This is a genomic window from Brachybacterium epidermidis, from assembly GCF_015209585.1.
Lineage (GTDB): Bacteria > Actinomycetota > Actinomycetes > Actinomycetales > Dermabacteraceae > Brachybacterium > Brachybacterium epidermidis.
The window spans coordinates 286,968-344,638 of the sequence record NZ_JADEYR010000001.1; the positions used below are offsets into that span (position 1 = coordinate 286,968).

Genomic DNA, 57,671 nt, shown 5'->3' on the forward strand with positions numbered 1-57,671 from the left:
CCACGCAGAACGCCCCTCACGGTCCGGCAGCGGACCATGAGGGGCGTTTCGCTCAGTGCTGGGAGTTCAGATGCGCCCGCGGATCACGGCCTGCTTGACCTCCGCGATGGCCTTGGTGACCTCGATGCCGCGCGGGCAGGCCTCCGAGCAGTTGAAGGTGGTGCGGCAGCGCCACACACCCTCGCGCGAGTTCAGGATCTCCAGCCGCTGCTCGCCGGCATCGTCACGCGAGTCGAAGATGAACCGGTGCGCGTTGACGATCGCGGCGGGGCCGAAGTACTGGCCGTCGGTCCAGAACACCGGGCACGAGGAGGTGCAGGCGGCACACAGGATGCACTTGGTGGTGTCGTCGAACCGCTCGCGCTGCTCAGCGGACTGCAGGCGCTCGCGACTGGGCTCCTGCCCCTTGGCGACCAGGAACGGCATCACCTCGCGGTAGGAGTCGAAGAACGGCTCCATGTCCACGATGAGGTCCTTCTCCACCGGCAGGCCCTTGATGGGCTCGATGGTGATGGGCTTGTCGATGTCCAGGTCCTTCAGCAGGGTCTTGCAGGCCAGGCGATTGCGGCCGTTGATCCGCATGGCGTCGGACCCGCAGATCCCGTGCGCGCAGGAGCGACGGAAGGACAGGGAGCCGTCCAGGTGCCACTTGATCTCGTGCAGGGCGTCCAGCACGCGATCGGTGCCGTGCATGGTGACGGTGAAGTCCTGCCAGTGAGTACCCTTCTCGCCCTCGGGATCGAAACGGGCGATCCGCAGGGTGACCTCGAAGGAAGGGATCTCGCTGGCGCTGGACTCGGGCGAGGTGGCCTGGGGCTTGTCGGCGACGACTGACATCAGAACGTGCGCTCCTTCGGCTCGTAGCGGGTGATCACGACGGGCTTGGTGCCCAGACGGATCTGGGTGCCCTCGGTGCCCTCCTCACCCTCCAGGGTGCGGTAGGCCATCGTGTGGTGCAGGAAGTTGACGTCGTCGCGCTTCTCGAAGTCCTCGCGGAAGTGACCGCCGCGGGACTCCCTGCGGTACAGGGCGCCGAGCGCGACGACCTCGGCGAGGTCCAGCAGGAAGCCGAGCTCGACGGCCTCCAGCAGGTCCAGGTTGTAGCGCTTGCCCTTGTCCTGCACGGCGACGGTCGCGTAACGCTCCTTCAGCACGGCGATGTCGGCCAGGGCCTTGCGGCAGGTCTCGTCGGTGCGGAACACCTGGACGTTGGCGTCCATGGTCTCCTGCAGGTCGCGGCGGATGTCGGCGATGCGATCCTCCGTGGCGGGTCGATCCCGCAGCCGCTCCAGCAGCTCCACCGTGGGGGCCTCCACGCCCTCGGCCAGCTCGGGCAGCTCCACCGTGGCGGCGTGCTCGGCGGCAGCGATGCCGGCGCGGCGGCCGAACACGTTGATGTCCAGCAGGGAGTTGGTGCCCAGGCGGTTGCCGCCGTGGACGGACACGCACGCCACCTCGCCGGCTGCGTACAGGCCGGGGATGGTGTCCACCTCGTTGCGCAGCACCTCGCCGCGGATGTTGGTGGGAATGCCGCCCATCGCGTAGTGCGCGGTGGGGTACACCGGGACGGGTTCGGTGTACGGCTCCACCCCCAGGTAGGTGCGGGCGAACTCGGTGATGTCCGGGAGCTTCGCGTCGATGTGCGCGGGCTCGAGGTGGGTCAGGTCCAGGTACACGTAGTCCTTGTTGGGGCCGGCACCGCGGCCCTCGCGCACCTCGTTGGCCATGGCACGGGCCACCACGTCGCGCGGGGCGAGATCCTTCAGGGTGGGAGCGTAGCGCTCCATGAAGCGCTCCATCTCGCTGTTGCGCAGGATGCCGCCCTCGCCGCGGGCCGCCTCCGAGAGCAGGATGCCCAGACCGGCCAGACCGGTGGGGTGGAACTGGAAGAACTCCATGTCCTCCAGGGGGATGCCCCGGCGCAGCGCCATGGCCGGGCCGTCACCGGTGAGGGTGTGGGCGTTGGAGGTGGTCTTGAAGATCTTGCCGAAGCCGCCGGAGGCGAACACCACGGACTTCGCGCGGAACACGTGGATCTCACCGGTGGCCAGTTCATAGGTGACCACGCCGGCGGCGCGCACGCCGTCGTCGGTGCGCGGGTCGCCGGTCATCAGGATGTCCAGCACGTAGTACTCGTTGAAGAACTCCACCTGCTGCTTGACGCAGTTCTGGTAGAGGGTCTGCAGGATCATGTGCCCGGTGCGGTCGGCCGCGTAGCAGGCGCGGCGCACAGGAGCCTCGCCGTGCTCACGCGTGTGACCGCCGAAGCGGCGCTGATCGATGCGGCCCTCGGGGGTGCGGTTGAACGGCAGCCCCATCTTCTCCAGGTCCAGCACCGCATCGATGGCCTCCTTGGCCATCACCTCGGCGGCGTCCTGGTCGACCAGGTAGTCGCCGCCCTTGACGGTGTCGTAGGTGTGCCACTCCCAGTTGTCCTCCTCGACGTTGGCGAGAGCGGCGCACATGCCGCCCTGGGCGGCGCCGGTGTGGGACCGGGTGGGGTACAGCTTGGTGACCACGGCGGTGCGGGCGCGCTTGGAGGACTCCAGGGCGGCGCGCATGCCAGCGCCGCCGGCGCCGACGATCACCACGTCGTAGCTATGGGTCTGCATGGGGGTCAGTGCTCCGTTTCGATCACGACAGGAGAAGGAGTGCAGGGGGTGGTGCGCCGGGCGGGCGCGCTCAGCCCTCGCAGATGGAGGGAAGCAGGGACGGATCGGCACCCACGGGGCACGGATCGAAGGTGAAGACCACCAGGGTTCCCAGCACGATGGTGAGCACCACCGCGAAGTACAGCAGGCCCTTGAGCACCAGGCGCATCGTGGAGCCGCGCGCGTAGTCGTTGATGATGGTGCGCACGCCGTTGCCGCCGTGGATGAGTCCCAGCCACAGCATCAGCAGGTCCCACACCTGCCAGAACGGGGAGGCCCACTTGCCGGCGACGAACGCGAAGTCGATGCCCTTGACGCCCTCGCCGAGCCAGAGGTTCACGAACAGGTGACCGAACACCAGGATGACCAGCAACACGCCGGAGACCCGCATGAACAGCCAGGACAGCATCTCCGTGTTGATCCCGCGCTGGCCGGTGCGGCGGTACCGGGTGGAGGGATCCGGGATCTGGGTGGTGGACTGTGCGGTCATCTCAGCCTCCGAACATGTGCATCAGGTGGCGGGGGACGAAGCCGATCATCAGCAGCGCCCACACCGCGACGACACCCCAGAACAGTGCGCGCTGGTGGCGGGTGCCCTGGGACCAGAAGTCCACCAGGATGATCCGCAGGCCGTTGAGCGCGTGGAAAAGCACAGCCGCGACCAGACCGATCTCGCCGAGGCCGAACACCACGGACTTGTAGTGGCCGATCACCTCGTTGTAGGCCTCGGGGGAGACGCGCACCAGTGCTGTGTCCAGGACGTGCACGAGCAGGAACAGGAAGATGAGCATTCCCGAGATGCGGTGCGCGACCCAGGACCACATGCCCTCGCGGCCGCGATAGAGCGTCCCGGACTGGGCTGATGCCACAAGGTCCTCCAGAAACGACGGGATGGGGCCGAGGGGAAGGATGCACTGCCGCGACGCGAGGCCTCGCGAGAACCGGGTGCCGGAGCGAGTCCGTGACCGGCCCGCGCTGACTGTGCGCGCCCGAGCGGACGAGCACGTCACGACACGGCGACATCATCATCGCCCCCGACAGGGGCCCGGCCAGCCTAGCACTTGGACGTGCAGGTCCGCGCGCACCTGCCGGGGTCTGAGAGGTCCGCCGGGGCCTGGGTACGCTGTCGCCATGTCCGATATGCCCTTCGTTCCCGTGATCCCCGCCGGTGGCGCCGGAACACGGCTGTGGCCGCTGTCGCGCAGCACGCATCCGAAGTTCCTGCTGGACCTCACCGGCAGCGGCTCCTCCCTGCTGCAGCAGACCCTCGCACGGCTGGCGCCCCTGGCGGACCGACCGCCCGTCATCGTGACCGGGAGTGGGCACGCGCACGCCGTCCAGCAGCAGGTCGCGGAGGCGGGGGCGACGGCCCGGGTGCTGACCGAGCCCACCCCGCGCAATTCGATGCCGGCGATAGCGCTGGCCGCAGCCGTGGTGGAGCGCGAGGAGCCGACGGCTGTGATCGGCTCCTTCGCCGCCGACCACCTGATCGCGGACACCCAGGGCTTCGCCGAGAGCGTCCGCGCCGCCCGACGAGCCGCTGAGCTGGGCCACCTGGTCACCCTCGGCATCCAGCCCACCCATCCCGCCACGGGGTTCGGCTACATCGAACAGGCCCCGGTATCGGATGGCCACGGGGCCGAGGGCGGCGGAGCCGGCGACCCCGCCCAGCGTCAGCTGCGTGCCGCGGGCGCCCGCCCGGTCGTCCGCTTCGTGGAGAAGCCTGACGCCGCGCTCGCCGAGGAGTTCCTGACCACCGGCAGGTTCCTGTGGAACGCAGGCATGTTCGTCGTCGGGGCGGGGGTGCTGCTCGATGCCCTGGCCGAACAGATCCCCCCTCTCGCCGCCGGAGTCCGCTCGATCGCCGCCGCCCGCGGCACCGCGCAGGAGCGGGAGGTGATGGAGCGCCTCTGGCCCACGCTCACCAGCATCGCCATCGACCACGCGCTGGCCGAGCCCCTCGCGGCGGCCGGCAGGGTCGCCGTCGTGCCTGCCTCCTTCGACTGGGACGACGTCGGCGACTTCGCCGCCCTCGCCCGTCAGCTGCGTGCCCGCGCGGGCACGAGGGAGGAAGTCGGCGTGCGCCGCGACGGGTCCGATGTCCAGGTGCTGGGCACCGCACGGGTCGATGCCGTCGACTCCCGGGCCACGGTGTACGGTGCCACCCATCGCCACGTCGCCCTGGTCGGGCTGGACGGGGTCAGCGTCGTCGACACCGAGGACGTGCTGCTCGTCCTCGCCGACGATCACGCCCAGAATCTGGGCACCCTGGTGGGCCGACTGCCCCAGGCAGGCCTGGACCATCTGCGCTGATCGCCGACGGCGACCCGCCCGGAGCAGCGACTGCATCCCCGATCCGGGACGACATGGCCGGGACATGACAGCAGCAACGGACGAAGGACAGCACAGGTGGATCAGCCGCTGGTGATCGCAGCCACCGGGACGACAGCATCGGTCGCCCCCGCGCAGGGACGCACGGGGGAGGGGCTGCTGGGTCCGGACGGCCTGCTCCACCGCACGATCGTCGAACGATCCCGGCAGCTGCGCGACATCCGACGCCATCTGCACCGTCACCCCGAGCTGTCCCATGAGGAGCACCGCACCACCGACTACGTGGTCCAGCAGCTGCAGGCCCTAGGGCTCGAGCCGAAGCGGATGCCCCGTACCGGTGCGGTGTGCGACATCCCGGGCTCCGATCCCGATCTGAAGCCCGTCGCGCTGCGAGCCGACATGGACGCCCTGGGGATCCCGGAGCTGTCCACCGTGTCCTACCGCTCCACGGTCGAGGGGGTCTCCCACGCCTGCGGCCATGACGTGCACATGAGCGCCGTGATCGGTGCCGCGCACGCACTGGTCCGGGTCGCCGACGAGGGCGCCCTGCGGCGCGGGGTGCGCCTGGTGTTCCAGCCGTCGGAGGAGAAGCACCCCTGCGGAGCGCTCGAGCTGATCGGCGAGGGCGTGGTCGATGACGTCGACTCGATCTTCGCCCTGCACTGCGACCCCGGGGTCGACGTGGGCCACGTCGGCCTGAAGTCGGGACCCATCACCTCCGCCACTGATCCCGTGCGGATCCAGGTGCGCGGAGCCGGCGGGCACACCTCCCGGCCTCACCTCACCCAGGACCTGGTCTACGCCCTGGGATCGATCGCGACCCAGCTGCCGGCGGCACTGAGCCGGCGCATGGACCCCCGTTCCGGGGTCAACCTCACCTGGGGAAGCATCCACGCCGGTTCGGCCTTCAACGCGATCCCGAGCTCGGGCACCCTGGAGGGGACGCTGCGCTGCCTGGACCACGACGCCTGGGACCGTGCCGAGGACCTGCTCGAGGAGGTCCTGGCCGCTCTGGTGCGTCCCTGGGGGGTCGAGGCCCGGGTGACCCATGATCGCGGGGTGCCCCCGGTGTCCAACTCCCCGCACAGCGTCGAGGTGCTCTCCGCCGCCGTGACCGACGTGCTGGGGAGGCAGAACCTCGACCCCACGGCGCAGTCGCTGGGCGGTGAGGACTTCGCCTGGTACCTGGAGAAGGTGCCCGGGGCCCTGGCACGCCTGGGCACGCGCACCCCCGGCGGCCGCACCTACGACCTCCACATGGGCGATCTGATGATCGACGAGCGGGCGATCGACATCGGCGCCGAGGTGCTCGCCGCCGCCTGCCTGCTGCGCGACGCCCACGCCGCCTGACCGCGGAGCGGAGCCCCCCGCACCCCGGCATTCCCGCAAGCCGGGCCCATCGTCCAGCGCACACTGCCGACCTCGCCTGTGATCTGCCTCTCGGCCGTCATCGGCGGCGGGCTGCGGATTCGAGTTCGCACGCAGTTAACGTGCCTGTCATGTGCGCGTCGATTTCATAACGGTTCATGTCGATGGGCCGTCGGTCCGTACACGGGACGCCGGTCCCGGATACCCTGCAGGGGACCGCTGACGCTCAGGCCGCCCACCATGCGGACCCGTCCGGTCCCTGTCCACATCCTCCTGCTCGTCACACCGGAGATCCTTCATGAAGAACCTCTCGCGCGCGCTCGCCCTCGGCGGCGCCGGAATCCTCACCCTTGCCGCGTGCGGCACCGCTCCCGAGGCCGGTGGCGGCAACGGCGATGGCGGCGGCAGCGACGCCGGCGGTGCCGGCAGCGAATACAAGGCCTGCATGGTCTCCGATTCCGGCGGCTGGGACGACAAGTCCTTCAACGAGTCCAGCTACAACGGTCTGATGGCCGCGGAGGAGGAGCTCGGGATCCAGACCCAGACCGCTGAGTCCACCGCCGTCTCCGAGTTCGAGCCCAACATCAACAACCTCGTCTCCTCGGACTGCAACCTGATCTTCACCGTGGGCTTCCTGCTGGCCCCGGCCACCGGCAACGCCGCCCAGGCCAACGAGGACATCGACTTCGCGATCGTGGACTCCACCGCACAGGACGCCGACGGCAACCCGATCGAGCTGGACAACGTCAAGCCCATCGAGTTCAACACCGCCGAGGCCGCGTTCCTGGCCGGCTATCTTGCCGCCGGCATGACCGAGACCGGCAAGGTCGCCACCTACGGCGGCATGGACATCCCCACCGTCACCATCTTCATGGACGGCTACGTGGACGGCGTGGCCCACTACAACGAGACCCACGGCACGAACGTCGAGGTGCTCGGCTGGAACAAGGACTCCCAGTCCGGCTCCATCATCGCCTCCTTCGAGGACCAGTCCAAGGGCAAGGCCGTCTCCGACGAGTTCTACAACGCCGGCGCGGACATCATCATGCCGGTGGCGGGCCCCGTGGGCGCCGGCACCCTGGCCTCCGCCAAGGAGGGCGAGGGCCGCATGGTGATCTGGGTCGACGCCGATGGCTACGAGACCAACTCCTCCGACGCCGAGGCACAGAGCGTGATCCTCACCTCCGTGATGAAGCTGATGGGCGAGGCGGTGCAGGCCGTAACCGCCGAGGGCTCCGAGGGCTCCTTCGACAACTCCCCGTACGTGGGCACCCTGGAGAACGGTGGTGTGGGCCTGGCCCCGTTCCACGACTTCGAGGACAAGGTCCCCGAGGAGCTGAAGGGTGAGCTGGACACCCTCACGCAGGAGATCATCGACGGCACCGTGACCGTCGAGTCCGAGGCTGCTCCCAAGGAGTCCTGACCCCTACCCGCGTGACGCGGCTCCGCCTCCGGGAGGAGCCGCGTCACCGCGCCGCCCCGGCACCGGGGTGGTCGCGACCACCCGCCCTCGCCCCTCGCCGGCGGGGCGGCGCTGACGGAAGCGAGTGCTGTGAAGCTCGAACTGCGTGAGATCACGAAGACCTTCGGGACCTTCGTGGCCAATGACGCCATCGACCTGGTGATCGAGCCCGGGGAGATCCACTCCCTGCTGGGCGAGAACGGGGCCGGCAAGTCCACCCTGATGAACGTGCTGTACGGCCTGTACCGGCCGGACGGCGGGCAGATCCTCATCGACGACCAGCCGGTGCGGTTCACCGGTCCCGGTGACGCCATGGCGGCGGGCATCGGCATGGTCCACCAGCACTTCATGTTGGTGCCCGTGTTCACGGTGGCCGAGAACGTGGTGCTGGGCCACGAGCCCACCAAGGGCGGGATGCTCGACATCGCCGCGGCCCGGGAGCTGGTGCGAGAGATCTCCGCGCGATTCGGGTTCGACCTGGACCCGGACGCCCTGGTCGAGGACCTCCCGGTGGGCGCACAGCAGCGCGTCGAGATCGTCAAGGCCCTCAGCCGGCACGCCGAGGTGCTGGTGCTGGACGAGCCCACCGCGGTGCTCACCCCCCACGAGACCGATGAGCTGATGAACATCATGCGCCAGCTGCGCAACGAGGGGACCTCGATCGTGTTCATCACCCACAAGCTGCGCGAGGTCAAGGCGGTCTCCGACCGCATCACCGTGATCCGCCGCGGCAAGGTGGTGGGCACCGCCGACCCCTCCGCCGACCAGGCCGACCTGGCCTCCCTGATGGTGGGCCGACAGGTGTCCCTGGCTCTGGACAAGGCCCCCGCCGCACCCGGTGAGGTGGCCCTCCAGGTCTCGGATCTGCGCGTCACCGATGACGCCGGAGTGCGCACCCTGGACGGCGTCAGCTTCGACGTGCACCGCGGCGAGGTGCTCGCCGTGGCGGGCGTGCAGGGCAACGGCCAGACCGAGCTCACCGAGGCGCTGCTGGGCCTGCAGGACAACGTCCAGGGCTCCGCGGTGCTCCACGGCGCCGAGCTGGTGGGCCGCTCCACCAAGCAGATCCTCGACGCGGGCATCGGCTTCGTCCCCGAGGACCGCACCCATGACGCCCTGGTGCCGGACTTCTCCGTGGCCGAGAACCTGGTGCTTGACCAGTTCAACCGCGCCCCGTACGGGTCCGCGCTGTCGATGAACCCCACCGCGGTGCGCACCAACGCGGACACCCTGGTCGGGGACTTCGACGTGCGCACGGACTCCCCGCAGAACGCCGTGTCCACCTTGTCCGGAGGCAACCAGCAGAAGGTGGTGATGGCCCGCGCTCTCAACCGTGAGCTGTCGCTGCTGATCGCCTCGCAGCCCACCCGCGGCGTGGACGTCGGCTCGATCGAGTTCCTGCACCGTCGGATCCTCGGCGAGCGCGACAAGGGAACGCCCGTGATCATCGTGTCCACCGAGCTGGACGAGGTCACGCAGCTGGCCGACCGCATCGCCGTGATGTACCGCGGCACCATCCTGGGCATCGTCCCCGGGGACACCGACCGTGACGTGCTGGGCCTGATGATGGCCGGCTACACCGCCGAGGCCGCGCGGGAGGCCGTCGCCTCCGGTGCCCGCACCACCGACTCCCAGCTCGCTGATGAAGGAGAGCTCGCATGAGCGCCGTGACCCCCTCCGCCGCGGAGCAGGGCAGCGCCCCGGGCGTCGGCTCCGGCGGCACCGGCTCCGAGGCCCCGCCGCCTGCGGACCCCTCGCAGGACCGCTGGGGCCGGTTGGTGCAGGACATCGCCCGAGGCAACCTGCTGGTGGTGGTCGCCAGCTTCGTGTTCGCCTTCATCATCGGTTCGATCCTGATCCTGATCGCCGACACCGAGGTGCGCGAGGCCCTCGGCTACTTCTTCGCGCGTCCGGGGGACACCTTCAGTGCCGCCTGGCAGTCGATCAGCCAGGCCTACGCGGCGATGTTCCGCGGAGCCGTGTTCGACTTCCCCGGCTTCACCCGCACCCTGGAGTCGCTGCGAGCCGACGGCGGCACGGGCACCTACGTGTGGGGTCCCGCGCTGATGCGCGGCCTGCGCCCCCTCACGGAGACCCTCACCATCGCCACCCCCCTGGTGATCGCGGCCTGCGGCATGGCGGTGGGCTTCCGCGCCGGCCTGTTCAACATCGGCGGCACCGGCCAGCTGATCGTCGGTGCCATGGTGGCCGGCTATGTGGGCTTCACCTTCCAGCTCCCGATCGTGATCCACCTGCTGGTGGCCCTGGTCGTGGGTGTCATCGCCGGTGCGTTCTGGGGCGGGATCGCAGGCTTCCTCAAGGCCCGCTTCGGCGCCAACGAGGTCATCAGCACCATCATGCTGAACTGGATCGCCACCTACCTGCTGTTCTTCGCCCTGAAGACCAGTGCGTTCACCGGCGCCAACCAGTCCCAGCCCACCTCGCCCTCCGTGAAGGACACCGCCTCCCTGCCGCTGCTGCTGGGCAGCCAGTTCCGCCTCCACGCCGGCATCCTGCTGGCCATCGCCGTGGTGGTGTTCCTGTGGTGGCTGATGAACCGCTCCACCCTCGGGTTCCAGTTCCGTGCCGTCGGCTCCAACCCGCGCGCCGCCCGCGTGGCCGGCATCTCCCCGGCCCGCGCCTCCTTCGCCGTGATGGCGGTGGCCGGCGCCCTGGTTGGCCTGGCCGGCGCCGTGCACATCCTGGGCACCGAGAAGCGCCTCACCGACGGCATCGCCGGCTCGCTCGGCTTCGATGCGATCACCGTCGCCCTGCTGGGCCGCTCCGGGCCGGTGGGCATCGTGCTGGCCGGCCTGCTGTTCGCGGGCCTGTCCACCGGCGGCCGCTACATGGAGACCCAGCAGGGCGTGCCCCTGGACCTGGTCTCCGTGATCCAGGCCCTGGTGGTGCTGTTCATCGCGGCGCCGCCGCTGGTGCGCACCCTGATCGGCCTGCGCCGCGTGGACAACCCCGGAGCGGGCGAGCGGCGCCGCCGTGCCCGTGCCACCTCCGGAGCAGGGGAGGACCGCACGGGGGCCACCCGGAACGGCGGTTCCTCCGTCGTGAGCACCAGCAGCGCTGCGACCAGCCAGGCACCCTCCTTCTCGGGCAGCAGTGCGGCGCCTGACCCCGCCGAACCACCGGGCAGTGCTGAGCGGTCCGGGGCCCGGACCGAGACGAAGGGAGAGGACCGATGAGCGCCACCACGCGCCTGGCCTCCGATGACGCCGTCGTCCAGAAGGCCGTCGTCGACGAGCGTCCCTCCACGTGGTGGCACCTGCCGCTGACCACCACCATCCTGGGCGTGCTGGGACTGATCTTCTTCGGGCTGCGCGGCATCCCCGGCGCCTCCAGCACCTACGGCATCGCCCGTGAGAAGGACCTGAACCCGCTGGGGATCCTTCCCGAGCAGGTGACCGTCCCGTCCATGGCCGCCTCCATCGTGCTCGCGGTGATCGCGCTGCTCGCCTCGGCAGCGCTGTGGGCACTCCAGTCCCGGCCCCACCGCCTGCGCCCTGCGATCCGCAACACCCTGGTGGGCATCTTCGCGGTGGCCTGGGTGCTGTCCTTCATGACCTGGGTGATCTCCGAGCGATCCCTCAGCGTCGGGACCCTGCTGCAGTCCACGGTCATCCTCGCCGTCCCCCTCGCCTTCGGTGCGCTGTCCGGTGTGCTGTCCGAGCGCGCCGGTGTCATCAACATCGCCATCGAGGGTCAGCTGCTGTTCGGTGCGTTCGGTGCCGCACTGGTGGGCTCCCTGCTCGGCAATGTGTGGGCCGGCCTGATCGCGGCCCCGCTGGTGGCGGTGCTGATGGGTGCCCTGCTGGCTCTGTTCGCCGTGGGGTACCAGGTACAGCAGATCATCGTCGGCGTGGTGCTGAACGTGTTCGCCGTGGGCATCACCTCGTTCTTCTTCGGCTCGGTGATGAGCGCGAACCCCGGGATGTTCAACTCCCCCATGCGACTGCCCACCCTGCGGATCCCCCTGCTGGCGGACATCCCGCTGATCGGCTCGGCCCTGTTCGAGCAGAACATCCTGGTGTACCTGATGTGGGTCATCGTGGTCGTGCTGACCATCGCCCTGTTCCGCACCCGCTGGGGACTGCGGGTCCGCGCGGTCGGCGAGCACCCGCGGGCCGCTGACACCGTCGGCATCAAGGTCAACCCCACCCGCTGGTCCAACGTGCTGCTGGGTTCGGCCGTGGCCGGCCTGGGAGGCGCGATGCTCACCATCGGCACCGGTGTGGCCTTCGGCGAGGACATGTCCGCCGGCAAGGGCTACATCGCCCTGGCCGCCATGATCCTGGGCCGCTACCACCCCGTCGGGGCGCTGCTGGCCGCGCTCACCTTCGCCTTCGCCGACTCGCTGCAGCTGCGCCTGGGCACCATGAGCGCCGCCGAGGGCGGTGTGAGCATCCCCGGTGACTTCCTGCTGATGCTGCCCTACGTGGTCGCACTGTTCGCGGTCGCCGGCGTGGTGGGCCGCGTGCGCGTTCCCGCCGCGGACGGCATCCCCTACGTCAAGCAGTGACCCAGGAGACCCCGTGACCACACCCTCCTCCGTCCCCGAGCACGCCCAGGGCGCCGCTGGCGCGCCGTTCGACGAGCTGCTCACCGCCGCCCGCGACGTGGTGCGTCGCGCCTACGCCCCGTACTCCGGGTACTCGGTGGGTGCCGCCGGTCGCGCGGACGACGGTCGCATCGTCACCGGCTGCAACGTGGAGAACGCCGGCTACGGCGTCACCCTGTGCGCCGAGTGCGGCATGGTCAGCGAGCTGATCGCCGGGGGCGGCGGAAAGCTCACCGCCTTCGTGTGCGTCAACGGCCAGGGAGATGTGATCATGCCCTGCGGCCGCTGCCGCCAGCTGCTGTCCGAGCACGCCGCGGACGACTTCGCCATCCTCACCCCGCAGGGGTGAGGGACCTCGAGGGATCCTGCCGCAGGCCTTCGGGCCGGCGGACATGGGGCTGGCCTGACCCCGAACGGACCCCGCCCGCCCCGATCGGCCGGTCGCCCCACAGCGCCGGCATCACCGATCTCCGCACCACCACCGATGGGACACCTGTGAACGAGAACCGCACTTCTGCCGTGGAGCCCTTCGACGCCGTCGAGGTGATCCGCACCAAGCGCGACGGGGACCGGCTCACGCCGGAGCAGATCGACTGGGTGATCGACGCCTACACCCGTGGCGTCGTGGCCGAGCAGCAGATGTCCGCCCTGGCGATGGCGATCTTCCTCAACGGCATGGATCGTGAGGAGATCTCCCGCTGGACCGCGGCGATGATCGCCAGCGGCGAGCGGATGGACTTCTCCTCCCTGTCCAAGCCCACCACCGACAAGCACTCCACCGGCGGGGTGGGGGACAAGATCACCCTTCCCCTGGCCCCCCTGGTGGCCTCCTACGGGGTGGCGGTGCCCCAGCTGTCCGGACGCGGGCTCGGCCACACCGGCGGCACCCTCGACAAGCTCGAGGCGATCCCCGGCTGGCGCGCCGACCTCAGCAACGAGGAGATGATGCGGCAGCTCGAGGAGGTGGGTGCGGTGATCTGCGCGGCCGGTTCCGGCCTGGCCCCCGCCGACAAGAAGCTGTACGCCCTGCGCGACGTCACCGCCACCGTCGAGGCGATCCCGCTGATCGCCAGCTCGATCATGTCCAAGAAGATCGCCGAGGGCACCGCCGCCCTCACCCTCGACGTCAAGACCGGTGCCGGCGCTTTCATGCGCGAGGAGTCCGATGCGCGCGAGCTGGCCCGCACCATGGTGGACCTCGGCTCCGATGCCGGAGTGCGCACCGTCGCCCTGCTCACCGACATGTCCGCACCGCTGGGCCGCACGGCCGGCAACGGGCTGGAGGTGCGCGAGTCCCTGGAGGTCCTCGCCGGCGGGGGCCCCGCCGACGTGGTGGAGCTGACCTGCGCACTGGCCCGCGAGATGCTCGAGGCCTCCGGAGTGAACGACGCCGATGTGGAGACCGCGCTCGCCGACGGCCGTGCGATGGACGCCTGGCGGGCCATGATCACCGCCCAGGGCGGCGATGTGGACGCACCGCTGCCCACCGCGAAGCACGTCGAGGAGCTTCGGGCCGATCACGACGGCGTGGTCGAGGGGCTGGACGCCATGGGTGTGGGCGTGGCCGCCTGGCGCCTGGGAGCCGGACGCTCGCGCCCCGGGGAGTCCGTGCAGGCCGCCGCCGGGGTCGAGATCGTGGCGCACGTGGGCGACCAGGTGCGCAGCGGCGACGTCATCGCTCGACTGCACACCGACACCCCGGAGCGGATCGCTCGTGCGACCGAAGCGATCCGGGGTTCGTGGTCCTACGCCTCCGCCGGCACCGAGCTGCCGCAGCGCCGCATCGTCATCGACCGCATCGCCTGACCCCAGCCGGCCCGCGCTGGGCCGCCCTGTCGCCACGGGGGAACGGCGCCCGGCGGTCGGAATGCCCCGCAACACGCGGCTGCGCGTGTCACCGCGCCCGCAGCGCCGGCAGGCTGCGGCGGACCATCAGCGGTGCCAGTCGTGCGCCGCCGGATGCTGCCTGCAGGCGGTGATGTTCCGATCGGCCTCGGCCACCCCCGTCAGTCGGCGCAGTCGGGCGATCCCGGCACGCAGCCCCACCGGACACATCCCGGCCCTCCGCCACCGGATCACGTCCGCTCGCTGCTCCCCGGCTAGTGCCCAGCCGCGACGCAGCAGGGTCAGGGGCGGCTTGCGGGCCTCGGACAGATCCCGCACCAGACGCAGCCCGAACACCACCGGCACGGGCCGGTCCAGCACCAGGGCGTCGGCCAGCAGACCGGCGGCTGCCAGGGGAGCGACCAGCTCGGCGGCGAAGATGCCCTCGGCGACGATCAGCGGTGCATCCCCGGCATCGAGGATGCGGCTGCCCTTGCGGCGGGACTCGGAGATCGAGTACACCGGCACCTCGGCGGCCCCGTCGTGGGCGAGCGCGGTGAGCGACTCCAGCGCGGCACCGGCGTTCCAGGAGACCGGGTCGTCCCAGTCCACGATCCCGAAGCGGTGGGGGAGACCCGGATCGTCCTGATCGCGGTAGAACTCGTCCAGCCCCACCGTGGGCAGGCCGCAGCGCCTGGACATCTCCCCCTTCCCGCTGCCCGAGGGACCGGCGACCAGCACGATGCGGCGCGGTGCACCGGGACGGGGGCGGGATGTGGTCACGGCCGTCCATTCTAGGCCAGCCCAGGCGCGTCCAGGTGCCCGCCCGATGAGACAGGAAGCCACCTGGTCTGGGAGGATCTGCCCATGAACTCCATCGCGAACAACGACCTCGCCGCCCTCATCGACCACACCCTGCTGAAGCCCGAGTCCACCCGGGCCGACGTGGAGTCCCTGCTGCGGGAGGCGGAGGAGCTGGGCACCTACTCGGTGTGCGTCTCACCGTCGATGCTGCCGGTGGACACCACGGTCAAGGTCGCCACCGTGTGCGGCTTCCCCTCCGGGCAGCACGCCCCCTCCGTGAAGGCCGCCGAGGCCGCCGACTCGGTCTCCAAGGGGGCCGACGAGGTGGACATGGTGATCAACGTGGGCCTGGCCCGCGCCGGTGAGTTCGACGCCGTGCGCGAGGAGATCGCGGAGGTGCGCGAGGCCGCGCCGAAGCCCACCGTGCTCAAGGTGATCATCGAGTCCGCCGCGCTGAGCGACGAGCAGATCGTCGCGGTGTGCGAGGCCGCGGAGCAGGCCGGTGCCGACTTCGTGAAGACCTCCACCGGCTTCCACCCCGCCGGGGGCGCGAGTGAGCACGCCGTGGCCCTGATGCGTCGCACCGTCGGCGACCGTCTCGGCGTCAAGGCCTCCGGCGGCATCCGTGACCGCGCGGCCGCCGAGGCGATGGTTGCCGCCGGTGCCAGCCGGCTGGGCCTGTCCTCCTCGCGGGCGGTGCTCGAGGGCGGTGCCGGCGGGTCCGGGTACTGAGCCCGGCTCAGGACTGCCCGAGCACCTGGCGCAGGTCCTCGGTGACGCGCGTGAGCCGCTCGGCCGCGCGACGGCGGGCCTGCCCCAGCGCCGCCTCGTCGGCCTCCGCAGCGACGGGCTCGACGACCTCCAGGTAGCACTTGAGCTTCGGCTCGGTGCCGGAGGGGCGCACCACCACCCGGGTGTCGTCCTCGCACAGCAGCAGGATCCCGTCGGTGGGTGGCAGGCCAGTGGTCCCCACCGAGCCCTGGGAGAGGTCCTGGTTCTCGACCACGGGCGAACCGGCCAGCTCACCGGGCGGTGAGGTGCGGATGGTGCGCATCATGGTGCCGATCAGGGCGAGGTCCTCGACCCGCACCGACAGCTGCGAGGTGGCGTACAGCCCGTCGCGGCGCGCCAGCGCATCGAGCCGGCCCACCAGTGTGGTGCCCTCGGCCTTCGCCTCCGCGGCCATCTCCGCGACCATGAGGGCGGCAGAGAGCCCGTCCTTGTCCCGCACCACGTCCGGCAGCACGCAGTAGCCGATGGCCTCCTCGTAGCCGAAGGCGATGCCCGGGGCACGGGAGATCCACTTGAAGCCGGTCAGGGTGGTGGCGGCCTCGGTACCAGCATCCTGCGCCACCCGGTCCAGCCAGCGACTGGAGACCAGGGAGCGGGCCAAGGTGCCCCGGTAGCCGTGGCGGCGCACCAGGTGCTCGCCCAGCAGCACGCCCAGCTCGTCGCCGGTGAGCATCCGCCAGCGGCCCAGGTGCGGGTCCAGAACGGCGGCCGCGCAGCGGTCCGCATCGGGATCGTTGGCGATCACCACGTCGGCCTCGACGGTGGCGGCCAGCTCGAGCGCCAGGTCGATCGCCCCGGGCTCCTCCGGGTTCGGGAAGGACACGGTGGGGAAGTCCGGGTCGGGGTCGGCCTGCTTGGCCACCGAGTGCACGTCGGTGAAGCCGGCGCGGTGCAGGGCCGCCAGGGCGATGCGGGTGCCCACGCCGTGCATGGCGGTGTGCACGATCCGCACCTCCCGCGGGGAGCCGGGATCCGGCAGCGCGCAGATGGCCTCCAGGTAGTGCTCCTCGACGCGGTCGCCCAGGATCTCCCAGCCGGACTCGGCCACCTCGATCCCCAGCACGGGCCCCACGGCCGCGATACGGGCCGCGATGTGCGCGTCCGACGGCGGGACGATCTGCACGCCGCGGCCCTCGGGAGCGGCTGCCCGCCCGCCCAGGTACCCCTGTTGGCCGTTGTCGGCAGGCGGGTTGTGGGAGGCGGTGACCACCACGCCCGCATCGGCCTCCAGGTGCCGCACGGCGAAGGCCGCCAGGGGGGTGGGCTGGTGGGTGTCGAACAGCTGCACCCGACAGCCCGCCGCGGTCATGATCGCGGCGGAGCGCTCGGCGAAGGCGCGGGAGTTGTGGCGGGCGTCGTGGCCGATCACCACCTGAGGCCGATCGAGGCCCAGGTCACCGGTGAGGTGATCGGCGAGGCCCCGGGCGGCACGGGAGACCACCGCGAGGTTCATCCGGTTCGGTCCCGGCCCCATCCGTCCCCGCAGTCCTGCGGTGCCGAACTGGAGGGTGCCGGTGAAGGCATCGGCGAGCTCCGCCTGCGCGGCCTCGTCCCCGGAGGCGGCCTGATCCACCAGGGAGGTCAGCGCCGCACGGGTCATGGGATCGGGGTCGTCCTCGCCCCAGGCCTTTGCGCGGGTCAGGAGGTCCTGGTCCGGGTTCATCGGGTGGGCTCCTCATCGGTGGTATCCGTGGTGCCGGTGGTGCCGGGGCCGGTGATCCGGCGCACCGTCTCGGCCAGCAGGCGGGAGATGCGCGGGCCCGCCTCCCGGCCGGCCTCGAGCACCTCCTCGTGGCTGAGGGCTTCGGCGCTGATACCGGCGGCCAGGTTGGTCACCAGGGAGATGCCCAGGACGTCCATCCCGGCCTCGCGTGCGGCGATCGCCTCCAGCGCCGTGGACATCCCCACCAGGGTGGCTCCCATGGTGCGGGCCATCCGCACCTCGGCCGGGGTCTCGTACGTCGGGCCGCGGAACTGCATGTACACGCCTTCCTCCAGCGAGGGATCGACCTCCCGCGCCACGTCGCGCAGCGCCGGGGTGTACACGTCGGTGAGGTCCACGAAGTTCGCACCGGCCAGCGGAGTGGTGCCGGTGAAGTTGATCTGGTCCGCGATCAGCACCGGGGTGCCGGGCGACCAGGACGGGTCGATCCCGCCGCAGCCGTTGGTCAGCACCATGGTGCGGCAGCCCGCGGCGGCCGCAGTGCGCACACCGTGCACCACGGGCCCCACACCGGCGCCCTCGTACAGGTGCGTGCGCGCCCCCAGCACCAGGGCATGCGCGCCGCTGCCCTCGATGCGGATGGAGCGCAGGGTGCCCACGTGGCCCGACACGGCGGGCGGCCTGAACCCGGGGATCGTGGTGGCGTCGGCCTGCCACACGGTCTCTCCCAGCAGGTCCGCGGCACCGGACCAACCTGAGCCGAGCACCAGTGCGAGGTCATGGGCCGCGATGCCGCTGCTGCGCGCGATCGCGGCGGCGGCCTCCTTCGCCAGCGAGTACGGATCCGGGGCAGTGGTGGTCTCGTCCATGGCACAGAACCTAGCGCAGACCCCTGGGCCGAGCGCAGTCGGCGTGACCGTGCACGGGCGAGTCACATTCTGAGACACAATGGGGGCGTGAGAGATCCCAGCACCGCGCTTCCCTCCGATCCCGATCGCGTCACCAAGGCCGGTGAGCACCCCCGGGTGGTGATCATCGGGGGCGGCCCGGGCGGCTAGGAGGCGGCCCTCCCCGCCGCGCGGCACGGGGTGGAGACCGTGCTCATCGAGGAGCGAGGCATCGGCGGCGCCGCCGTGCTCACCGACGTGGTCCCCTCCAAGACGCTGATCGCCACCGCCGATGTGCTGGACCTGGTGGCGGATTCGCAGGACCTGGGCATCCGGGACGCAGACTCCGCCGCGACCCCCACCTCGCGCACGCTGAGCGTGGACCTCGGGGCCGTCAACGAGCGCGTGCGCCGCCTGGCCGACAAGCAGTCCGCCGACATCCGGGAGAGCCTCGTGGAGGCAGGGGTGACGCTGATCGAGGGCCGTGGCCGCCTGGCAGGCCCGCACCGGGTGGAGGTGCTGGACGGCGAGGGCGAGGTGATCGACGAGGGCGAGGGGGACGTGCTGCTGGTGGCGGTCGGTGCCACGCCCCGTGAGCTCGCCGACTCCCCGGCCGATGGGCACCGGATCCTGAACTGGACCCAGCTGTACACCCTCACCGAGCTGCCCGAGCACCTGATCGTGGTGGGCTCCGGCGTCACCGGTGCCGAGTTCGCCAGCGCCTACCGGGCCCTCGGCAGCGAGGTCACCCTGGTCTCCTCCCGCGACCAGGTGCTGCCCGGCACCGATGCGGATGCCGCCGACGTGCTCGAGGCGGCTTTCGCCCGCCGCGGTGTCACCCTGCGCTCCCGCTCCCGAGCGGCTTCCGCCCGCGTCGTCGGCGAGGGGGCTGAGCAGCACGTGGTGGTGGAGCTGACCTCCGGAGAGGAGGTGCACGGCAGCCACGTGCTGATGGCGCTGGGAGGGATCCCCAACACCGCGGGCCTGGGCCTGGAGGAGGCCGGGGTGCGGATGCGCGACAGCGGCCATGTCGTCACCGACCGCGTCTCCCGCACCTCGGTGCGCGGCATCTACGCGGCCGGGGACTGCACCGGGGTGTACCCGTTGGCGTCGGTGGCGGCCATGCAGGGACGGATCGCCATGTACCACGCCCTGGGCGATGCGGTCTCCCCGCTGATCTCCGCGCATGTCTCCTCGGCGGTGTTCACCAGCCCGGAGATCGCCGTGGTCGGGGTGAGCGAGAAGGAGATCCTGGACGGGGAGATCAGCGGCGAGGTGCGGATGCTGCCCCTGGCCACGAACCCGAGGGCCAAGATGCAGGGCATCTCCGAGGGCTTCGTGAAGCTGATGGTGCGCCCCGGCTCCCACACCGTGATCGGGGCCGTGGTGGTGGCGCCGCGGGCCAGCGAACTGATCCTGCCCTACGCCATGGCGGTGACCCATCGGCTCACGGCCGAGCAGGTGGCCGACACCTTCACCGTGTACCCGTCACTGACAGGGTCGATGGCCGAGGCCGCCCGGCAGCTGCGCGGGGCCGACTGATCCGCTGAGCGGCGCGGGGAGATGCGCTGCGCAGCACCGATCGACCCGGCGTGCGCGATCGCGCAACGACTCAGCCCCCGGTCGCGCGGCGACTGCGCGCGACGGATGGGACGGGCCTGTCAGTCCTCGATCGTGCACAGAACGGCGCCGGCCGAGACGGTCGCGCCGATCTCCGCGGTCAGGCCCGTCACCACCCCGGAGCGGTGCGCGGTGATGGGCTGCTCCATCTTCATCGCCTCGAGCACCAGCAGCAGGTCGCCGTCGGCCACGCTGCGGCCCTCCTCGGCGACGATCTTCACGATGGTGCCCTGCATGGGAGCGGTGACCGTGCCGCCACCAGCCGCCGTAGCCCCGCCCACGCCGCGGTGGGCGCGCTTGCGGCGCTGGCGCACGGCCGCCTGCGGTGCACGCAGGGAGGCCGGCAGGCTGATCTCCACCCGGCGACCGTCGACCTCGACCACCACGGCCTCGCGGTCCTCCGGCTCCTCGGGCTGGGCCGGCAGCGGAGCCGGCGCGATCTCGCCGTCGAAGTCCGTCTCGATCCAGCGGGTGTGCACGCTGAAGGGCTCCGAGGGGTCCTGCGGCGCGAAGGCCGGGTGCTCGACCACCTGTCGGTGGAAGGGCAGCACGGTGGGCACGCCGTCGATGCGGAACTCCGCCAGGGCCCGCCGTGAGCGCTCGAGCGCCTCCGTGCGGGTGGCCCCGGTGACGATCAGCTTGGCCAGCATCGAGTCGAACGCCCCGGAGACCTCGTCCCCGGCGCGCACGCCGGTGTCGAGCCGCACCCCCGGGCCGGCCGGGGGATCGAAACGCTGGACCCGTCCCGGGGCCGGCATGAACCCGCGCCCGGCGTCCTCGCCGTTGATGCGGAACTCGAAGGAGTGGCCGCGCACCTCCGGATCGGTCTCGCTGACCTGCTCGCCCGCTGCGATCCGCAGCTGCTCGCGCACCAGGTCGATCCCGGTGACCTCCTCGGAGACCGGGTGCTCGACCTGAAGGCGGGTGTTGACCTCCAGGAAGGAGATGGTGCCGTCGACCCCCACCAGGAACTCGCAGGTGCCGGCACCCACGTACCCGGCCTCCCGGAGGATCGCCTTGGAGGCGCTCACCAGCTGTGCGTTCTGCTGGGCGGAGAGGAACGGTGCCGGGGCCTCCTCCACCAGCTTCTGGTGGCGGCGCTGCAGGGAGCAGTCACGGGTGGAGACCACCTGCACGTTGCCGTGCACGTCCGCCAGGCACTGGGTCTCCACGTGGCGGGGCGAGTCCAGGTAGCGCTCCACGAAGCACTCGCCGCGGCCGAACGCCGCGGTGGCCTCCCGCACTGCCGAGTCGAACAGCTCGCGCACCTCGGACTCCTCGCGGGCCACCTTCAGGCCGCGGCCGCCGCCGCCGAAGGCCGCCTTGATCGCGATCGGCAGGCCGTGCTCGCGGGCGAAGGCCACCACCTCGTCGCTCGAGCCGACGGGATCCTTGGTGCCGGCCACCAACGGCGCACCGGCCTTCTGGGCGATGTGTCGGGCCGAGACCTTGTCGCCCAGCTTCTCGATCGCCTCGGGCGGGGGACCGATCCAGGTCAGCCCCGCATCGATCACGGCCTGCGCGAAGTCCGCCCGCTCGGAGAGGAAGCCGTAGCCGGGGTGGACGGCATCGGCACCCGAGCGCCGCGCGATGTCCAGGATCTTGTCGATCACCAGGTAGGAGCTGGCGGCGGTGGTGCCGCCCAGGGCGTAGGCCTCGTCCGCGATCACGGTGTGCAGGGCATCGCGGTCAGGATCCGCGTACACGGCCACCGAGCGCAGACCCGCGTCACGGCAGGCCCGGGCCACGCGCACCGCGATCTCGCCGCGGTTGGCGATCAGCACGGTGGACAGCGGGCGGGTCTTGGAGTGGCGGGAGGCCATGGGCAGGGGTTTCCTTCCGAGGGCGGACAGGGGTCGAGTCTAGTACCGGGGCCGGTGGGCTCAGCGTTCGTCGGCCGCGCCCTGGGCGGAGAGATCCTCCCACAGCTCGTGGATCCCGATGCCGATCTCGCCGAGCATCTGGCGCAGCAGCGGCAGGGACAGGCCCACCACGGCGTGCGGATCCCCGTTCACACCGGTGATGAACGGTCCTCCCATGCCATCGATGGTGAAGCCGCCGGCCACGCCGAGGGGCTCCCCGGTGGCGACGTAGGCGTCGATCTCCTCGTCGGAGAGGTCGGCGAAGGTGACCTCGCAGCTGGCGGAGGCGCCGAAGGTGGCCCCGGTGCCGCCGTCCTCGGGATCGCGGTCGTCGATCAGCCAGTGCCCCGAGTGCAGCACGGCGGTGCGGCCGCGCTGCGTGCGCCAGCGCTCGCCGGCGACCTCGGCGGTGCGCGGCTTGCCGAGCACCGTGCCGTCCAGCTCGAGCATCGAGTCACCGCCCAGAACCACGTAGCCGCCGTCGCTGAGCTCGGTCGCTGCCTGCGCCTTCTCCCGCGCCAGCAGCAGCACCTCCTCGGCGGCTGCCAGGGGGGCGCCGGCCTCCTCGGCGGCCGTGCGTGCACGGTCCAGGATCGCGTCCTCGTCGAGATCCACCGGCAGTGTGTCGTGCTCGATGCGGGCAGCCGTCAGGGTGGCGCGCCTGCCCGCGGAGGCCGAGGCCAGCAGCAGCAGGGGACCGCCGCCGGTGTCCGGCAGCGGCTCCGTGGCCGGCTCGGTGATGTGCTGGGTGTGCTCGACGGCCGGTGTGCTGTCGCTCATGCCAGCGCTCCGTCCAGGACGGACAGCGGCACGCTGCCCAGTTCGAGGGCCCGGCGGTGGAAGTCGCGCAGCACCGCCGCGGCCTGCTCGGAACCAGGGCCCTCAGCCCCGGAGGCGACCTGGGCGGCGGGGGCCAGGGCGCGCTCGCGCAGGCGCTCCCATTCGCGCTGGCCCACCTTGTAGGAGGGAGCCTGACCGGGCCAGCCCAGGTAGCGGTGCAGCTCGAAGCGCTGCTCGGCCTCGGCCATGCCCCAGTGCTCGCTCATGAAGTCCCATGCCTTCTCATAGCTCCAGGCGCCCCCGGCCGAGCCCGCCAGGCCCTCCGGCATCGGCAGCTCGCAGTGCAGGCCGATGTCCAGCACCACGCGCCCGGCCCTCATCCTCTGCGCATCCAGCATCCCCAGGCGGTCGCCGTCGTCGGAGAGGTAGCCCAGCTGGTCCATCAGCCGCTCGGCGTACAGGGCCCAGCCCTCGCCGTGCCCGGAGACCCAGCACAGCAGGGCGCGCCAGCGGTTCAGGGACGCGGCCTGCATGGTCTGAGTGCCCACCTGCAGATGATGACCGGGAACCCCCTCGTGGTACACGGTGGTGGTCTCGGCCCAGGTGTGGAACTCGGTGGTACCGGCTGGGACGTCCCACCACATGCGGCCGGGACGGGTGAGGTCCTCACTGGGACCGGTGTAGTAGATGCCGCCGGAGCCGGTCTGCGCGATCCGGCACTCCAGGCGCCGCAGGGGAGCGGGCACGTCGAAGTGGGTGCCGGCGAGATCCTCGATCGCCCTGTCGCTGAGCTGCTGCATCCACGCCCGCAGGGCCTCGGTGCCGTGCAGGACGCGCTCGGGATCGTTGCGCAGGGCCTCCTTGGCCGCGCTGACCGAGCGGCCGCCGCCGGTTCCGTAGCGCTGGTTGATCCGCTCGGCCACCTGCTCCTGCTCGGCGACGATCGAGCGCAGCTCCTCGATGCCCCAGGCGTAGGTGTCGTCGATGTCGATCTCGGTGCCCAGGAAGGTGCGGGAATGCAGGGGGTAGGCCTCCCTGCCCACCGCGTCGCGGTCCGGGGCGGCCGACGCCAGTTCCTCCAGCACCTCCGCGATCTGCACGTATCCCTCAGCGGCGGTGCGGGCCGCCGCCGCGGCGCGCTCGCGCTGGGTCTCATCACCGACCGCCTGCTGGGCGAAGCGGGTGAAGAAGCCGTCCCGCGCCGCGTAGGAGCGGGCCTGCTCGGCGCCCAGCAGGAGTTGCCGGCGTGCCGAGACGGTGCCCGCCGAGGCGGCCTCGCGCAAGGACTGCGCCCAGGTGTGCAGCGAATGGGGCATCTGCTCCATCCGGGAGCTGAGCACCTCCCAGTCCTCTGCGGTCTCGGCGGGCATCAGGTCCAGCACGTCCCGCACCTGCAGCGTGGAGGCGAGGTTGTTGACCGCAGCGATGTCCAGGTGCTGCTCGGCCCGCTCGATCTGCAGGCCCAGTCGCTCGGTCATCGCGGCGCGGGTCACGGCATCGGTGGCGTCCGCATCGGCGACCTGTGCGATGCGCTCCAGCATGGTGCGGGCCGCGTCGGTGCGTGCGGCCTCGGCGGCGGGAGAGTAGTCGGTGACCTCGTGGTCGTGCCCGGGCACACCGATGCTGGTGGCGGTGAAGGGGTCGGCCTGCACCACCTGCTCGACGTAGTCATCGGCCAGGGCGTCCAGCGGGGACGGGGAACGGGTGGGGCGGGAGGGCGAGGGCTCCGATGCTGACAGGTGTTCGGCCATGGTCCGCAGTCTAGGCGGGGCAGGAGCGCGTCAGCGCCCGGCCGCGGCCTCCCACAGTTCCCAGAAATGCGAGATCGGCCCGTTCCCGGACCCCACCTGGAGGTGCTGACCGTCCTCGATCGCCCGCGCCAGCCACGGCTTGGCGGCGCTCAGAGCGGGCTCCCAGGCCCCGTGACGGACCCTCAGCGTCGCCATGGCGGCGGACAGCGAGCATCCGGTGCCGTGGGTGCTGGAGGTGCGGATGCGCGGTGAACTGACCACGTGCCGCACGCCGTCGGCATCGACCAGCGCATCGCGCACCTCGCGTTCGCTGAGATGGCCGCCCTTGGCGAGCACCAGCACGTCGGCGCTGGCGGCCAGGCGCTGGGCCTGGGAGACCAGGTGGTCCCAGGTGGCAGCCGGCTCGTCCATGAGCAGTACGGCGAGTTCATCCACGTTGGGGGTGACCAGATGCACCTGCGGGAGCAGGTCGCGCATGGCGCGTTCGGCGTCCTCCTCCAGCAGGCGGTCGCCGCTGGTGGCCACCATCACCGGGTCCATCACCACCACCGGCGGGCTGGTGCGCCGAAGCCAGTCCGCGACCACGCCGATGGTGTCGGCGTCGAAGAGCATCCCGGTCTTGACCGCATCGACGGTGACGTCGTCGCTGACGGCCTCAAGCTGTTCTTGCAGGAAGGCGGGCGGAGGGATATGCACATCGCGCACCCCCCGGGTGTTCTGCGCAACCAGGGCGGTGACCGCGGCCATCCCGTAACCGCCGCAGGCCGCGATTGCCTTCAGGTCGGCGTGGATGCCGGCGCCCCCGGTGGGGTCCGTGCCCGCGATGGACAGCACCCGGGGCGGGATGCCGCCTGCCGTGCCGGGACTGGCGCACCGCCCTTCGGGCATCGGCGTGTGCGGGTGGGAGGGGCCGGTGGGCTGGGTCGTGGTCATCGCTGCTGCTTCCAGGTGGGTGCCGCGTTCCAGGCGGCCGCGAGGCGTTCGGTTGCCGCCCCGGGGTCGGCCGAGGCGCAGATGTAGGAGACGACGGCGGCCCCGGCGAGCCCTCCCGACCGCAGGGCCGGCATGTCCGCCGGGGTGATGCCGCCGATGGCGACCGCGGGCAGGGTGCAGTCCCGGGCGCGTTCGATCACGGTGTCGATGCCGAGCCCGGCCGGTGCGTCCCGTTTGGTGCGGGTGCTGTGCAGTGGGCCGATGCCGACGTAGTCGATCCGGGCGGCGGAGGTGTGCGCGGCGCGCAGCTGCTGGGGGCTGGCGGCGCTCAGACCGATCACGGCCTCGTCCCCCAGCAGTGCGCGCACATCCCGGACGTCCAGGTCGGCCTGACCCACGTGGGCGCCAGCGCAGGCCAGCCCGCGTCTGCGCAGGGCCAGCACCACGTCGATGCGGTCGTTGATCAGGAGCGGAACGGAGGGCGGGAGAACTGCGCACACCTGCGCGGCCAGATCGGTGAACGGGCCGCCGGGAAGCTCCTTGGCCCGTATCTGGACCACCGTGGCGCCTGCCGCGACGGATCGGGCGACCACCTCGGGCAGATCCGCTCCGGCCTGCTGGCACACGGCATGATCGGCCACCAGGTACAGGGACAGATCCAGTGGTCGCCAGTCCGGGCTGCGACCCGGGCTCAGGTCCGGGCTCGAGTGATTGTTCGCGGGGGTCGTCATGAGATGTCCGCCCGGCTCATGATGTCGGCGGCCGAGAGGGACCGCAGTGCATCCAGCAGGTGCACGGCGAAGGTGCCGGGACCAGCCGCATCACCGGCGGCCTTCTCGCCCGCGATGGCGTACACCGCCGCGGCGGAGGCTGCACCGACCAGCGGCGACGGCGAGACGGCGACGAACGCGGCGGTGACCGCACCGAGGGCGCACCCGCCCCCGGTGATCTCGGTGAACATTGGGTCCCCGTTGGCGATGCGCACCGTCGATGAGGCATCGGCGATCAGGTCCACCGGCCCGGAGACGGCGACGGCCCCGTGCGTGCGGGCGGCCAGGTCGCGGGCCGCCGTGGCGGCCTCGTCGGTGCCGAGAGTCGAGTCGACGCCCCGGCCGCCCTGTCCGGAGCCGGCCAGGGCCACGATCTCGGAGGCGTTGCCCCGGATCACCGTGGGGGAGTGGGACAGCAGTTCCTGGGCCAGGGCGGTGCGCACCGGCAGACTGCCCACGGCCACCGGATCGAGCACCCACGGCGGCATGGTGTCCGCGCCGTAGTCGATCGCGCGGATGCCGTCGCACTGCGCGGGGTGGGGGGTGCCCAGGTTGACCAGTACGCCGTCGGCGGCCTCGCGGGCGAAGATCTCGGACTCGCCCGCGCTGTCGACCATGGCGGGGGCGGCCCCGACAGCCAGCAGCACATTGGCGACGAAACCGGTGGTGACGTGGTTGGTCAGGCACTGGATCAGCGGCTGCCGCTCGCGCACGGCCTCCATCTGCTCGATCACGGTGCGGGCGTCGAGGGATACGGGGGGCATGAGGCGTCCTTTCCCGGGTGCGGTGGGCTCAGGCGGCGTCGAGTGCCTGCTGCCAGAAATCTGCTTCGAGCCGGGACGCCGTACGGAAGATCCCGGTGAGGTCGGCGAAGCGCTGCGGGCTCGGAGGCTGCGGGCACAGCGCGTCCAGGTGGGCGGTGGCCTCGCGGGCGGCCCGCTGGAAGTCCTCGCCCGCGTATTCGGCTATCCAGTCGCGGTAGGGGTGCTCCGCGTCGGTGCGGAGGGCCGGGGCGAGCCCCGTGCCGATCTCCGCGTAGCCGATGGTGCACGGGGCCAGAGCCACCTGCAGGTCCAGCAGATCACCGGCCATTCCGCAGTCCAGCACGTACCGGGTGTAGGCCACCGTCGCCTGCTTCTCGGGCGCCGTGCTGAGGCGGTGAGTGTCGATCCCCCACTCGGAGGTGAGCCGACGGTGCAGGTGGGTCTCGTTCAGGATGGCCGACAGGCCCCGCGCGGCCTGCTCGATGTCGGCCAGGTTCCTGCTCTTGTAGGCCGCCAGCGCGTTGGCCCGGGCGAACTGCACCAGGAAGAGGTAGTCCTGGATCAGGTAGTCCTGGAACACCGCCAGCGGCAGGGTGCCCTCGCCCAGGCGCCGCACGAACTCGTGGTCCGTGTACGCCGTCCACTGGGGGCCGATGGCTGCTTTCAGGTCGTCGAACAGGGACATCAGCGCGCTCCGTCCACCGTCACCGGATGCTCGTAGGCGGCGTCGAAGAACGCCAGTTCGATGTCGACGGCCCGGCCGAAGAACTCCTCCACGAGGTCACGGTGGGCTGGGCCGACGCGATCCAGTTCCGCCCGCAGGAACGCCACGAACTGCGAGAACCCGGGGTAGTCGTGCAGGTCGATCCACTCGGCGTGCACGACGTTCTCGGGCCGCTTCGCGGGGGCGCGCGAGGCCCAGTCCTGGTACAGCCATTCGGTGACCACCAGCACCGCCAGCGCGGCGGCGTACTGGCGGGTCTGCGCGGCCTCCCGGAACAGACCGGTGAACTGCTCGGTGGCAGGGGTGTCCGGGATGGTCTCGCGCAGGTGGGCGCTCACTCCCAGGGCCTCGAAGGCCCGCAGGAAGTAGGTGTTCTCCTCGCCTGCCACCTCGCCGATGAAACGGGAGAGGCGCAGGCGGGCCTCGAGGGTGTCGGCCGTGGCCACGGCCGACCCGAGCAGGACCAGGAAACTGTCCAGGAACCGGTAGTCCTGCACCAGGTAGCCGGCCATCACGGCGTCGTCGATGCTGCCGTCGAACAGTTCATGGACGAAGCGGTGGGTGACGGCGCGGTCCCAGGTGGGCTGGTTCTGCTGTCTCAGTTCGTCGGTGAAGGCGGGGGACATCCGTGATCATCCTCGTTCCTGCGGGTGCGGGGGTCGTGGACTCCGGCGTGCGAGGCGGGGGCGAGGATCAGCGGGAAGGAGCAGCGGGCGCCGAGGGCCCGTCGGTCGCAGATCAGCGCGGCCCGGCCCGGTGTCCATGCGCACCGGTCGGGTGCGGGGGCCTCCCGGGTGGGGGCGTGATGCGATGGTGCTGCAGGCGCGCTTCGCCATGGCGACATCCCTTCGCGAGTCCTAACTCGTGCAGGTTCTCGGGTGTGATCTCAGCCCCCAGGGGGCACCCCGTGTCCACGCACGACGCTATCACGGAACCGGTGCGGCCCGGTCCGTGCGGGCTCAGCGGTGCGAGTACCGCCAGGCCGCCTCCGAGCAGTGGTTGCGGGCCTCGAAGGTGCGGGGGTGGCAGTGCACCGGGTCGTTCCACACCCCGGAGCCGGCCGAGTGGCTCTCCGCGAGAGTGCGCTCCTCGGCCTCCAGGCGGCTGGTCACGCTCATCGTTGAGACGACCACGGCGATCGCCGCCAGCTCCTCGGTCTCCAGGTGCCCGGTGACCACGCGCACCCCGGCCGCGGCGACCGCCTGCTCCGTGGAGCCGTGCTCGGTGCCGCCCTCGGATCCGGTGGTGGGATCGGTGAGGGCGGCGGAGGGATCCGCGCCGGGGACGGTCACAGCGGGATGTTCCCGTGCTTCTTGGTGGGCTGGGTCTCGCGCTTGGTGCGCAGTGCGCGCAGTGCCCGCGCGATCTGGGTGCGGGTCTGGGAGGGCTCGATCACGCCGTCGATCCAGCCGCGCTCAGCGGCGGTGTAGGGCGTGGCGAACAGGTTCTCGTACTCGGTCTCCAGCTTGCTGCGCTCCCCGGCGACGTCCCCGCCCTCCTCCTGGGTGCGGCGCAGGTGCTGGCGGTGCAGGATGTTCACCGCGCCCTGGGCGCCCATCACCGCGATCTGCGCGGTGGGCCAGGCCAGGTTGATGTCGGCCCCCAGCTCCTTGGGGCCCATCACGATGTAGGCACCGCCGTAGGCCTTGCGGGTGATCACGGTGATCAGGGGAACGGTCGCCTCGGCGTAGGCGTACAGCAGCTTGGCCCCGCGGCGGATGATGCCGCCGTACTCCTGGCCGGTGCCGGGCAGGAACCCGGGCACGTCCACGAAGGTGAGAACCGGGATGTTGTACGCGTCGCACAGCCGCACGAAGCGGGCGGCCTTCTCCGAGGCGTCGATGTCCAGGGTGCCGGCCAGATGCGAGGGCTGATTGGCGATGATGCCCACGCTGTGCCCCTCGACGCGGCCGAAGCCCACCAGGATGTTGGGAGCGAACAGCGGCTGCACCTCGAAGAACTCCTCGTCGTCCAGCACTGCGCGGAGCACCGTGGTCATGTCGTAGGGCTGGTTGGGGGAGTCCGGGATCAACGAGTCCAGGGCGGAGTCCGCGGCAGTGCGGGCCTCGTCGATGCGCACCGGGTACACCGGGGCAGGGCTCAGCGTGTTGGCCGGCAGGTAGCTCAGCAGGTCCTTGACGTACTCGATGGCCTCGCCCTCATCGGGCGCCATGTAGTGGGCGACGCCCGAGCGGGTGGAGTGGGTGCGGGCGCCGCCGAGCTCCTCGAAGCCGACGTCCTCACCGGTGACGGTGCGGATGACGTCGGGACCGGTGATGAACATGTGGGAGGTCTTCTCGACCATCACGATGAAGTCGGTCAGCGCCGGGGAGTACACGGCGCCCCCTGCGGCCGGGCCCATGATCAGCGAGATCTGCGGGATCACGCCGGAGGCGCGGGTGTTGCGGCGGAAGATCCCCGCGAACATCGCCAAGGAGGCCACGCCCTCCTGGATGCGGGCGCCACCGCCGTCCAGGATCCCGATGATCGGCACCCCGGTGCGCAGGGCGAGGTCCTGCACCTTCTGGATCTTGCGGCCGTGGGCCTCGCCCAGGGACCCGCCGAACACGGTGAAGTCCTGGGAGTACACGCACACCTGACGGCCGTCGATGGTGCCGTAGCCGGTGACGATGCCGTCGCCGTCCGGTCGCTTGGCCTCCAGTCCGAAGGAGTGCGCCTGGTGGCGCACGAACCGGTCGGTCTCCACGAAGGAGCCGTCGTCCAGCAGGTCCGTGATGCGCTCACGGGCCGTCTTCTTGCCGCGCGCGTGCTGCTTCTGGACCGCGATCTCATCGGCGGTGGAGACGGCGCGGGCCTCGCGCTCGCGCAGGTCGTCGATGCGCTGGCGGGTGCTCTGCGGCCTGGCGGCGTCGGTCACATGGCCTCCTGGTGCGGCAGGGAACGGGCCGCGGTGGGCCGGGCTGGGAACATCTGGATACTACGCTACCTGCGCATGCCGGGGCCGGGAGCAGGATGCTCACGACGAGGCGGGAACAGCAGACAGGAGAGCCCGATGCACGATCCGGAGGACCCGCGTTCGTCGTACCCGGGCGCTCGGTCCACGGGCGCGCCGGACGGCCTGCTGCGAGCGCCGGGCAGCGGCGGGCACGCCGCGCACAGGACCGCGACGGTCCACGGGATCGCGGTGCACTGCCCGGACGTCGTCACCTCCACGCAGGACCATGCCGCCGATCTCTGGCGGGCGGGGGAGCCGGCGCCGTTCGCCGTGCTGGCCCGCGAGCAGGTGGCGGGGCGCGGACGCCTGGGACGGTCCTTCGTGACTCCGCCCGGCGGGGGCCTGGCGATCACCGTCGCGATCCGCACGGACCTTCCCGTCGCCGCGCGCAGCTGGTTCCCGCTCGCCGCGGGTCTTGCGGTGATCGACGCGCTCTGCGGGCCATCGCTGGATCTGGCCCCGGCCCGGCGCGGGCCCGGGGACGGTGGGGGAGGTGGGCCTGAAATGGCCCAACGACATCCACACCTCCGACGGGCGCAAGCTCGGTGGGATCCTGGTCGAGGGGCACGGGGCCGACGGTGTGCTGGTGGGCATCGGGCTGAACCTGCGGGGCCCGGTGAGGGACGCCGGCGGCGCCGAGGTGCCCGGCGCGGCCTGGCTGCTCGGGCCCGGTTCGCTGACCGGCCGCGTCGACACGCCGGCGGCGGTCGAGCAGCTGCGCCGGGCACTGGCCGGGCAGCTCCTCGCCGGCGTGCTGAGAGAGGTGCGCATACTGGGATCCACGGGCGGCGACGCCCGGGAGTCCGGCACCCTCGACCGATACACTGTTACCTGCCTCACATTGGGGCGTAGGGTTCAGGTCGAGCCCCTGGGCGCCACGAGCACACCCGTTGCGCCCTCGGGCGCGAGCGGCACGGCACAGGCGATCGATGACCGCGGACGTCTGGTGCTCCGCACAGCGGAGGGCGCCCTCGTCTCGGTGGACGTCGGCGACGTGCGGCACGGACCGCGGGAATCGGGCAGGCACGCAACGATGAGGAACGCAGGAGAAGGAGCGGAGGGCCCGACACGGTGACCAGTGGGATCAGTGATGCTGACGATCAGCAGCTCCGACCCGAGCGGCCGCTCGGGGGTGTCCCCGCACCCGCACCCGCACCCGCACCCCTGGGCGTTGCGATGCCCGCCGGCGGGGGCATGGCCTCCCTAGAGCAGGGATCCAGCGGGCACGGGGCGCCGGGCGACCTGCCCGACCCCACCTCCGAGGACGACGCCGACGGCATCGGCCAGATCGATGCCCAGGAGATCCTGGAGCTGAACCGGCGCTTCGCCGAGGTGCGCCGCAGCGTCGGCACGCTGGAGCGCCAGCTGCTGCAGGGGCCGCGCAAGTACTCCCGGAGGGATCTGAGCGAGCAGCGAGGCATCCCCGGTCGCCTGGCCGCCGTGTACTGGCGCTCGCTCGGCTTCACCCCCGTGGACGAGGACACCGTGGTGTTCACCGAGGAGGACGCCTACGCGATCGGCGACCTCGCCTCCCTGGTCGAGGACGGCGCCCTGAGCGAGCGCGCCTTCGCCAGCATCACCCGCGGGCTCGGATTCCACATGGGGCGCCTGGCGATGTGGGCCACCGAGGCCCTGGTCGACGAGGCCAAGGCGGCCGGCCGCAGTGACGCCGAGGCGCGCCTGGAGATGCTCGACTCCGTCCCCGACCTGCTGGAGACCCTGGAGTCGCAGGTGATGTTCGCCTTCCGCAGGCAGCTCGCCGCCTATGCGGCCCGGGCCGGATCCGAGGTGCTCCACCGCGACACGGACGAGCTGTTCCCGCTGCAGCGGGCCGTGGGCTTCGCCGACCTGGTGCAGTTCACCCGGCTCTCCCGGGACCTTACCGGTGCCCAGCTGGCCGACGTGGTGGGGCGCTTCGAGGCCGCCGGGCGCGACATCATCTCCGTCGGCGGCGGGCGTGTGGTCAAGACGGTGGGCGACGAGATCATGTTCCTGGCCGACACGCCGGAGGACGGCGCCCAGATCGCAGTCACCCTGGCCGAGGCCATCAGCGCCGACCCGGACCTGCCCCCGGTGCGGGTGGCGTTCGTGTGGGGATCGATGTTCTCCCGCTACGGGGACGTGTTCGGGCCCTCCGTGAACCTCGCCGCCAGGATGGAGTCGGTGGCCAGGCCCGGGACCGTGCTGGTGGACGCCGACACCGCCCGCGCGGTGGCCGAGGCGCTGCCGGGCGGGTTCGCCGCCTCCGAGGGGGAGGACGTGGAGCTGCACGGCATCGGTGCAGTGAGGGTGCGCGAGCTGACCAGGGATCGCTCCACGCCCCTCAACCTGGGGCTCTGAGAGGTCACGGCGTAGGATGAGCCCCGTGACACGCCTACTTCTCGTCGAGGACGACTCCGCCATCGCCGAACCGCTCTCCCGCGCGCTGGACCGCGAGGGGTACACGGTCATGCGTGCCTCCCGCGGCATGGACGCCCTGGCCATCGCGGCCGGGGCCGATCCCATCGACGTGGTCATCCTGGATCTCGGGCTGCCCGATCTCGATGGGCTCGAGGTGGCTCGTCGGCTGCGCAAGGGCGGCCTGGAGTCGCCGATCCTGATCCTCACCGCCCGCGCCGACGAGGTCGATGCAGTGGTGGGGCTCGACGCCGGGGCCGATGACTACGTCACCAAGCCGTTCCGGCTGGGCGAGCTGCAGGCCCGCATCCGTGCCCTGCTGCGCAGGGCTCAGGCCGCCGAGGAGTCCGGCGACTCCTTCGACGTGCACGGCGTGTCCCTGGACGTCGCGGCGCGCCGCGCCTACGCCGATGGTGAGGAGCTCACCCTCTCGGCCAAGGAGTACGACCTGCTCACCGTGCTGGTCCGCGAGGCCGGCAGCGTGGTCACGCGTGACGACCTCATGCGCGAGGTGTGGGGCGCCGAATGGTGGGGCTCCACCAAGACCCTGGACATGCACATCTCCTGGCTGCGCCGCAAGCTCGGCGATGACGCCACCAACCCCCGCCGCATCTCGACCGTGCGCGGCGTCGGCTTCCGTTTCGAGACCGGTCAAGGGAGCTGACGCGTGCGGCAGCGCGTGCTGCAGGCCACGCTCATCACCGTGCTGCTGGCTGTGTTGATGCTCGGCATCCCGCTGGGCTACTCCTGGCTGCAGCTGAACCGGCAGCAGTTGAACGGCCAGGCTCTGGACATCCTCGAGGCGGTCCGCATCGACACCGACCAGCGACTGGCGCAGGGGCGGCCCTTCGACACCGCGATGCTGCAGCGGCACGTGGATGCCCAGCCCAACCTCAACGTGACCATCGTCGTCACGCACGAGGGCGAGACCATCCAGGCAGGGGACCCTGTGGGCCCCAATCCCGTGTCCGTCTCGACGCCCGGGGCGCAGGAGCAGTACATCACCGTCTACATCCCCCAGTCCGAGGTGCGCGCTCACACCGCCAGCGCCTGGGTGCTGATCGTGGTGGCGGGGCTGTCCTCCCTCTCGATCGGCGTCTCGGTGGCACTGTGGCAGGCGCAGCGGATCTCCATGCCACTGGCCAGGCTGAACCGCCGCGCCGAGGAGATGGGTGCCGGCCGTGCCCGTGGGCCGTGGGAGGCCAGCGGCATCTCGGAGATCGACGACGTGGCCGAGGAGCTCACCCGCTCCGGCGCCATGCTCGCCGAACGGCTGGAGGCGGAGAGCCGCCTCGCCTCCGATGCCTCCCACCAGCTGCGCACCCCGCTGACCGCGCTGTCCATGCGGGTCGACGAGATCCTCGCCACCAGCTCGGAGGAATGGGTGCGGGAGGAGGCCCGCATCGCCCTCGAGCAGATCGACCGGCTCACCGAGGTGGTGCACGACCTGATCAACGCGCCACGCTCCTCCCAGCGCCGCAGCCCCGGTGTGGTGGAGCTGCGGTCCGTCCTCACCCAGCAGAGCGAGGAGTGGTCCCCGGCATTCCGCAAGGCGGGCCGGGAGCTGCGGATCCAGGTGCCCCGAAGCGCTGCCGTCTGGGGCTCCGTGGGTCCCTTCACCCAGGTGATCGCCACCCTGATCGAGAACTCGCTGGTGCACGGCGGGGGCCGCACCCTGGTCAAGGTGCGTCGCAATGACCACTCCACCGTGGTGGAGGTCTCCGACGAGGGCCCCGGTATCGACCCCGAGCTCGGCAAGCGCGTCTTCGAGCGCTCCGTCTCCGGGGCCCGCTCCTCCGGCACCGGAGTGGGCCTGGCCCTTGCACGCACCCTGGTCGAGGACGACGGCGGCCGGCTCGAGCTGCTCTCCGAGGTGCCCGCCTCCTTCGGCATGTTCCTGATCTCCGCGCCCGGGGAGAAGACCGGTCCCGAGGAGACCACCCGGACCGAGGCCAGCGATGACCTCTCGCTGCTTCCCCAGGGGTCCGTGGTGCGCAGGCGTCACCGCCACGGTGCACGGCGCCGGAGCCACGGCAGCAGCGCACTGGCCTCGGGAGTGGTCTTCACGGACGCCGAGGAGCCCACCGAGGACGACAGCCGCCGCACCGGGGCCAGGAGCGGGTCCTAGACTGTCGGACGTGCCTGATGACACCCCTTGCTCGCCCCTGACCGCGCCACCCCGGATCGGGGTGGTGGGCGCTGGGCAGCTGGCCCGGATGATGCTGGGGCCCGCGATCGAACTGGACCTGCCGCTGACCGTGCTGGCCTCCGACCCCGCAGAGAGTGCCGCCGTGGTCGCCGGCAGGGTGCGCACGGGCCGTCATGACGAGGAGAGCGCCGTGCGCGCTCTCGCCACCGAGGTGGACGTGCTCACCTTCGACCACGAGCACGTCCCGACGGCGTTTCTGGAGCGACTGGTCACCACCGGTGACGTGCAGGTGCGCCCTGGTCCCGGTGCCCTGGTGCACGCCCAGGACAAGCTGGTGATGCGTCGCCGCCTCACCGAGCTGGGGCATCCCTGCCCCCGCTGGTGGCACGTGCGCGGCATCGAGGATCTCGACCGCGCGCTCGCCGAGAACGACGGCCCGCTGGTGGTGAAGACCCCGCGCGGCGGGTACGACGGCCACGGTGTGCGCATCATCGAGCGCGCCGAGGACGCAGCCGACTGGCTCGAGCACCACGGCGAGCTGCTCGCCGAGCAGAAGGTGCCCTTCCTGCGGGAGCTCTCCGCGCAGGTGGCCCGCCGACCCGGTGGGCAGTCGATCACCTACCCCGTCGTGCAGTCCGTGCAGCGCGACGGGGTGTGCTACGAGGTGGTCGCCCCCGCCCCGGACCTGGACCCGGATGCCCAGCAGCGCATCCAGCAGCTGGCCGCGGCCATCGCCGAGGACCTCGACGTGGTCGGCATGCTCGCCGTCGAGCTGTTCGAGACCGCCGGGAGAGAGGTGCTGGTCAATGAACTGGCGATGCGCCCCCACAACACCGGCCACTGGTCCATGGACGGTGCGGTCACCGGCCAGTTCGAGCAGCACCTGCGTGCGGTGGCCGATCTGCCCCTGGGCGGGACCGACATGCTGGCGCCCTGCGCGGTGATGGTGAACCTGCTGGGCGGCAGCGCCCCGGAGCTCGCCAGCGGAGCGCGCGCTGCGATGCAGGCGGATCCGGGCGTCAAGGTGCACCTGTACGGCAAGTCGGTGCGTCCCGGCCGCAAGCTCGGGCACGTCACCGTGGTGGGGAAGGATCCGGAGCAGCTGCTGGCCCGCGCCCACCGCGCCGAGAAGCGCATCATCGACGGCCCCGACGCCATGGAGGAGAACCCGTGACCCAGACCCCGCTGCCCGTTTCGCCGGACTCCCCGCCCTCGGGTGGCGCCCCGTTGGTGGGCATCGTGATGGGCTCGGACTCCGACTACCCAGTGATGCGCGCCGCCCAGGATGCCCTGGCCGAGTTCGGCATCCCCGCGGAGGTCGATGTGGTCTCCGCCCACCGCATGCCCGAGGACATGGTGGCCTGGGGTCGCTCGGCCGCCGACCGTGGCCTGCGCGTGGTCATCGCCGGAGCGGGTGGTGCCGCCCACCTGCCCGGCATGATCGCCTCCCTCACCCCACTGCCGGTGATCGGGGTGCCCGTGCCGCTGAAGCACCTGGACGGCATGGACTCACTGCTCTCGATCGTGCAGATGCCCGCCGGGGTGCCGGTGGCGACCGTGTCCATCGGCGGTGCCCGCAACGCTGGCCTGCTCGCCGCCCGCATCCTCGCCGCCGGGGTCGACGATCATGCCCTCGCCCTGCGCGAGCGGATGGCCGTGTTCCAGCAGGAGCTGCGGGAGACGGCGCTGGCCAAGGGGGAGAGGCTGCGGGAAGAAGCTGGGATGCCCGGCTCGTCGTCCCGCTGAGCACCGGGGGCGGGCGGTAAAGTCGTCCGCATGAGTGACACCCCCACGTACCGGGTTGCCCCCGGCGCGGACATCTCCGAGGACGCCACCATCGGCGACGGAAGCTCCATCTGGCATCTCGCTCAGGTGCGTGAAGGCGTGCACATGGGTCGCGACTGCGTGGTGGGCCGCGGCGCCTATATCGGCAGCGGCGTGCAGATGGGCAACGGCTGCAAGATCCAGAACTACGCCCTGGTGTACGAGCCGGCGAAGCTGGCCGACGGCGTGTTCGTGGGCCCGGCGGCCGTGTTCACCAACGACCACTTCCCGCGCGCGGTCAACCCCGATCTCAGCCCGAAGTCCGCCTCGGACTGGGAGCCGGTGGGTGTGACCTGCCAGGAGGGAGCGTCGATCGGTGCCCGCGCCGTGTGCGTGGCCCCCGTGACCATCGGCGCCTGGGCGATGGTCGCCGCCGGCGCCACCGTGGTGAAGGATGTGCCGCCGTATGCTCTGGTGGCAGGGGTCCCGGCCAAGCGCATCGCCTGGGTGGGACGCTCGGGGGAGAAGCTCCTCCCTGCCTCCGACGGCACCGATGCGTGGGTGTGCCCCGTCTCCGGCGAGTGGTACATCCCTGACGAGACCACAGGCGGGCTCCAGCTCGCCTCCGACCCCGTTGCCGAAGTGGGCCAGTCTCCGAGTGAAGCATAGCAGTGATTCCGATGCCCTGACGTACAGCACTTCGATGGAACCGTCAGCCGATAGCAATGGGTCGGTGAGCCGGCCCCGGGGTGAGTCGCCCCCTCTGTAGGGCACGGCCTTGCTCAGCGCAGTTTCGCTCCCGATGACGCGTTGGTGCGCCCTTCGACGAACGCATTGTAGGCATCCGCGACATCATCCACGTCGCCATCGGCGACGAGCTCACCCTTCTCGATCCACAATGCGCGCGTGCACATGGCGCGCACGGAGGCGAGGGAGTGGGACACGAAGAACACCGTGCCCGCCTTCTCTCGAATCTCCTCGATCCGCGCTGTGCTCTTCTTGCGGAACGAGGCGTCGCCCGTGGCCAGTGCCTCGTCGATCATCAGGATCTCAGGGGTGCGGATTGTGGAGATCGCGAATCGAAGACGGGAGGCCATGCCGGAGGAGTAGGAGCTCATCGGCAGGTACAGAAAGTCACCGAGCTCCGCGAACTCGGCAACCTTCGGCACGGACTCACGCACCTGTTTCGCATTGAGCCCCAGCGCGAGCCCGCCGATCATGATGTTGCGCTCCCCAGTCAGCCGCGGCAGCAGTGCGGCGTTGACGCCCATCAGCTCGGGCTCAGCAGACGTGAAGACGCGGCCGGATGTCGCTGGGAGCAGGCCAGCCACGGCTCGCAGGAGGGTGGACTTGCCCGAGCCGTTCGTGCCGAGGATGCCGATGGACTCGCCGTGATGGGCGACGAAGGACACGCCGCGCACCGCGGGGGCCTCTGTGATGGGGCCGGTATCGGGCCGTCCGAGGCTGATGGCCTTGTCCCAGAGGGACGTGCGCTGCCGGGTGGTGCCGCCGCGACGCGCGCCGAAGACGCGGTAGGTGATGTGGAGGTCGTCGACCACCACTGAAGGAGGGCCCAGGGGCTTGCGCTCCAGACGCTTGGGGAGGTTCTCCGGGTCGATCTCGAAGTCGATGTCCTCAGTCACGGCCGTAGGTCTCCTCCGCGCGCCAGAAGTACAGGAACCCGATGACGAAAACGACGACCGCCCACAGGATCGCCTCCAGCCACAGCATCGGTGTCATGGGGATCAACGATTCGTTGCCGAACACGGCACGGAACAGCTCAAGGTAGATCGCGACGGGCTGGTGCAGCAGGATCGGTCGGTACCAAGCGCCCTCTGGGATCATCGCCGAGATAAGGAACATGCCGCCGGAGGCATACCGGCCGAGCGTGAGAATGAAAGGCATCGCGTTGGCGATGTCTGGCGCGCGGGCCCCCACGCGTGCGAAGAACATCGCCACGCCTGAGGAAAAGATCGCCAGCAGAACTGCCGCGAAGGGCAGCAGGAGCCAGGACCATGTAGGCCAGACGGCGCCCATTCCGGGTAGCAGACCGGTGACCATTGTGATCACGAGCATCGCCACAAGGATCGGGGCGAACAGCACCGTTTCCGTCATCACGGTCGCGAGGGGGACGACTGCCCGCGGAAAGCGGTGTGAGCGGATCAGCTGCAGATTGCTCGGGATCGAGTTCAGCCCCGACATCACGGACGTCTGAAAAAGTGTGTACGTGAAGGTGCCGATCGTGATGAACGCTGCTCGGTTGTCGATGCCCGGCGCGCTGGAGTCGAAGAGGAAGCCGAAGATGATGACGTACACAGCGGCGTCGAGCATCGGACGCAGGACCGCCCAGGACTGACCCAAATACGATCCCTGGTTCTTGGAGTATGCGCGCGACGCAGACAGGTTCCAGATGAACGATCGCCGTTGCCAGACCTGCGCGGCATAGCGGCCGAGCGGCGGCCGGATCCCCATCTCGGTCAGACCGGCACTGGAGGCCAGCTCTGCGGCCTGCGCGGATGTCAGGCGCGGTGCGAGCAGCGCGTCTGCTGTGTGGTCAGCCACGTTCGTTCTCCTCCGGCCGAGCGGGCTCAACGGCTGGGCCATGGAGCTACATCGGTATGATCTTGCGTCGTGACTGCCGCGCAGGAGATGAATCCCCAGGTGACGGTCGTCATGCCGGTCTTCAACGGCGCGAGGACCGTGCGTCAGTCGATCGTCAGCGTACTCGATCAGACCTGCTCCGATCTGGAGCTCCTCGTCGTTGACGACAGTTCTACTGATCACACAACACAGATCGTCGAGTCACTGGTAGCCCGGGATTCCCGCGTGCGCCTGATCCGTCGCGACAGCGGCGGGGGGCCAGCGGCGGCGCGTAACACCGGCATCGCCCAGGCACGCGGTCGTTATCTGGCTTTCTGCGACGCCGACGATCTGTGGCTGCCCACAAAGCTTGATCGTCAGCTCGAGCTCGCGCGCTCCACCGACGCACCGCTCATCTATTGCGGCTACCACCGGATCGCTGCCGACTATGCGGGCTCAGCGGCGCAGTTCGTTCCTGAGGGCCGCGTCGTGCATGTCCCGACGGCGCTGACGCGCGCGGGCCTCAGACGCCGAAACGTGATCGGCAACCTCACGGCCGTACTGGATCTAAGGCGCACCGGACCGGTCTCGATGCCTGATGTGCCAGGTGCGGAGGATTGGGCGCTGTGGCTGTGCATCCTTGCCGGAGGTGCCACAGCCGCAGGCATTGATGAACCGCTGGCGCTGTACCGCGCTGCCCAGCCTGAATCACATTCTTCCGACAGACCACGGGCGTTGCTCGCCGTGTGGCGTGTCCTGCGCCAGCAGGAACAGTTGTCGGTGCCCGTCGCCGCTTTCCATCTGGTCACGGCATCAGTGGCCGCGCTGTGCAAGAACCGGATCTGAGGGCGGAGCGTGGCACACTGGGCGGCACCGCTCTGTCCGTGACCTGTCAGGGAAGGCTTGCCGCACCGTGATCGTGATCTGCACCAACGAGGTCGCTGGCCCGACCGGCTACCACAAGTCCGTCGTCCAGCTGGCCAACGGGCTGCATGACGCCGGCTACCCTGTCGCGTTGCTGTCGTTCCTGGGCACGGGCGATCCCGCCGACCGGATGATCCCGCGGTGGCCGCTGAACCTCGACGTTCCCGCCTATACGCTCCGTGCCCTGCCCGCGGACGGTGGACGGCTTCTGCATGAGAACGTGCACCCGGCTGTGAAGGGCCAGGTGTACGGAACCGTCTACGAGTTCACCCCGAATCAGCTCGCCGCCCTGCGTCAGCTCAATGATGAGCTCACTGAGGACGACACGCTGTTCCTTACCAGCCCGATCCTGGCGCTCGCTTTCCATCATGCTCTGGCGGGCGAACCGCACCGCGTGCGCACGGTGCTGCAGATCCACGGGGACTATCGGCACCACGATCAGCTGTGGTCGATCCTGCATGAGGCGCGCGATGTCATCGACACTGTCCAGACCGTGGCTGATGGCCTGCGTGAACAGTTCACACCCTTGTTCGATGCTTCCGATGTGGTGTTCATTCCGAACTTTCCTGGGGAAAGTGCGGCTGTTTCGCCGATGTCCGAGCACGAGGGCGTGAATATCGCTTTGCCGGCGTCGTTCCAGCATCGGAAGAATCAGTTGGATGCGGTGCGTGCGCTGTCGTTGATCGATGACGAGTCGGTGACGTTGACCCTGTGGGGGAACATCAGTTCTCTCCACCCGTACTACCTTGCCGTCCGGGAGCTGGTGGAGTCGTTGGGGCTTCAGGATCGGGTGCGGATGCCGGGGTTCGGCACGGAGCAGGACGTGTATGGGTCTGCGGATATCGTGTTGATGACGTCGTTGTCTGAGGGGTTCGCCTACCCGCTTTTGGAGGCGATGTATCACTCGCGTCCCACCGTGTCGTATGACTTCGATTTCGGTCCGGCGGAGGCGATCGAGGATGGTGATAGTGGTTTCCTTGTTCCGATCGGGGATGTGGAGCTGCTGGCTGCGCGGCTGCAGGAGCTCGCCCAGGATGCGGGACAGCGCGAACGCTTCGGACGCCGCGCACGCGAACGATTCGACCAGATCTTCTCCGCGGCCGCGATCAGCGGACGTTTCGCGGAGCTCATCGGTCCGCCGCCGGGCACGACCATTGACCTCGGGGCGCTCTTTTCCACGAGTGGTGTGGAGCCAGTGCGCACTGACGACATCACCCATGAGGTTGTGCTCTCTCGTGCGCGGCGAATCCATCGCGTGATTGTCCGTGGTGACCTCGTTCTGCACGATGTTCGTATCGACGACGGACACCGGATCGTTGCTCCCACAGTGCGACGGGAAGCTTCTTCCACGGTGATCGAGTTCCCTGTCGGCGGCCCGGATGTCGTCTCGTACGCCACCCGCCGGGGTGGCGAGGAACGGCACTACCTGGCTGGCCCCGCCCGTGGACCGCAGCTTCCTATCCTTCCGCATCTGCGCCGAGATGCCGGTTTCGTTGATGGGGTCCCGCCTGTACGTGACACCATCGTTGCCGCACGTGGCGGAGCGCGGCGCGTCTCCTGGCAGACGACACCCCCGGCGATCGGGCGCTTCGCCGTCGACGCTGTGGAGGCTGTCACGTGGAAAATGCGGCAGGTTGCATCGGCTCTTGCGCCGAGCCGTGGATCGGCGGCAGCTGGGGAGTCCACGGCCGACGCGACGGCATCTCGAGCGGTAGACGCGGACACAACGCAGCCCGCATGCGCCTCGGACCCGTCGACGACGCAGGCTGCTGCGACCAATGACTCCCCGGCAGGAGCGTCCGAGACTGCGCGCCACCGAAAAGCAGCCCTGCACCTGCCGAAGGGTGTGGAAGCAGTGCGCCGAGCAGCCGGCAAGCCCATCGACGCTGCACGCACCGTCGGGCGCATTGGCCGCACCTACGCGTCCGTAGCCGCCACCGAGCTCGTCAAGGCCGTCGCCGTCAAGCCGTCGGTGGGTGCGCATCGTGTGGTGGGTCGGCATCCGTGGTTTCCGGTGTCGGGTGGGGTGGATTCGTGTGGTGTGCCGGTGGGTGGTGCTGGTGGTGTTGAGGTGGTCAATGCTGGTGGGGCGGAGTGTCCGTCGGTTGTTGTGCGGGGTGAGTATGACTGGTTGGTGTTGAGGGATGGTGTGTCGCGGCGTCGTGTGGGGGCGCCGTGGTCGTATGGGGAGTTGTTTGAGGGGGTGTGTGCTGCGGAGCGTGATTTCGGGTTGTTCGATATCACGGGTCCGGGTGGGGTGCATGTGTGGGAGTTGGGGCGTTCGGCTCTGGTGATTCAGTTGGCGGAGGCTGCTGGGTTGTGGGGTGCGGCGTCTGCGGTGGCGGAGCCGGTGTCGGATGTGTATGTGGGTCCGAAGCGGTTGTCGTCGGCTCCGTCGGCGCGGCGGGTGGTGTTTGATTATGCGCGGCGTGGTCAGAGTGGGTATCGGACTGAGCGTTTTGTTGATGATGAGACGTTGTTTGTGGTGCAGCCGGATGCTGGGGGGTATCCGGGTGTGGAGGAGTCGGATCTGGTGTATCCGTTCGCGGAGTTTTTGGAGTGGAAGCGTGGGTGGCGTCGTCGGTGGGCGCATTTGAGGGTGCCGGAGGTGGATGCGCGTCCGTTTGAGGAGGCGTTGAGTCGGTCGTTGGGTGTGCGGGTTGATCTGGGTGATCATCTGCGGAATCGGTTGGCGAAGTTTTTGGCGGAGCGGGAGTTCTTCACGCCGGTGTTTGAGCGGGTGGCGCCGGAGGAGGTGTTGATCGCGTCAAGTCATTGGTGGGCTGGTATCGCGGCTGCTGCGGAGCGGTCTGGTGCGCGGGTGTCGGATGTGCAGTATGCGTTGACGAGTCGTTTTGCGCCGAGTTTCTGGTTCGGTGGGCGGCCGCATTATGGGGCGTCGAGGTTTTATGCGTGGTCGGATCTGTGGGCGGGTCGGACGAATGCGTATGACGAGCATGTGGTGGTGCCGCGTGTGATGCCGGAGTTGCGGGCTGCGTTGGAGGGTCCGGGGCTGGATCCGGTGTGGGATGTGTGTGTGATCTCGCAGCCGCGGGTGTTGCGTCGGATTCTGGGGTTCGTGCGGGAGTTGGTGGTGGAGCGTCCGGAGTTGCGGGTGGTGGTGGCTCCGCATCCTGCGCAGCGGGGGATCATTGGTGGTGAGTTGGCGGCTGCTGGTGTGGAGTCGCGTGTGGAGGTTGCTGCGGAGGACACGTTGTCGGTGGTGCGGCGGTCGCGGATGGCGGTGGGGACGTTCTCGACGTCGTTGTGGGAGGCGGCAGCGTTGGGGTGTCCGACGTTCGTGATCGAGGTGCCGGGGTATGAGGAGACGTTGGAGGATGTGTCCTCGGGGTTGTTCCGGCTGGCGCGGTCGCCGCATGATCTGGTGCCGTTCGAGGTGCCGGAGTCTCGCCACCACATCTTCGAGTGACGCGCATGGACATCCAGAACCATTACTACGGTCATAGCGCGGTGCTGGCCCGATACGCCGGTCTCGGATCCGTGCGTCATATCAACGGCCTGCTCCAGCACGGCTGGACGGTCCGCTCGCCCACGCTCGTCCATTTCTCCGACTTCGCGCGCCTGCCCCGCGGGGCAGGGCGCTTCGTCTGGAGCCACAGTGCACGCGGCTGGGACCCCGAGCGCGACCCGTTCCCGACAATCCCCGTCGGCGCCCCGTTCCTCTACCTGAGCGAGCTGACGGCGCAGCAGAAGATCGAGCCGCTCGGTCGAACCGTCGCATTCCCCGTGCACGACACCCGGCTGGTGCGGCTCGAGCACAGCGACGATGCCTTCGCCCGTCAGCTCGCTGAGCGCGGCGGGCCCTCGCTGGTCTGCCTGCACCCCGAGGACCTCGACCGGCCCGAGAAGCGACAGGTCTGGGCCGCCCACGGCCATCAGGTGGTCAGCGCCGGTGACCGCCGTGATCCGCTGTTCCTGAGCCGTGTGCTGCACCTCGCTCGGGGCGCGCGACGGGTCGTGTCCAACCAGCTCTCGACCGCCGTCGTCTACGCCGCTGCCGAAGGCACCCCGACCGAGATCTACGGTGACGAGGTCGCCATCGGATCGCTCGGCACCGACGTCGCGCGACGCACTCGCGAGCTCTGGCCGGAGTTCCATGACGAATCAGATACGGCGACGAGACAGAGAATTGCACGGGCGGAGCTCGGTGCGCAGCATGTGCTCTCGCCGGAGGAACTGCGTGCTGCGCTCGGCTGGGATCGGCGCTCCCCGGTGCCGTTCCTCAGCTACTGGGCAGGCGCTCCGGTACGCAAGGCTGGTGCAGTTCTCGGCGTCGTCAAGAGACCCGAGGGCGCACAGGACGCCGGATCCGGTGCATCGCCCGTGGCCTTCCTCGCCCATCCGCTCAGTCACCTGCCCAGCCGTCTTCCGCGCGTGCCCGATGCGCAGATGCTGATCGCTGAGCCGGTCACTCCCACTCCCTGACCCGCCCCCGCGCTCTGTACGACCCTCATCCGAGGAAAGGCCCTTCCGCTGTGATCGTGATCTGCACCAACGAGATCGCCGGCCCGACCGGCTACCACAAGTCCGTTGTCCAGCTGGCCAACGGGCTGCACGAGGCCGGCTACCCGGTGGCGCTGCTCGGCTTCCTCGGAACAGGCGATGTCTCCAGCCGGATGATCCCGCGGTGGCCGCTGGACCTCGACGTCCCCGCATTCACCCTACGCACCCTGCCCGCCCGGGGCGGGCGCCTGCAGCATCGCAACGTCCATCCTGAGATGCACGGAGCCCTGGGCGCCCTGCAGTACGCCTTCACGGCGAACGAGCTGGCTGCGCTCCGTGATCTCAACGCGGCGCTCTCGGACCAGGACACGATCATCTTCACCGCACCCGTGCAGGCGCTCGCCTTCCAGCGCGCCCTCAGCGGCGATGCGCGCCGACCCCGCACGGTGCTGCAGATCCACGGCGACTACAGCCATCACGCCGAGCTACGCGAGCCGCTCCTCGCAGCCCGAGGCATGATCGACCGAGTCCAGACCGTCGCGGACGGACTTCGCGCACAGTTCACACCGCCCTTCGATGCCTCCGATGTGGTGTTCATCCCGAACTTCCCCGGAGAGGGGACGACGCCGCTGGAGCGCACTGCGCACGAGGGCGTGAATATCGCTTTGCCGGCGTCGTTCCAGCATCGGAAGAATCAGTTGGATGCGGTGCGTGCGCTGTCGTTGATCGATGACGAGTCGGTGACGTTGACCCTGTGGGGGAACATCAGTTCTCTCCACCCGTACTACCTTGCCGTCCGGGAGCTGGTGGAGTCGTTGGGGCTTCAGGATCGGGTGCGGATGCCGGGGTTCGGCACGGAGCAGGACGTGTATGGGTCTGCGGATATCGTGTTGATGACGTCGTTGTCTGAGGGGTTCGCCTACCCGCTTTTGGAGGCGATGTATCACTCGCGTCCCACCGTGTCGTATGACTTCGATTTCGGTCCGGCGGAGGCGATCGAGGATGGTGATAGTGGTTTCCTTGTTCCGATCGGGGATGTGGAGCTGCTGGCTGCGCGGCTGCAGGAGCTCGCCCAGGATGCGGGACTGCGTGAGCGTTTTGGACGCCGCGCCCGCGAACGATTCGACGCCACATTCGCGACCCCTGCCGTCGAACAGCAGTATCGCGACTTCCTCGGCCCGCAGGGGAACATGCTCGATATCCCCGGCCTGTTCAGCGCGGAGGGCGGGGAGCCGATCGCCGCCGAGGCGATCACTCACGGCCTGCGCCGCCCCCAGGGACGACTGCTGCACAGGATCACTGTGGCCTCCCCGATCGAACTGCACGATGTGCGGATCGATGACGGTCACAGCGTGCGCGCGCCCCGGGTGCGCCGTGATGCGACCAGAACCGTCATCGAGTTCCCTGCGGGCGCGCCCTGCGTTGTTTCGTACACCACTGCGCCAGGCTCGCAGGACCGCCACTACCTCGCCAGCACCACACGTGGCCACGAGCTCGAGATCCTTGCGCACCTGCGGCGCGATGCTGACTACGGCGCTGGCCGGCCCGGCGTGGTGGAGACCCTGCGCCTGCCCTCCGGCGGATCCGGCGTGGCCCGTCCGATGCAGTCCCTCACCTACCTCGCTCGACGAGCGCCGGGGGACGTCCTCTGGAAGTCCCGCCAGATCATCGCCGCGTATGGCGCACGGCGCCGCGCTCACCGCGAGCTCTCCGCAGCTACGTCGGCGCAGTCCGACGCACCGCTGGAAGCACCGGGCCATGAGCATGAGGACATCGAGAGCCGTGAACGCGACAGCGCCGCCGGTGCGACGGTGAGCGCCGCGAGCGCCACGGCTGTGGAACCGGACAGCAGCTTCGACATGCCGACGACATTCCGAGATCGCGCTGCGCAACCCCGAGCCGAGGCGGCCCCGGATACGGCGGCACCGCGCACACCCACCGAGAGCGCGCAGACCGGCTATCTGCTCGATGCGGCCCCGGATGCGACGGAGGCGCTGCACGGGCAGAACGGGAGCGCTGCGTCCGGGCGTCTCAGCGCTGCCGTGGAGCAGGTCAGATCCGTGGGCACCTTCGCCGCTTCCTCGGCTGTCTCAGCGATGGCGCGCGCGGTGACCAAGCCGTCGGTGGGTGCGCATCGTGTGGTGGGTCGGCATCCGTGGTTTCCGGTGTCGGGTGGGGTGGATTCGTGTGGTGTGCCGGTGGGTGGTGCTGGTGGTGTTGAGGTGGTCAATGCTGGTGGGGCGGAGTGTCCGTCGGTTGTTGTGCGGGGTGAGTATGACTGGTTGGTGTTGAGGGATGGTGTGTCGCGGCGTCGTGTGGGGGCGCCGTGGTCGTATGGGGAGTTGTTTGAGGGGGTGTGTGCTGCGGAGCGTGATTTCGGGTTGTTCGATATCACGGGTCCGGGTGGGGTGCATGTGTGGGAGTTGGGGCGTTCGGCTCTGGTGATTCAGTTGGCGGAGGCTGCTGGGTTGTGGGGTGCGGCGTCTGCGGTGGCGGAGCCGGTGTCGGATGTGTATGTGGGTCCGAAGCGGTTGTCGTCGGCTCCGTCGGCGCGGCGGGTGGTGTTTGATTATGCGCGGCGTGGTCAGAGTGGGTATCGGACTGAGCGTTTTGTTGATGATGAGACGTTGTTTGTGGTGCAGCCGGATGCTGGGGGGTATCCGGGTGTGGAGGAGTCGGATCTGGCGTATCCGTTCGCGGAGTTTTTGGAGTGGAAGCGTGGGTGGCGTCGTCGGTGGGCGCATTTGAGGGTGCCGGAGGCGGATGCGCGTCCGTTTGAGGAGGCGTTGAGTCGGTCGTTGGGTGTGCGGGTTGATCTGGGTGATCATCTGCGGAATCGGTTGGCGAAGTTTTTGGCGGAGCGGGAGTTCTTCACGCCGGTGTTTGAGCGGGTGGCGCCGGAGGAGGTGTTGATCGCGTCAAGTCATTGGTGGGCTGGTATCGCGGCTGCTGCGGAGCGGTCTGGTGCGCGGGGGTCGGATGTGCAGTATGCGTTGACGAGTCGTTTTGCGCCGAGTTTCTGGTTCGGTGGGCGGCCGCATTATGGGGCGTCGAGGTTTTATGCGTGGTCGGATCTGTGGGCGGGTCGGACGAATGCGTGTGACGAGCATGTGGTGGTGCCGCGTGTGATGCCGGAGTTGCGGGCTGCGTTGGAGGGTCCGGGGCTGGATCCGGTGTGGGATGTGTGTGTGATCTCGCAGCCGCGGGTGTTGCGTCGGATTCTGGGGTTCGTGCGGGAGTTGGTGGTGGAGCGTCCGGAGTTGCGGGTGGTGGTGGCTCCGCATCCTGCGCAGCGGGGGATCATTGGTGGTGAGTTGGCGGCTGCTGGTGTGGAGTCGCGTGTGGAGGTTGCTGCGGAGGACACGTTGTCGGTGGTGCGGCGGGCGCGGGTGGCGGGGGGGACGTTCTCGACGTCGTTGTGGGAGGCGGCAGCGTTGGGGTGTCCGACGTTCGTGATCGAGGTGCCGGGGTATGGGGAGACGTTGGAGGATGTGTCCTCGGGGTTGTTCCGGCTGGCGCGGTCGCCGCATGATCTGGTGCCGTTCGAGGTGCCGGAGTCTCGCCACCACATCTTCGAGTGATGCTCCGGGCCTGTGGGACGCCTCGGAAGAGGCGCGTGCAGGAAGTCGGAGGGGGCCTCTCCGTTAGGATCGCTCCATGACTTCCACCCAGTGCGCTTCCCCCCAGTCGTTCCGGATCGGAGACGTCCCGGTCGGTGTGCAGCACCCTCCCTTCGTCGCCGCGGAGATGTCCGGCAACCACAACGGCGACCTCGGCCGCGCCCTCGCGATCGTCGACGCGATCGCGGAGACCGGCGCCCCGGCGATCAAGCTCCAGACCTACACGGCGGACACGATCACCATCGACGCCGACGGCCCCGCCTTCCGCATCACCGACAGCCACGGCCTGTGGGGCGGACGGAACCTCTACAGCCTCTACCAGGAGGCGCACACCCCGTGGGAGTGGCACGAGGCGATCTTCGCCCGCGCCCGCGAGCACGGCATGATCCCGTTCTCCAGCCCCTTCGACGACACGGCCGTCGACCTGCTGGAGGACCTCGGCGCCGAGGTCTACAAGATCGCCTCGCTCGAGATCGGCGACATCCCGCTGCTGCGCAAGGTGGCCCGCACCGGCAAGCCGGTGATCCTCTCCACCGGCGCCGCCGACGCCGGCGACGTGGACCTCGCCGTCAAGACCCTCCGCGCCGAGGGCAACGACCAGATCGCCGTGCTCGGCTGCACCTCCTCCTACCCGGCGACCGCCGAGGCGTCGAACCTGCGCACCATCCCGGTGCTCGCCGACACCTGGAAGGTCGTCGGCGGCCTCTCCGACCACACCAAGGGCATCGGCGTGAGCGTCGCGGCCGTCGCCTTCGGCGCCGCGATCCTCGAGAAGCACGTCACGCTGCGCCGCGCCGACGGCGGCGTCGACTCCGACTTCTCCCTCGAGCCCGAGGAGCTGAAGGCTCTGGTCGACGAGTCCTACGCCGCCTGGCTCGCGCTCGGCGAGGTGCACGTCGGCCCGACGAAGTCCGAGGCCGAGTCCCAGCGCCTGCGCCGCTCGCTGTTCGTGGTGAAGGACGTGCGCGCCGGCGAGGAGATCACCGCGGAGAACGTCCGCTCGATCCGCCCCGCGGGCGGCCTCGAGCCGCGCTATCTCGACGTGGTCCTCGGCCGCACCTTCGCGAAGGACGTCGAGCGCGGGACGCCGCTCAGCTGGGATCTCGTCTGATCAGCACGTCGAACGCGCCGTCGTCGCGATCCGGATCGAGCACGTAGCCGGCCCCGGCGAACAGCCGCTGGGACGGCAGGTTGTCGGGAAGGATCGCGGCGACGACGACCGCGCCGGGGTGACGTGCCCCGAAGGCCGCCTCGCCGGCGGCGAGCACCGGACGGGAGAGCCCGTGACCGCGCGCCTCGGGGGCGAGGGTGATGGACACCTCCCACTCCTCGCCCGCCGACGCGCCCTCCAGCGCGTCGAAGCGCACGGTGCCGACGGGCGCGCCGCCCCGCTCGACGACGTACAGCTCGCGGGACGGGTTCTCCAGCGTTCGCGCGTACCAGCCGGAGTGGGACTCCCACGGCACCGGGTCGGAGTCGCGGGAGACCATCCGGGTCTCCGGGTCGTTGCGCCAGCGCAGCAGCAGGGGCGAGTCCGACGGCGTCGCGGGCCGCGCCGCGACCGGCGCCTCCGCCGCTCCGATCCGTCGCGCGAGCGCCGCGTCCCAGGCGGCGACGATCCGCTCCGCGCCGTGGCCGTCGACCTTCTCCCGGCCCACCGGGGTCCAGCTGCGCATCGCGCGCAGGTCCGCGACCGCCCGCTCCACCTCCGCGGTCGCTGCGGGACGGTCGGCGCGCACCTGCTCGAGGGTGCCGAGCCCGCGGGCGATCCGCTCGGCGAGGGCGGCCTCGTAGCCGGCGCGCTGGTTCTCCACCACCGCGACCAGCAGGCTCGGCACGCCGATGCAGGCCAGCTCCCAGGCCGTGGTGCCCGCGGCGCTGACCACGAGGTCCGCCGCGCTCGCCCGCTCGAGGAAGGCGGGGGAGGGGGCGAGCAGCTCGACGTCCTCCCCGGCCTCGGCCCGGACCGCATCCCAGCCGTGCTCGGGCGCGATGACGCTCACGTGCGCGACGCCCTCGGCGGCGGCGCAGACGGCGGCGAGGGTCCCGGCGGCGCCGGTCGCGTCGGTGCCGCCCATGACGATCAGCACCCGGACGCCGCGGCTGACGTCGTGGTCCTCGTCGACCCGCTTCTCCCGCGCCGCGCGCACCTCGGCGCGCATCGGGGCGTAGGCGATGCCGAGGAGCACCTCGCCGCTGCCGTCCCCGGGGCGGCCGATTCGCTCGGCGCGGATCGTGGAGTCGACGACGACGTCGGCGGGGCGGCGGCCGAAGGTGCCGTCCTCCATCGAGGACAGCAGCGCGCCGCCGGCACGCACCTGGTCCCGGGCGTCGGCCCCGATCGTGTAGTCGTCGACGTGGACGACGCTCGCGCCCTGCTCGGCGGCGAGGATCCCGAGGTCCTCGGGCGCCGCGGTCACCTCGAGACCGGACTCGGCCAGCAGGTGCCGGGCGAGCGGCGCCTCGATCGAGCCGGCGACCACCACGGTGTGCCCGGCGGCGCGGGCGGCGTCGGCGACGGAGAGCGCCCGCACCAGGTGGCCGATGCCTCCCGACGGGGTCGCGTCGCATCGGATCGCGACGTGGGTCATCCGTCGGCCAGCTTCTTCTGGCGCACGCCCGCGTTGATCCGCGTGATGTCGGGGCGCGAGCGCAGCAGGTCCACCACCTCGTGCCACGCCGGCGCGCGGTCCCCGAGCTCGGCGACGACGGCGTCGAGCATCTCGCCGTCCTCGACGGTGTCCAGGGTCGCCCGCAGGTCGTTCGCGGCCGGCTGGACGACCAGGCCCATGGTGCGGAAGTAGCGCTTGGAGTCGTAGAGATAGGAGGTGACGTGCGTGCGGTGGAAGCTCTCGGCCTCCGCATCGGCCGTCAGCAGCGCCTCCCGCGAGGCGAGCTCGACGTCCAGGCCGCGCGGCAGCGTGCGCACCAGCGTGGTCGCGGTGTAGTCCAGCGAGGGATCGGCCTTCCACAGCCCCACCACGGCGGAGATCAGCGAGGGGTCCGCCAGCGGGCAGTCCGCGGTCAGGCGCACCACCGCATCGGCCCCGGTCTCCTCCAGGGCGAGCACGAAGCGGGAGAGGACGTCGTCCTCGCTGCCGCGGACCACCTGCACGCCCAGCTCCTCGCCGAGCTCGGCGACGGCGTCGTCCCCGGGGGCGGTGGACGTCGCCACCACGACGTCCTCGATGCCCGAGGCGGCGCGGGCGGCCCGCACCATCCACCCCAGGACCGGTCGGCCGCCGAGCGGCCGGAGCACCTTCCCGGGGAGGCGGGAGGAGCCTGTACGAGCTTGGATCACTGCGACGGTTCGTGTATCGGTCACCGTGCCATAATGGCACGCGCGTCCCGGGTCGCCCGGGTGCCGCCCCAACCCCGTCGACGAAAGAGATCTGCATGTCGCTCCTCAGCGGTGCCTCCATCCTCATCACCGGTGGGACCGGCTCCTTCGGCAAGGCCTTCCTGCGTGAAGTGCTCGACAACCACAACCCGCGACGGGTCGTCGTCTTCTCGCGGGACGAGCTGAAGCAGTACGAGGTCCGCAACCAGTTCGGCAACGACCCCCGCCTGCGCTGGTTCATCGGTGACATCCGCGACGAGCGCCGCCTCGCCCGTGCGCTGAAGGACGTGGACTACGTCGTCCACGCCGCCGCGCTCAAGCAGGTCGACACCGCGGAGTACAACCCCTTCGAGTTCGTCAAGACCAACATCCTCGGCAGCCAGAACGTCATCGAGTCGTCCATCGACGCCGGCGTGAAGAAGGTCGTGGCCCTGTCCACCGACAAGGCCTCCAGCCCGATCAACCTCTACGGCGCCACCAAGCTCACCGCCGACAAGCTCTTCATCACGGGCAACCACTACGCCGCCAGCTACGACACCCGCTTCGCCGTGGTGCGCTACGGCAACGTGATGGGCTCGCGCGGCTCGGTCATCCCCTTCTTCCGCCGCCTCGGCGAGGAGGGCAAGCCGCTGCCGATCACGGACATGACCTGCACCCGCTTCTTCATCACCCTGCCGCAGGCCGTGCAGATGGTGATCGACACCTTCGAGCTCATGCAGGGCGGCGAGCTGCTCGTCCCGCGCATCCCCTCCATGAAGGTCACCGACCTCGCCCAGGCCGTCGTGCCCGGCGCCGAGATGGTCGACGTGGGCCTGCGCCCCGGCGAGAAGCTCCACGAGGAGATGATCAGCCCCGAGGAGGGCCGCCGCGCGGTCATCATCGAGGACGGCAAGTACTTCATCATCCAGCCCGACCTCGCGACCTGGGGCTACAAGGCCCCCGAGGGCGCCGTGCCGGTCGAGCCCGGGTTCTTCTTCCGCTCGGACTCCAACGACCAGTGGTACACCCAGCAGGAGATCGCGGACATCATCGAGGGAGGGATCTGAGGTGCTGCCGTACGGACGTCAGTCCATCGAGTCCGACGACATCGCGGCCGTCGAGGCGGCGCTGCGCAGCGACTGGCTGACCACGGGCCCCGAGGTCGACCGCTTCGAGGCGGCGATCGCCGAGCGCGCGGGCGTGGAGCACGCGGTCTCGGTCACCTCCGGCACCGCGGCGCTGCACGTCGCCTACGCTGCTGCGGGCATCGAGCCCGGCGACGAGGTCGTCACGACCCCGCTGACCTTCGTCGCGACCGCCGCGGGCGCCGCCCTGCACGGCGCGAAGATCGTGTTCGCGGACGTCGACCCGGCCACCGGCAACCTCGACCCCGCCGCCGTCGAGGCCGTGGTCACCGAGCGGACCAAGGTCATCGCGGGCGTCGACTACGCCGGCGTGCCGGTCGACGGCACGGCCCTGCGCGAGATCGCGTCCCGGCAGGGCGCGCTGTTCCTCGAGGACGCCGCGCACTCCATCGGCTCCACCCAGGACGGCGTCCCGGTGGGCTCCCTCGCCGACCTCACGACCTACTCGTTCTTCCCCACGAAGAACCTCACCACCGCCGAGGGCGGTGCCGTCGTGACGGCCGACGCGGACCTCGCCGCCCGCGCCCGGGCGTTCAAGAACCACGGCCTGGTGCGCGACAAGGCGGTGCAGCGATACCCCGACGAGGGCCCCTGGCACCAGGAGGTCCACAGCTTCGGGCTGAACTACCGCCTGCCGGACGTGCTCTGCGCGCTGGGCACCAGCCAACTCGCGCGCCTCGATGCGTTCGTGGCCCGCCGTGCCGAGGTGAAGAAGGCCTACGACGAGGCGCTCGGCGACCTCGAGGGCGTCGACATCCCGGCCGTGCCCGAGGGGGCGGCGCCCGCCTGGCACCTCTACCCGCTGCGCGTCCCCGCCGAGCGGCGCCGCGCCATCTTCGAGGCCATGCGCGAGCAGGGCATCGGGGTGCAGGTCAACTACATCCCCGCCTACTGGCACCCGGTCTTCGATGATCTCGGCTACCAGCGCGGGATGTGCCCCGTGGCGGAGGACTACTACCGCCGCGAGATCTCACTGCCGATGTTCCCGGCGCTCACCGACTCCGATGTCGAACGCGTCATCGAGGCTACCCGGGTGGCCGTGGCAGGCTGACTCCTGTCTGAGGGTCACTGCCCCGGATCGCACTCGATCCGGATGAGCCGGGAGTGCTCGGTCTCGAACACGACCGTCCCCAGATCGTCCCCGCGTTCACCGATGGACCTGAACGCGGGGTCGAACTGGTAGAGCAGCCTTTCCTGGTACACGTAGCCGATGCCCTGGTCGAGCAGTGCGCGGCAGTGCGGGGGGGAGGAGCCGGCCAGCGGTACCGCCTCGATCGCGGCCCGGTCGGAGTCGTTCAGCGCGACTCCGGCGACGGGCAGGTATGCGGGCAATCCGTGCAGTGCGTACATGTGGGCCGCGCCGGAGTACGGGCTGGCGAGGATGGACCGGTCGCGGTCCAGCTGCGGGGCGGTGCGTGCGAACTGCGCGAGCTCGTCGGCCTGCAGGAAGCGACCTCTGCCCGGGTAGTGCTCCGCGAGGTTCTTGGCGGCGTTGTCCAGACGCGTCGGGATCGAGGAGAGGGCCGCCACCGTCGCGAGGACGACCAGCACAGCGATCACAGGCCGGCGTCCGCGCGCAGCATCCACGTCGAGGGTCCGCCGCAGCAGGCCCGCCCACGCCTGCAGCCCGGGGACCACGAGCAGTGCCGACAGCATCGCCAGCGGGATGGCTATCCGGTCCTGACCGCGGAAGTAAAGCACCGACAGGTTCAGGGGCGAGTCCACCGCTGCGTCGAGGTACATGACGGCAAGCACGAGCCAAGCCACGGTGAGCCACCGCTGCGGGGTACGCAGTGCTGTCACCAGACCCGGCCACCACAGGGCGGCCATGACCACGCCGAGGGCCATCGGCCACACGGTCAGCAGTCCCAGGCCGACCTCGGCGAGGGCGTTCCACCACGGCACCTGGAGACCACCGGCGAAACCCGTCACCCGCGCGCCGAGCGGGGTGTAGGCCAGGACGGCCACAGGGAGCATCGCCAGCACCGGCACGGCGATCAGCCAGGGTCGCCTCCGCCACTGGGGGAGCCCCGTCACCGTCGTCAGCACTGCCAGCAGGATCAGGGCCGTGACAGCGACGTTCGGATGCAGGAGGGCGAGCCCTGCTCCTGCCAGGCCGATGGCGAGGAGCGCCGCGATGACAGCCTGCCGTGCAGGGGCCGGTGCGATCCCGCCCCGAGGGGGACGTGCCGCCTCTTGCGGCGCAGGATCCGCCTGGGCCGCAAGAGCGGTCCACAGCGCCACGGCGCCGGCCAGTGCCCCGGACAGGGCCGCGAAGCCGGCGAGGTTCGGGACCGGGGAGAGGTGGATCCACAGGGTCACGGGGCTCGCGGGGATCAGCGTCGCGACCAGGGCGACGGCGGGCGGCGCCCACGTCACCCGGGGGAACACCACCCGTGCCAGCAGTGCCGTCCCCAGGATCCAGGGCACCAGCGCCAGGGCGAGCACCGTGCCGTTGAGCACGATCGGGATGTCGACGAGGGGAACCAGTGCGGCGAGGTCATGGAAGGCAGCGGGGTAGGAGGCCGGACGGCCTGCGGTGTTCGCCACCGCGTTCAGGTTCAGGCTCGAGGCGTTGCCGGTCTCGCGGATGTATGTCAGTGCCGTGAGGTGGAACAGCGTGTCGTAGCGCTCCAGGACGGCATCGGGTCGGCCGGCACGGGCGGCGATGGGGCCGATGGTCACCGCGAGTGCTGCGGTGAGGGCGCCGATCCAGGCCACCAGGGCCGCGGGGGAGCGGCGGGCCACCAGGGGCCCGTCGAGCAGTGTGGCGGGAAGTCGCACGCCGCGGCGGGCGAGGATCCACGCCGCCAGGACGAGGACCGCGCCGGACCCTGCGAACGACAGCCATGACCAGTCGAGTCCGACCACCGGTGCGACCATCGCTCCGATCCCGGCCACCGCGGCGCTGATCGCCGGGGCCAGGGACAGTGCCAGGAGTCGAGATCCTGCCAGTGCCCTGACCGTCCAGAAGCCGGGCAGGTACGCAGCGACCAGGACGAGGAGGACCGCGATGACGAGGTGGAACAGGTCGGTCATCCGTACTGCTCGTCAGGGGTCCGCTCAGGGTGGTGGGGGAGGTCTCGGTGGACGTCCAGGGATCGCTCAGGTCCCTGCACCGCGGGCCGATGCGCGCTCAGCGAGCGCTCTCGGTACTGCACGGCTGGTTCGGCCTCGTCGATCGCCAGGCGCCGGGCCAGATAGGTGGTGCGCTTCTCCGCGGACTTCGTCCGGGCCTCCTGAAGCGCCAGGAACCCCAGCAGGACCAGGACGGTCGTGTAGAGCAGCAGGTCGGCTCCTCGTCCTACGCCCACCAGGTTCGCCACCCGGGTGAGGACGGTGGGGAACAGGACCGTGAGCACAGCGAACACAGCGAATGCGATGACCAGCAGCCGGCGGACCGCCAGCTGCTTCGCGCCGCGCTTGATAAAGAGCCAGGCGACGATCACCACGATCCCTGCCATCAGCAGCAACTGGATGATGAATGTGCGCCCGCTCACCCCGACCGTCGGGCCGAGAGCCTGAAGGAGATTGTCCACGGCGACAGGTTATCCTCCTCGGGCGTACGGGTATCGACCGCCGACCACCCCGAGCACGAGGAGAACCCATGAACAGCGCTGCCCCCTCGCGCGAACTGTCCGCGCCCGGGGCCGACACGACCTGGTTCGTGGTGCCGCTGTTCAATGAGGGCACGGTGGTGGGCGACGTGATCCGCGATCTCCGCAGCCGCTACCCGCTGGTGGTGTGCGTGGACGACGGAAGCCACGACGACTCCGCCCGGATCGCAGCGGAGGCCGGGGCGGCCGTGGTGCGCCACCCCTACAACATGGGGCAGGGTGCCGCCCTGAAGACCGGCATCGACTACGCGTTGCGCGACCCTCACATGCGCCAGATCGTCACCTTCGACTCCGATGGCCAGCACCAGGTGGAGGACGCCGCCCCGATGATCGCGCTGCGGGAGCAGGAGCAGGTGGACGTCGTGCTCGGTTCTCGCTTTCTCGATGCGCGCACGAAACCGGGACTGATCAAACGCCTCGTGCTGTGGGGCGCGGTCCACTACTCGAACCTCACCAGCGGCGTGAAGCTCACCGATACCCATAACGGCCTGCGGGTGTTCGGACGCGAGGCCTGCGAGAAGATCACCATCGAGCAGAACCGGATGGCGCACGCATCCGAGATCGTCGAGGAGATCGGCCGCCACCAGCTCACCGTGCGCGAGCACCCCGTGCACATCCTGTACACCGATTACTCGCGCTCCAAGGGCCAGCCGATCCTGAACTCAGTGAACATCGTCATCGACATGCTCTTCCGCTGAGTTCGGCTCGGCTCAGCTGCCTGCCGACACCTCGGCACTCCCGTCGGCGATCGAGCCGAAGAACGCAGCCACATCGTCTTCGTCGGTGAGGATCGCCACCCCGGAGTGCCGGGTCTGGAAAGCCGGATTTTCGATCGGCAGTACGGGCATGGCGCCGTCGGCCATCGCACCACGCGCCGACAGCCCCATCACCCCCACGTCCACGATCCCGGTGCCCTCGCTGGTGGTGAGGGCATCGGACCCGGCTCCCGCCAGGCGCACCTGCGAGACCGGGTTCAGCAGCACGCCGGGGGAGGACACCCGGTCCATGAGCGCCCCCACGAACTGCTGCTGGCGCTGCTGGCGACCCAGGTCGGCTGTGGGGTCGAAGTAGCGGGCGCGCACGAAGGCGAGGGCCTGCTCCCCTCCCACGTCGTGGCAGCCCTCGGCCATGCGCAGACCGGAGCGCTCGTCGTCCACGTCCTGGTCGATGCACAGGTTCA

The 57,671-nt window shown here is 70.3% G+C and carries 47 protein-coding genes and 3 pseudogenes (1 of these 50 only partly in view); 26 read left to right on the forward strand and 24 right to left on the reverse strand.

What is annotated here, in order from left to right:
- Positions 1-66: 66 nt before the first annotated feature.
- From IOE58_RS01315 to sdhC, 4 genes are all read right to left on the reverse strand, one after another.
- Positions 67-837 carry a succinate dehydrogenase iron-sulfur subunit gene (locus IOE58_RS01315; RefSeq protein ID WP_193864629.1) on the reverse strand — a complete coding sequence of 257 codons (771 nt, stop codon included), beginning with the start codon at positions 835-837 and terminating at the stop codon, positions 67-69.
- A complete protein-coding gene (gene sdhA / locus IOE58_RS01320) occupies positions 837-2,612 on the reverse strand; it encodes a succinate dehydrogenase flavoprotein subunit (protein WP_193864631.1) in 1,776 nt (591 codons plus the stop codon). The genes IOE58_RS01315 and sdhA overlap by 1 nt, the downstream gene beginning before the upstream one ends.
- Before the next feature lie 70 nt (positions 2,613-2,682).
- Complete coding sequence (gene sdhD, locus IOE58_RS01325) at positions 2,683-3,141, reverse strand: succinate dehydrogenase, hydrophobic membrane anchor protein (protein ID WP_193864632.1); 459 nt, start codon at positions 3,139-3,141, stop codon at positions 2,683-2,685.
- Between the two features lies 1 nt (position 3,142).
- Complete coding sequence (gene sdhC, locus IOE58_RS01330; RefSeq protein ID WP_193864634.1) at positions 3,143-3,520, reverse strand: succinate dehydrogenase, cytochrome b556 subunit; 378 nt, start codon at positions 3,518-3,520, stop codon at positions 3,143-3,145.
- 262 nt (positions 3,521-3,782) lie between these two features.
- Here sdhC and IOE58_RS01335 point away from each other — a divergent pair, with 262 nt between their 5' ends.
- The 8 genes and pseudogenes from IOE58_RS01335 to IOE58_RS01370 all read left to right on the forward strand — a co-directional run bounded on the left by IOE58_RS01335 (position 3,783) and on the right by IOE58_RS01370 (position 14,188).
- Entirely contained in the window at positions 3,783-4,964 is a 1,182-nt protein-coding gene (locus IOE58_RS01335) for a mannose-1-phosphate guanylyltransferase (protein WP_193864635.1), read from the forward strand.
- A gap of 114 nt (positions 4,965-5,078) precedes the next feature.
- Positions 5,079-6,332 (forward strand): M20 family metallopeptidase, encoded by a 1,254-nt coding sequence (locus IOE58_RS01340; protein ID WP_193864894.1) that lies wholly within the window; start codon positions 5,079-5,081, stop codon positions 6,330-6,332.
- A gap of 316 nt (positions 6,333-6,648) precedes the next feature.
- Positions 6,649-7,773: a BMP family lipoprotein gene (locus IOE58_RS01345; RefSeq protein WP_193864637.1), complete on the forward strand. Its 1,125-nt coding sequence runs from the start codon at positions 6,649-6,651 to the stop codon at positions 7,771-7,773.
- 129 nt (positions 7,774-7,902) lie between these two features.
- The gene (locus tag IOE58_RS01350; RefSeq protein WP_193864638.1) at positions 7,903-9,474 is read left to right on the forward strand and encodes an ATP-binding cassette domain-containing protein; all 1,572 of its coding nucleotides are present in this window, start codon (positions 7,903-7,905) and stop codon (positions 9,472-9,474) included.
- Positions 9,471-11,009 carry an ABC transporter permease gene (locus IOE58_RS01355; RefSeq protein ID WP_193864639.1) on the forward strand — a complete coding sequence of 513 codons (1,539 nt, stop codon included), beginning with the start codon at positions 9,471-9,473 and terminating at the stop codon, positions 11,007-11,009. The genes IOE58_RS01350 and IOE58_RS01355 overlap by 4 nt, the downstream gene beginning before the upstream one ends.
- Positions 11,006-12,343, forward strand: coding sequence for an ABC transporter permease (locus IOE58_RS01360; RefSeq protein WP_193864640.1), 1,338 nt, complete (start codon positions 11,006-11,008; stop codon positions 12,341-12,343). The genes IOE58_RS01355 and IOE58_RS01360 overlap by 4 nt, the downstream gene beginning before the upstream one ends.
- Before the next feature lie 13 nt (positions 12,344-12,356).
- Positions 12,357-12,789, forward strand: a pseudogene (locus tag IOE58_RS01365) (cytidine deaminase).
- A gap of 88 nt (positions 12,790-12,877) precedes the next feature.
- Positions 12,878-14,188 (forward strand): thymidine phosphorylase, encoded by a 1,311-nt coding sequence (locus IOE58_RS01370; protein WP_193864642.1) that lies wholly within the window; start codon positions 12,878-12,880, stop codon positions 14,186-14,188.
- Positions 14,189-14,314: 126 nt separating this feature from the next.
- Here the strand turns inward: IOE58_RS01370 and IOE58_RS01375 are convergent, their stop codons facing one another.
- Complete coding sequence (locus IOE58_RS01375) at positions 14,315-14,989, reverse strand: ATP-binding protein (RefSeq protein ID WP_228018459.1); 675 nt, start codon at positions 14,987-14,989, stop codon at positions 14,315-14,317.
- Positions 14,990-15,073: 84 nt separating this feature from the next.
- Between IOE58_RS01375 and deoC the strand changes: the two genes are divergently transcribed.
- Positions 15,074-15,742: a deoxyribose-phosphate aldolase gene (gene deoC / locus IOE58_RS01380; protein WP_193864643.1), complete on the forward strand. Its 669-nt coding sequence runs from the start codon at positions 15,074-15,076 to the stop codon at positions 15,740-15,742.
- Positions 15,743-15,749: 7 nt separating this feature from the next.
- Here deoC and IOE58_RS01385 read toward each other — a convergent pair whose 3' ends face one another.
- Together IOE58_RS01385 and IOE58_RS01390 are read right to left on the reverse strand one after the other, a co-directional pair.
- On the reverse strand, positions 15,750-17,465 hold the full coding sequence (locus IOE58_RS01385; protein WP_193864644.1) for a phospho-sugar mutase: 1,716 nt from the start codon (positions 17,463-17,465) through the stop codon (positions 15,750-15,752).
- Positions 17,462-18,334 (reverse strand): purine-nucleoside phosphorylase, encoded by an 873-nt coding sequence (locus tag IOE58_RS01390; protein ID WP_193864645.1) that lies wholly within the window; start codon positions 18,332-18,334, stop codon positions 17,462-17,464. Before IOE58_RS01390 ends, IOE58_RS01385 begins: the two co-directional genes overlap by 4 nt.
- 156 nt (positions 18,335-18,490) lie before the next feature.
- On the opposite strand from IOE58_RS01390, the pseudogene IOE58_RS01395 reads away from it, so the two are divergent.
- Positions 18,491-19,894: pseudogene (locus IOE58_RS01395) on the forward strand (NAD(P)H-quinone dehydrogenase).
- A gap of 119 nt (positions 19,895-20,013) precedes the next feature.
- On the opposite strand, the gene IOE58_RS01400 reads toward IOE58_RS01395, so the two are convergent.
- The 10 genes from IOE58_RS01400 to IOE58_RS01445 form a co-directional block, all read right to left on the reverse strand.
- Positions 20,014-21,795, reverse strand: coding sequence for an acetyl/propionyl/methylcrotonyl-CoA carboxylase subunit alpha (locus IOE58_RS01400; RefSeq protein ID WP_193864646.1), 1,782 nt, complete (start codon positions 21,793-21,795; stop codon positions 20,014-20,016).
- Positions 21,796-21,855: 60 nt separating this feature from the next.
- Entirely contained in the window at positions 21,856-22,614 is a 759-nt protein-coding gene (locus IOE58_RS01405; RefSeq protein ID WP_228018460.1) for a Maf family protein, read from the reverse strand.
- Positions 22,611-24,365, reverse strand: a complete 1,755-nt coding sequence (locus IOE58_RS01410) for a DUF885 domain-containing protein (protein WP_193864647.1) — start codon at positions 24,363-24,365, stop codon at positions 22,611-22,613. The genes IOE58_RS01405 and IOE58_RS01410 overlap by 4 nt, the downstream gene beginning before the upstream one ends.
- Positions 24,366-24,395: 30 nt before the next feature.
- Entirely contained in the window at positions 24,396-25,298 is a 903-nt protein-coding gene (thiD, locus tag IOE58_RS01415) for a bifunctional hydroxymethylpyrimidine kinase/phosphomethylpyrimidine kinase (RefSeq protein ID WP_193864648.1), read from the reverse strand.
- Positions 25,295-26,029, reverse strand: coding sequence for a thiamine phosphate synthase (gene thiE / locus IOE58_RS01420; RefSeq protein WP_193864650.1), 735 nt, complete (start codon positions 26,027-26,029; stop codon positions 25,295-25,297). Before thiE ends, thiD begins: the two co-directional genes overlap by 4 nt.
- Positions 26,026-26,832, reverse strand: a complete 807-nt coding sequence (gene thiM, locus IOE58_RS01425) for a hydroxyethylthiazole kinase (RefSeq protein WP_193864656.1) — start codon at positions 26,830-26,832, stop codon at positions 26,026-26,028. The genes thiE and thiM overlap by 4 nt, the downstream gene beginning before the upstream one ends.
- Before the next feature lie 28 nt (positions 26,833-26,860).
- Entirely contained in the window at positions 26,861-27,517 is a 657-nt protein-coding gene (locus IOE58_RS01430) for a TenA family protein (RefSeq protein ID WP_193864657.1), read from the reverse strand.
- Complete coding sequence (locus tag IOE58_RS01435) at positions 27,517-28,182, reverse strand: TenA family protein (RefSeq protein WP_017823785.1); 666 nt, start codon at positions 28,180-28,182, stop codon at positions 27,517-27,519. Before IOE58_RS01435 ends, IOE58_RS01430 begins: the two co-directional genes overlap by 1 nt.
- Before the next feature lie 333 nt (positions 28,183-28,515).
- Complete coding sequence (locus IOE58_RS01440; protein WP_228018462.1) at positions 28,516-28,848, reverse strand: hypothetical protein; 333 nt, start codon at positions 28,846-28,848, stop codon at positions 28,516-28,518.
- A complete protein-coding gene (locus IOE58_RS01445) occupies positions 28,845-30,434 on the reverse strand; it encodes a carboxyl transferase domain-containing protein (RefSeq protein ID WP_193864658.1) in 1,590 nt (529 codons plus the stop codon). The genes IOE58_RS01440 and IOE58_RS01445 overlap by 4 nt, the downstream gene beginning before the upstream one ends.
- Positions 30,435-30,569: 135 nt before the next feature.
- Here IOE58_RS01445 and IOE58_RS14830 point away from each other — a divergent pair.
- From IOE58_RS14830 to IOE58_RS01480, 8 genes and pseudogenes are all read left to right on the forward strand, one after another.
- Positions 30,570-30,878 (forward strand): annotated as a pseudogene (locus tag IOE58_RS14830) (hypothetical protein); the annotation flags it as partial.
- A gap of 127 nt (positions 30,879-31,005) precedes the next feature.
- On the forward strand, positions 31,006-31,587 hold the full coding sequence (locus tag IOE58_RS01450; RefSeq protein WP_193864659.1) for a hypothetical protein: 582 nt from the start codon (positions 31,006-31,008) through the stop codon (positions 31,585-31,587).
- A 119-nt stretch (positions 31,588-31,706) separates the two neighbouring features.
- Positions 31,707-32,852 carry an adenylate/guanylate cyclase domain-containing protein gene (locus tag IOE58_RS01455; protein ID WP_228018463.1) on the forward strand — a complete coding sequence of 382 codons (1,146 nt, stop codon included), beginning with the start codon at positions 31,707-31,709 and terminating at the stop codon, positions 32,850-32,852.
- A 25-nt stretch (positions 32,853-32,877) separates the two neighbouring features.
- Positions 32,878-33,573: a response regulator transcription factor gene (locus IOE58_RS01460; protein ID WP_259789333.1), complete on the forward strand. Its 696-nt coding sequence runs from the start codon at positions 32,878-32,880 to the stop codon at positions 33,571-33,573.
- A gap of 3 nt (positions 33,574-33,576) precedes the next feature.
- Positions 33,577-35,037 (forward strand): ATP-binding protein, encoded by a 1,461-nt coding sequence (locus IOE58_RS01465; RefSeq protein ID WP_193864662.1) that lies wholly within the window; start codon positions 33,577-33,579, stop codon positions 35,035-35,037.
- Positions 35,038-35,047: 10 nt separating this feature from the next.
- On the forward strand, positions 35,048-36,232 hold the full coding sequence (locus tag IOE58_RS01470; RefSeq protein ID WP_396121485.1) for a 5-(carboxyamino)imidazole ribonucleotide synthase: 1,185 nt from the start codon (positions 35,048-35,050) through the stop codon (positions 36,230-36,232).
- A 68-nt stretch (positions 36,233-36,300) separates the two neighbouring features.
- Positions 36,301-36,804, forward strand: coding sequence for a 5-(carboxyamino)imidazole ribonucleotide mutase (purE, locus tag IOE58_RS01475; protein ID WP_193864897.1), 504 nt, complete (start codon positions 36,301-36,303; stop codon positions 36,802-36,804).
- Positions 36,805-36,834: 30 nt separating this feature from the next.
- Entirely contained in the window at positions 36,835-37,491 is a 657-nt protein-coding gene (locus tag IOE58_RS01480; RefSeq protein ID WP_193864663.1) for an acyltransferase, read from the forward strand.
- Positions 37,492-37,604: 113 nt separating this feature from the next.
- Here the strand turns inward: IOE58_RS01480 and IOE58_RS01485 are convergent, their stop codons facing one another.
- Positions 37,605-38,465, reverse strand: coding sequence for an ATP-binding cassette domain-containing protein (locus IOE58_RS01485; protein ID WP_193864664.1), 861 nt, complete (start codon positions 38,463-38,465; stop codon positions 37,605-37,607).
- Positions 38,458-39,384: an ABC transporter permease gene (locus tag IOE58_RS01490; RefSeq protein WP_259891171.1), complete on the reverse strand. Its 927-nt coding sequence runs from the start codon at positions 39,382-39,384 to the stop codon at positions 38,458-38,460. Before IOE58_RS01490 ends, IOE58_RS01485 begins: the two co-directional genes overlap by 8 nt.
- 69 nt (positions 39,385-39,453) lie before the next feature.
- On the opposite strand from IOE58_RS01490, the gene IOE58_RS01495 reads away from it, so the two are divergent.
- The 5 genes from IOE58_RS01495 to pseI all read left to right on the forward strand — a co-directional run bounded on the left by IOE58_RS01495 (position 39,454) and on the right by pseI (position 49,521).
- Positions 39,454-40,248, forward strand: a complete 795-nt coding sequence (locus tag IOE58_RS01495) for a glycosyltransferase family 2 protein (RefSeq protein WP_259891172.1) — start codon at positions 39,454-39,456, stop codon at positions 40,246-40,248.
- Positions 40,249-40,315: 67 nt separating this feature from the next.
- Entirely contained in the window at positions 40,316-43,756 is a 3,441-nt protein-coding gene (locus IOE58_RS14575; protein ID WP_193864665.1) for a glycosyltransferase, read from the forward strand.
- A 5-nt stretch (positions 43,757-43,761) separates the two neighbouring features.
- On the forward strand, positions 43,762-44,772 hold the full coding sequence (locus IOE58_RS01505) for a hypothetical protein (RefSeq protein WP_193864666.1): 1,011 nt from the start codon (positions 43,762-43,764) through the stop codon (positions 44,770-44,772).
- A 56-nt stretch (positions 44,773-44,828) separates the two neighbouring features.
- Positions 44,829-48,371, forward strand: coding sequence for a glycosyltransferase (locus IOE58_RS01510; protein WP_348981831.1), 3,543 nt, complete (start codon positions 44,829-44,831; stop codon positions 48,369-48,371).
- A gap of 76 nt (positions 48,372-48,447) precedes the next feature.
- On the forward strand, positions 48,448-49,521 hold the full coding sequence (gene pseI, locus IOE58_RS01515; protein WP_193864668.1) for a pseudaminic acid synthase: 1,074 nt from the start codon (positions 48,448-48,450) through the stop codon (positions 49,519-49,521).
- Here pseI and IOE58_RS01520 read toward each other — a convergent pair.
- Both IOE58_RS01520 and IOE58_RS01525 read right to left on the reverse strand, forming a co-directional pair.
- Positions 49,502-51,001, reverse strand: coding sequence for a bifunctional UDP-2,4-diacetamido-2,4,6-trideoxy-beta-L-altropyranose hydrolase/GNAT family N-acetyltransferase (locus IOE58_RS01520; RefSeq protein ID WP_193864669.1), 1,500 nt, complete (start codon positions 50,999-51,001; stop codon positions 49,502-49,504). The genes pseI and IOE58_RS01520 overlap by 20 nt on opposite strands.
- Positions 50,998-51,735 (reverse strand): cytidylyltransferase domain-containing protein, encoded by a 738-nt coding sequence (locus IOE58_RS01525; protein ID WP_193864670.1) that lies wholly within the window; start codon positions 51,733-51,735, stop codon positions 50,998-51,000. Before IOE58_RS01525 ends, IOE58_RS01520 begins: the two co-directional genes overlap by 4 nt.
- Before the next feature lie 71 nt (positions 51,736-51,806).
- On the opposite strand from IOE58_RS01525, the gene pseB reads away from it, so the two are divergent.
- Together pseB and pseC are read left to right on the forward strand one after the other, a co-directional pair.
- Positions 51,807-52,796, forward strand: coding sequence for a UDP-N-acetylglucosamine 4,6-dehydratase (inverting) (gene pseB, locus IOE58_RS01530; RefSeq protein WP_193864671.1), 990 nt, complete (start codon positions 51,807-51,809; stop codon positions 52,794-52,796).
- A 1-nt stretch (position 52,797) separates the two neighbouring features.
- Entirely contained in the window at positions 52,798-53,925 is a 1,128-nt protein-coding gene (pseC, locus tag IOE58_RS01535; RefSeq protein ID WP_193864672.1) for a UDP-4-amino-4,6-dideoxy-N-acetyl-beta-L-altrosamine transaminase, read from the forward strand.
- Positions 53,926-53,939: 14 nt separating this feature from the next.
- Here the strand turns inward: pseC and IOE58_RS01540 are convergent, their stop codons facing one another.
- Together IOE58_RS01540 and IOE58_RS01545 are read right to left on the reverse strand one after the other, a co-directional pair.
- Positions 53,940-55,913, reverse strand: coding sequence for a DUF6541 family protein (locus IOE58_RS01540; protein ID WP_193864673.1), 1,974 nt, complete (start codon positions 55,911-55,913; stop codon positions 53,940-53,942).
- Positions 55,910-56,413: a DUF2304 domain-containing protein gene (locus IOE58_RS01545; RefSeq protein WP_017823763.1), complete on the reverse strand. Its 504-nt coding sequence runs from the start codon at positions 56,411-56,413 to the stop codon at positions 55,910-55,912. Before IOE58_RS01545 ends, IOE58_RS01540 begins: the two co-directional genes overlap by 4 nt.
- Positions 56,414-56,481: 68 nt before the next feature.
- On the opposite strand from IOE58_RS01545, the gene IOE58_RS01550 reads away from it, so the two are divergent.
- Positions 56,482-57,189, forward strand: coding sequence for a glycosyltransferase family 2 protein (locus tag IOE58_RS01550; RefSeq protein ID WP_193864674.1), 708 nt, complete (start codon positions 56,482-56,484; stop codon positions 57,187-57,189).
- A gap of 12 nt (positions 57,190-57,201) precedes the next feature.
- On the opposite strand, the gene IOE58_RS01555 is transcribed toward IOE58_RS01550, so the two are convergent.
- A protein-coding gene (locus tag IOE58_RS01555; RefSeq protein WP_193864675.1) for an LCP family protein crosses the window boundary here: on the reverse strand, positions 57,202-57,671 show its 3' portion. The gene runs 448 nt beyond the window's last position; only the last 470 of its 918 coding nucleotides appear in the window; its start codon lies beyond the right edge, outside the window; its stop codon occupies positions 57,202-57,204.

What these genes read in the sequence shown, in the direction of transcription:
- IOE58_RS01315 (WP_193864629.1), bottom strand. Translation starts at nt 837, where the DNA reads ATGTCAGTCGTCGCCGACAAGCCCCAGGCCACCTCGCCCGAGTCCAGC.
- sdhA (WP_193864631.1), bottom strand. Translation starts at nt 2,612, where the DNA reads ATGCAGACCCATAGCTACGACGTGGTGATCGTCGGCGCCGGCGGCGCT.
- sdhD (WP_193864632.1), bottom strand. Translation starts at nt 3,141, where the DNA reads ATGACCGCACAGTCCACCACCCAGATCCCGGATCCCTCCACCCGGTAC.
- IOE58_RS01335 (WP_193864635.1), top strand. Translation starts at nt 3,783, where the DNA reads ATGTCCGATATGCCCTTCGTTCCCGTGATCCCCGCCGGTGGCGCCGGA.
- IOE58_RS01345 (WP_193864637.1), top strand. Translation starts at nt 6,649, where the DNA reads ATGAAGAACCTCTCGCGCGCGCTCGCCCTCGGCGGCGCCGGAATCCTC.
- IOE58_RS01355 (WP_193864639.1), top strand. Translation starts at nt 9,471, where the DNA reads ATGAGCGCCGTGACCCCCTCCGCCGCGGAGCAGGGCAGCGCCCCGGGC.
- IOE58_RS01360 (WP_193864640.1), top strand. Translation starts at nt 11,006, where the DNA reads ATGAGCGCCACCACGCGCCTGGCCTCCGATGACGCCGTCGTCCAGAAG.
- deoC (WP_193864643.1), top strand. Translation starts at nt 15,074, where the DNA reads ATGAACTCCATCGCGAACAACGACCTCGCCGCCCTCATCGACCACACC.
- IOE58_RS01385 (WP_193864644.1), bottom strand. Translation starts at nt 17,465, where the DNA reads ATGAACCCGGACCAGGACCTCCTGACCCGCGCAAAGGCCTGGGGCGAG.
- IOE58_RS01390 (WP_193864645.1), bottom strand. Translation starts at nt 18,334, where the DNA reads ATGGACGAGACCACCACTGCCCCGGATCCGTACTCGCTGGCGAAGGAG.
- IOE58_RS01400 (WP_193864646.1), bottom strand. Translation starts at nt 21,795, where the DNA reads ATGGCCTCCCGCCACTCCAAGACCCGCCCGCTGTCCACCGTGCTGATC.
- IOE58_RS01405 (WP_228018460.1), bottom strand. Translation starts at nt 22,614, where the DNA reads ATGAGCGACAGCACACCGGCCGTCGAGCACACCCAGCACATCACCGAG.
- IOE58_RS01410 (WP_193864647.1), bottom strand. Translation starts at nt 24,365, where the DNA reads ATGGCCGAACACCTGTCAGCATCGGAGCCCTCGCCCTCCCGCCCCACC.
- thiD (WP_193864648.1), bottom strand. Translation starts at nt 25,298, where the DNA reads ATGACCACGACCCAGCCCACCGGCCCCTCCCACCCGCACACGCCGATG.
- thiE (WP_193864650.1), bottom strand. Translation starts at nt 26,029, where the DNA reads ATGACGACCCCCGCGAACAATCACTCGAGCCCGGACCTGAGCCCGGGT.
- thiM (WP_193864656.1), bottom strand. Translation starts at nt 26,832, where the DNA reads ATGCCCCCCGTATCCCTCGACGCCCGCACCGTGATCGAGCAGATGGAG.
- IOE58_RS01430 (WP_193864657.1), bottom strand. Translation starts at nt 27,517, where the DNA reads ATGTCCCTGTTCGACGACCTGAAAGCAGCCATCGGCCCCCAGTGGACG.
- IOE58_RS01435 (WP_017823785.1), bottom strand. Translation starts at nt 28,182, where the DNA reads ATGTCCCCCGCCTTCACCGACGAACTGAGACAGCAGAACCAGCCCACC.
- IOE58_RS01455 (WP_228018463.1), top strand. Translation starts at nt 31,707, where the DNA reads ATGGCCTCCCTAGAGCAGGGATCCAGCGGGCACGGGGCGCCGGGCGAC.
- purE (WP_193864897.1), top strand. Translation starts at nt 36,301, where the DNA reads ATGGGCTCGGACTCCGACTACCCAGTGATGCGCGCCGCCCAGGATGCC.
- IOE58_RS01480 (WP_193864663.1), top strand. Translation starts at nt 36,835, where the DNA reads ATGAGTGACACCCCCACGTACCGGGTTGCCCCCGGCGCGGACATCTCC.
- IOE58_RS01505 (WP_193864666.1), top strand. Translation starts at nt 43,762, where the DNA reads ATGGACATCCAGAACCATTACTACGGTCATAGCGCGGTGCTGGCCCGA.
- pseI (WP_193864668.1), top strand. Translation starts at nt 48,448, where the DNA reads ATGACTTCCACCCAGTGCGCTTCCCCCCAGTCGTTCCGGATCGGAGAC.
- IOE58_RS01520 (WP_193864669.1), bottom strand. Translation starts at nt 51,001, where the DNA reads ATGACCCACGTCGCGATCCGATGCGACGCGACCCCGTCGGGAGGCATC.
- pseB (WP_193864671.1), top strand. Translation starts at nt 51,807, where the DNA reads ATGTCGCTCCTCAGCGGTGCCTCCATCCTCATCACCGGTGGGACCGGC.
- IOE58_RS01540 (WP_193864673.1), bottom strand. Translation starts at nt 55,913, where the DNA reads ATGACCGACCTGTTCCACCTCGTCATCGCGGTCCTCCTCGTCCTGGTC.
- IOE58_RS01550 (WP_193864674.1), top strand. Translation starts at nt 56,482, where the DNA reads ATGAACAGCGCTGCCCCCTCGCGCGAACTGTCCGCGCCCGGGGCCGAC.